The following is a 57,095-nucleotide window of genomic DNA, read 5'->3' as shown; positions in this document are numbered from 1 at the left end:
ACGCCGGCGAAGTGGCCGTGGCGGACCTCGCCCTCCAGCTCGTCGCCGAGCGGCCCGGCGTGCACGGTGATCTGCGGCGTCTCCGGGTAGATGTCCTCGACGCCCGGGGTGAACGCCAGCTCCACGCCCTCGGCGCGCAGCTTCGCCAGGTCGTCCTCCAGCGGTCGCGGGTAGCGGTCGATGTCCTCGCCCGCCCCGAACTGCAGCGGGTTCACGAAGATCGACACCACCACGACGGTGCCAGCGAACCGCTTGGCCCTGCGGATCAGCTCCAGGTGGCCCTCGTGCAGCGCGCCCATGGTCGGCACCAGCACGACCTTGCGGCCGGCGACCCGCAGCGCCCTGGTGACCCGGCCCAGCTTCTCCGGGCTGGAGTGCACGGTCAGCTGCCCGGGCGCGTAGTCGGTCCGGGTCAGGTTCATCTTTCAGTCTCCTCGTCGAGCACGGAAAGGATCTCGGGCACGGCATCCGCCCGCAGCACGCCGGCCTCGGCGGCCCGGTGCGCGGTGCGGCGGGCCAGCGCCAGGTAGGCCTGCACGGTGTCGGGCGAGGCCTCGCGCAGCACGGTGACGTGCTTGCGGACCGTCCCGACGTCGCCGCGGGCGACCGGGCCGGTCAGGGCGCGGTCCCCGTGTCGCAGCGCGTTGTCCAACGCCGCCGACAGCAGCGGGCTGATCACCCGCTCTGCCGGCTCGATGCCCGCGTTGCGCAACAGGTCCACGCATTCGGTGACCAACGTGGCCAGGTGGTTGGCGCCGTGGGTCAGCGCCGCGTGATAGAGCGGGCGGACCGCCTCGGGCACCCGCACCGGCTCCGCGCCCATCTCCACCACCAGCGCCTCGCCGACGTTCCAGCCGGCCAGGTCGTCCTGGTTCGCCGTCACGCCGACGCAGCACGACACCACGCGGTGCAGGTCCTCGGGGCGACCGGTGAAGGTCATCGCCGGGTGCAGCGCCAGCGGCAGCACACCGACGTCGGCCGCCGGTCGAAGAACGTCGACGCCGTGCGCCCCGGAGGTGTGCACCACGATCTGGCCGGCACGCAGCGAACCCGTCGCCACCAGACCGCGAACGAGGCCGCCGAGGGCGTCGTCCGGCACGGCCAGCAGCACCAGGTCCGACCGCGACGCGACTTCGTCCGGCGGCAGCAGCGGCACGTCCGGCAACAGCTCCTCCGCCCGGCGCACCGACGCCTTGGACACGGCGGACGCCGCTACGACGACGTGGCCCGCCCGGGCCAGCGCGGCGCCGAGCACCGAACCGACCCTGCCGGCGGACACCACGCCCACCGCGAGTCGGGCGGGGCGGGTCATGACAGGAGCTCCCTTGTGGCTGTTCCAGGCCCGATCAGACGCCGGGTACCGGACCGGACGAGGCTAACCGCAGTTGACGATTCAGCTTCCCGGCCGTGACTAGTTTCACGGGTGCCGCCGACGCGGCTGAGGCCGGGTCGGTCATGCGCGCAGCCCATCCGTGCCGTTCTCACGCCCGTCCAGGTGATTTCGGGTGGCCCGCATGGCGTCCGGGGCGTTCACCGCCACCTGCCGGGCCGCGAGCATCGTCGCCAGCAGCCGGCGCTGCCGGTCGTCGGACTCGGGGCCGGCGGTGCCGTGCTCGACGGCGTCCCGCAGAAACGCCAGTTCCGTCGCGGCGGTCTGGTATTCGGACACGGCCTTGGCCGCCTGGCTGCCGGCCCGCTTGCGCACGGCCGCCCGCCAACCTCGACGCCCGGTCAGGCTGGCCAGCAGCGACACCTCGCTGTCGGCGATCCAGCCCGCGGCGGCCATGCCTGGCAGCTGCGCGGCCACCACCCGCTGCTCACGCCGTCGTTGCCAGACCACCACCGCCACCGTCGCGGCCAGAATCGGCAGTATCACGAGGAAGTACACGATGAGGAACGTGTTCGCGCCGCCCAGCGTGGCCGAGGAGTTCCACAGCGAGTGCAGCAGCACCGCGCAGATGTAGCCGACCAGCGGCGCGATCACCCGGACCTTGCTGCTGCGGGTGCGGGCCGCGATGCCGATGCCGATGCCGGTCATGCCGGTGAACAGCGGATGCGTGAACGGGGCGAGCACACCGCGCAGCACGAAGGCCCCGATCACGCCGCCGGTGGCGCCGCCGAAGCCGTACTTCACGAAGGCCAGCCCGAAGTACTCGATGTTCTCGGTGAAGGCGAAGCCGGTGGCGACAAAGCCCGCGTAGACGATGCCGTCGACCAGGCCGTCGAACTCCTGCCGCCGCCACACCAACAGCCCGACCAGGAAGATGCCCTTGGCCGCCTCCTCGGCGACCGGCGCGGTGGCCACGGCCGCGAGGGTGTGGCCGCCGCCGTGCCCGAGCACGATGTCGCCCAAGGCCTCGGCGGTGCTGTTGAGCAGCAGCGAGCAGATCGTCGCCCCGCAGGCGCCCCACAGGAAAGCCACCCAGAGCAGCTTCGCCGGCTCGGGTTCCCATCGGTCGAGCCACAGGAACGCGGCGATGACCGGGCCGACCGGCAGCAGCGCGCCGGCCGCGCCGACGGCCACTCCGAGCGGGCCCACCTTGCCCACGCCGAGTCCGAGCAGAATGAGTGCGGCCAGGCCGAGGGCGATCAGTCCGACCACCGGGGCCAACACGGTCCGGGTCCGTGGCGCTGCTGTCGTCACGGGGATGAACCATAGGGCCATGAGGTTGACGTGATGGCACTCCCCGACTGGCATTCGGCTTGGCGGGCAGCCCTCTACGGACCTACGGGCTTCTTCGCCCGCGGGTCGCGCCCGGCCGACCACTTCCGCACCTCGCCCTTGGTCGGGCCGGAGCTGGCCGAGGCGGTGGTCGAGCTGCTGCACCGGGTGGACATGGCCCTGGACCGGCCGAATCCGCTGGATTTCGTGGATGTCGGGGCCGGCGGCGGCGAGCTGGCGGCGCAGGTCTTCGCGCGCTCCGGGCGGTTCGGCGGGCGGCTGCGCGTGCGGGCGGTGGAGCTGACGGAGCCGGTTGTGCCGGCGGGTGTCGAGTGGTCGTCGGAACTGCCCGATCAGGTGACGGGCTTGGTCATCGCCCACGAGTGGCTGGATTCTCTGCCCTGCCGGGTCGTGCAGCTGCACGGGCAGATGGTCCGCGAGGTCCACGTGGGTGCCGACGGCACGGAATCGTTGGGCGATCCGGTGTTCTCGCCCTGGCTGGACGAGTGGTGGCCGCTGTCGGGCGAGGGGCAGCGGGCGGAGATCGGGTCGGGGCGGGATGCCGCCTGGGCGGACCTGGTGTCACGGGTGGTCGCGGGGGCCGCCTTGGCCGTGGACTATGGACATTTCGCCGGCTCACGGCCCTTCCTGGGATCGCTGACCGGCTACCGGTCCGGACGGCAGGTGCCGCCGGTGCCGGACGGCACCTGCGACATCACCGCCCACGTCGCCTTCGACTCCCTGGCGGCGGTATGCCCCGGTGAGCTGCTGACGCAACGGGAAGCGTTGGCAGCTCTGGGAATCCTCGGTGATCAGCCGGCCGCCGGACTGGCGGCGGCGGATCCGCTCGGTTGGCTGGCGGCGTCGGCCCGGGCCGGACGGGTCGCCGAGCTGCGCGATCCCGCCGGGCTGGGCGGCTTCCACTGGCTGCTCTGTCCCCGATCGGCGCCGATCAGCCTCGTGCGAGCATGAGACCCGTGCAGATCACCGTCGGCGTCGGCGCGGGCGCCACGTACCTCGGCGTCGACCACGTCATCGACCTCGGCCCGCTGCACCCGTCGGCGCACGGCGCGTACCGGCTGCGGCTTATGGTCGACGACAACGTCGTCACCGAGGCCGAGCCGCTGGTCGGGCACCTGCACCGCGGCGCGGAGAAGCTGTTCGAGGTCCGCGACTACCGGCAGGTGCTCACCCTGGCCAACCGGCACGACTGGCTGGCCGCCTTCTGCAACGAGCTCACCGTCGCGCTGGCCGTGGAGCGCATGACCGGCATGGACGTGCCGCCACGGGCGGTGCGGCTGCGCATGGTCCTGTGCGAGCTGAACCGGATGCTGGCGCACCTGGTGTTCCTCGCCCCGCTGACCCGTGCGCTGACCGGCGAGCCCACTCCCGGCACCACCGCTGCGCTGCGCGGTCGCGAGGCCGTGCAGGCGGTGATGGAGCAGGCCTCCGGCGGGCGGATCCACTTCATGGCCAACCGGATCGGTGGCCTGCGCGAGGACATGCCGGCCACCTGGATCCCGAACCTACGGGTGCTGCTTGCGTCGCTGGAGTCGCTGCTGCCGGCCATTCGTTCATCCACTGTGGACGATGAGACCTTCCGCGCACGGCACGCCGGCCTGGGCGTTCTGACGCGGGAGGCCGCGCTGGCGCTGGGTGTCACCGGGCCGACCGGCCGGGCCAGCGGCCTCGACATGGATCTTCGCCGCGACGGCGAACACCTGGCGTACCAGGACTTCCAGCCGGTTCTCGGCACCGACGGCGACGCCCTGGCCCGGGTGGCCTGCGTGGTCGGCGAGATCGAGCTGTCGCTGCGGCTGATCGCCGGGATCCTCGACGACCTGCCGTCCGGGCCGGTGAACCTGCGACTGCCCAAGGCCGTGAAGGCGCCCGAGGGCTCCGTCTACGTGTGGACCGAGGCCCCGCTGGGCATTTCCGGCGTGCATCTGGCTTCACGCGGCGAAAAGACCCCGTGGCGGCTCAAACTGCGCACCCCGTCGTTCAACAACGTGCAGGCGCTGTCCGCCCTGCTGCCGGGAACGGCGATCGCCGACCTGCCCGCGGTGCTCGGGTCTTTCGCCGTGGTGGTCGGCGATATCGACAAATGACTTAATCGTCCGAACGGCGACGGCGACGGCCGCGCGGCTCTTCCTGGCCCAGCGAGGCCAGGAGCTCGCTGACGGACTTGCCGGCGGCGTGGGCGCCCGTGTCGACGACCGGGGGCGTCACGGGCGGCGGCGGTGCGGTCGGGGCCGGACCGGGCGTGGGAACCGGGGCGGTGCGCACGGGGATGGGCAGCTCCAGCGAGTCCGGCACCCAGTCGCCAAGCTCCGGATCCCACACCGGACCGTCCACCGCGGGCGGCGGCGGGGTCGCGGACACGGGCTGCTGCTGCATCTGAGGCTCGGGACGGCGCCGACGGCCGGAGCTCTCGGCCACGGACGGCCGAGGGGACATCGCCGTGGCCTCGTTGGCGGCCTCGGGGCGACGGCGGCGGCCGGACGGATCCACGGCGGGGCGCTGCTGCTCGGGCTGCCGGACGGCGGCCTTCGCCGTCTCGGGGTTGAGCCGCATGGCCATCGTCGCCGCGGCCGGCTCGGGCGGCCTCGGGGCCGCCTGCGAGCGCTGCTGCTGCGGCTCGGGGCGGCGCGGTTCCCGCGCCTCCGGCGCCCGCATGGGCTGCGACATGGACGGCGGCACCGGCTGGGCCATCGACTGGGAAACCTGGGGCTGGGACAACGCCTGCGACGGCTGCACGCGCATGCCGACGACGTTGGGCACGCCCGGGCGGGTCTCCGGCTTGCGCGGCTCGGGCTGGCGGGTCTCCGCCGGCGGCCGCGACTCGGGACGGCGCTCGGCCGGCCTGGACTCGGCGGCCTTGGCGGCGGCCGGGCGGTTCACGTACTGGGTGGCCGGCTGCGCCGGGCGCTGTGGCTCCCGCCGCTGCCCGCTGGACCGGCTCAGCGCGTCGGTCTGGGCGTTGCTTCGCACCGGCTGGCGCGTGGGTTCCGGACGGCTCGGCTCGGGCCGACGCGGGGCCTGCTCCTTGGCCCGCATCGGCTCGTGCGGGATGCGCTCGATCAGCTCGGTCGGCAGCACCGACTTGTCCGACGGCGTCTCCTTGCGGACCGAGCCGACGGTGATCGGCTTGCGGTCCTCCTTGGCGATGATCCGGTCCTCGCCCACGGCCAGCAGCCGCGACTGGTCGGACAGCGACCGCATCCGCGTCGACTCCGCGCGCAGCGCCACCCGCTCGACCAGGACCTCGCCGCCCAGCAACGCCTCAAGGTTCTCCCGCAGCGCACGCAGCTCGCCGCGCAGCGCGTCCAGGTCCTCGCGGGACTCCTCCTCGACCCGGCGGCGGGTCTCGGCCTCGATCTCCAGCTCGTACTCGCGGCGGGCCGCGACCTCGCGCTCCAGCTCCAGCTCGTAGACGGCCTGCAGGTCGGCGACCTCGTCCTCGCTGGCGGCGGCCTCTCGGCGGTACTTCACCGCCAGGAACGCGCCCACCAGGGCGGCCCACAGCGCCGCAAGGACGCCGAGGCGCAAGAACCTCGCGTCGTTGCTCAGCACGAGGACGGCGGTCGCGGCGATGGCCAGGACGAGAACCGCTACCAGGAGTAGCCGACCGTATCCACGACTGTCACCGCGCTCGCCTTCGGTCAAGCCGCTGCGGCCGGTCATGGGCTCTACGGTACCGGTCAGTTACCCGAACGAGACCTACCCGGACCCGATTGGCCCCTCAACGGAGGCCGACGTTGTCATCCTGCTGCGGAGGATCCGGCGTCCTGCAGCAGTGCTCCAACCACAAAGCGGCGGCAACCAGCGCGGCCGAACCGACCAGTCCGATGAACGCGGTCGTCTGGTCCGCACCCGCCGCCGGGGACACCGCCACCAATGGCAGGACCGTGACCACCACGCCGGCCCACACCCCGGCCATGAACGCGCCCACCAGCGACGACGCCTTGGCCAACGCGACCGCCCGCGCGGCGGTCAGCGGCTGCACCGGCCGGGCCCCCGGCTTGCCGGTGATCCGGATGCGCAGCTGCCAGGCCAGGATCGCCTCGACGACCGCCAGCACGCCGAAGGTCACGCCGGCCAGCCGCGGCAGCGTCGGCAGGTCCGCGTAGGCCAGCCGCAGCACGATCGCCGTCAGCAGGGCCGCCACCAGCGCTATGCCGAACAGGTCTCGGATTCTCGTGAACTTCATCACCACTCCAGCCGGAGATCGTCCCGGCGGCGCACCCCGTCGGCGCTCAACCCGGCCATCACGTCCTTGATCGGGCCGTGTCCGGCCAGCACCGCGCCGGGCTCGATGTCCAGCCAGGGAATCAGCACCGTGGCCCGCTCGGGAGTGCCCGGATGGGGCAACACCAACTCGGGATGCCCAGAAGTCACACCGTCCACAGTGACCACATCGACATCAAGCGTGCGCGGACCCCAGTGCTTCGTCCGGACCCGACCGGCCTCGTTCTCCAGCCGCTGCCCCAACCGCAGCCAGCCCCACTCGTCGAGCTCGTCGGCCTCGACGATGACGACCGCGTTCAGGAAGTCGGGCTGATCCTCCACGCCCCACGCCGCCGTCTCGTAGATCGGGGACACGGCCTGGAGGTGCTCGCGCAGGCCCGTCACGGCGCCCTGGAGCAACGCGAACCGGTCCCCCAGGTTGGAACCCAGCGACAGCACCGCCCGTGTCACGAGCGGCCCCGGCGCACCGTGACCGCAACGTCCTGGAAGGACAGCGGAATCGGCGCCGACGGTTTGTGCACCGTCACCTCGACCTCGCGCACCCGCTCGTCCATCAACACCTCGTCGGCGATGTCGCCCGCGACCGTCTCGATGAGATCCCGCGGATCGCCGGCCACGATCGCCGCCACCCGCTCCGCCAACTCGCCGTAGTGCATCGTCTGGGTCAGGTCGTCGCTCGCCGCCGCGGCCGTCAGGTCCATCCACACCGTCACGTCGATCAGGAAGTCCTGCCCGTCGCGCTTCTCGTGCTCGAACACACCGTGATAGCCACGCACCCGCAGCCCGGTCAACGTGATCCGGTCGCTCACTGCTGCACCTCGCTGGCGCTCGATGTCCCCATTCGCGGACGCACTGCGCTGAATGATTCGCTCGCAAGTTCGCTCATTCGCCGCTCCCCCTCTGCCAGGCCCGCACCACCAGCGCCGCGTCCATCGACCGGCCGACATCGTGCACCCGCACGCCCCACACGCCCGCCGCCGCGGCCAGTGCGGTGATCGTCGTCGTCGCCACCTCACGGCCGTCAGGCGGCCTCGGAGTGCCGTCGGCGTCGGCCAGCAGCGCACCGAGAAAGCGTTTGCGGGACGCCCCGACCAGCAGTGGGAAACCCATGCCCAACAACTGGTCCAGGCCGTGCAGCAGGGCCCAGTCGTGCTCACGCCGCTTGGCGAAGCCCAGCCCCGGGTCCAACACCAGCGCGTCGGCCGATACCCCGGCCGCCAGCGCCGCGTCCACCCGTGCCGACAGCTCGTCGCGTACCTCGGCCACCACGTCCCGGTAGGTCGCCAGGTCGGTCATGTTCTTGCTGTGGCCCCGCCAGTGCATCAGGATCCACGGCGCTCCCATGGCCGCGACCACCTTGGCCATCTGTGGGTCGGCCAGGCCGCCCGACACGTCGTTGACCACCGCCGCGCCCGCGCCCAGGGCCGCGTCCGCCACCACGGCCCGGGTCGTGTCCACGCTGACCAGCACGCCCTGGGCCGACAGCTGCTCGATCACCGGCACCACGCGGGCGATCTCCACGTCCGCGTCCACCCGGTCGGCTCCCGGCCGCGTCGACTCGCCGCCCACGTCCACCAGGTCCGCGCCGCGTTCCCACAGCTCAAGGCCGTGCCGCACGGCATCCTCGGTGTGCAGATACCGCCCGCCGTCCGAGAAGGAGTCGGCGGTGACGTTCACCACACCCATCACGACGCAGCGGTCGGGATTCGGCAACCGGCTGTGCACCTAACGTCCCTTGATCAGTTCGATCGCCTCGGCCCGCGAGGTCGCCGAAGTCTTGAATATCCCCCGCACCGCCGACGTCGTCGTCCGCGTGCCCGGCTTTCGCACCCCACGCATCGCCATGCACAGGTGCTCCGCCTCGACCACCACAATCGCCCCGCGCGGATTCAACTTTGCCATCAGCGAGTCCGCCACCTGCGAGGTCAACCGCTCCTGCACCTGCGGCCGCCGCGCATACAGATCCACCAGCCGCGCCAGCTTCGACAATCCCGTCACCCGACCATCCGCATTCGGAATGTAACCGACATGCGCCACCCCATGAAATGGCACCAAATGATGCTCACAATTATGCGTCAGGTGGCCGCCGATAAGGAATGTCGGGTGTGGCTCACATTTGTAGCTGTACACCGTGTACGGCTTCGCACCCTCCGCGCGCAGCGGTCGGACCGACTCGACCTTGACCCACTTCGACTCGACCAGGTCGGTCCGATGGGACTCCTGCGGGAACCCGTGGCGCAACAGCCAGCTGTCGGCCACCCACAGATGTGACGCCACACCGGTCTTGGGAGTGAAGCGTGCGCCGATGACATCAGCGAACTCGCCCAGGAAGGGCACGTTGGCACTGACCACTGTGCTGCCCTTCGCCGACTTGGACCGACAGCCGTCGCCGTCGATGTAGCCGTCGAGGAAACCTTGGAACGTCTCCTCGTCGTTGAGCACGACACGGGGAAACTTCTGGCGCATGTGGTGGGCGTCGCCGCCGACGTACTGACGCATCAGGTCGGCCAGATAGGACGACACCACACGCACCCGCCAGCCCGGCACATCGCGGCCGAGATAACCGGACGGACGCGTGACGAACTCCGCGCCGGCATCGATGTCGAACGCGTAGTGGAGCGCCTTCACGAACTTGTCGGCAAACTCCATGTCGTTCACCACCAGCGACACGTAGTTCGCGCCGACGGTGCCGTCGGAGCAGACCACGCCGATGACATAGCCGAACTCGTAGCCGGTCCGCGGATACCAGCGATGCCTGGTGAGGCTTTTCGGCGGCGTCCATTCGATGAAGGTGCCCGCGACGTCCTTGGCCTCCTGCCATCCATCGGGAGTGGCGAGCGGATGATCGGGCGTGACCTGGAAACGGCCCTTCTCGGTCGTCACCTCAACCAGGTCGCGGGTCTTGTGCGAGCTGATCTGGACGACCTCGGTGTCCACCACTCGACCGTCGACGAGCGTCCAGAAGTAGTCGCCCACCTGAACTTCACGAGCCTGCTTCCGGCCACCGACCGTGTTCACGATCTGCTTGCTCGGCACACAGGTGGAATACATCGGGATATCCGTGACGAGAACCAGTTCCTCATGGCTTTCGTCGAATGTCTTCTCGAGGACGGATTCCGGGTCGGTGTAGAGGCCGGCGAACAGCTCGCGGTAGGAGCGGGCGACCCGGGCCGGGGTGTCCCGAAGGCCGTCGCGCTCGGGGTCCTCGCCGCAGGCGATGAGCAGCTCGCGAACGGCCGCCTCGGCGCGCGCCCGGTCGAACCGCCCATGAGCGGCCGAAGCGGCCCCACGAGTGGGGCCGCTTCGGCCAACAGTGCTGGTCATGCACACCTCCGCGGGGTCGCGGACCGTATCAACGGCCGCTGTCCCGCTCAGTGTCACCCGGATTGCCGGACTGGGTGTTGCCGGGCGAACCGCCGGGCCGGTTCTGGTCCCAGTTGGGGGTCCAGGAGCCGTTGGGCTGGGTCGCGGGCGTCCACCCGGGAGGCGCGCCGTAGTTGGGCGGGCCACCGGCGTTGCCGCTGGGCCGTCCCGGCGGGTAGGCGGTGGAGCCGTTGGTGCCGGGCAGCTCGCCGCCGCCGGGCACGGTCGCGACCGGGGTGGGCGCGGGCTCCGGCTCGGGCGCGTCCTCCGTGACCGGGGGCCACGGCTCGCCGCGCTCCTTGGCCAGCTCGCCGGGGGTCTTGACCGGCGGCTTGTCGGACGGGGTGCGGTTGCCGAAGTTGTTGAACTCGGTGATCCGCGGCCGCTTCTGCACCCGGGCGAAGACCCGCTCCAGGTCCTTCTGGTGCAGCGTCTCCTTGTCCACCAGCTCCAGCACGAGGTCGTCGAGCACGTCGCGGTAGGTGTTGAGCACCTGCCACGCCTCGTCGTGCGCGGCCTCGATGAGCTTGCGCACTTCCTCGTCGATCTCGTGCGCGACCTCGAGGGAGTAGTCCGGCGCGTGCGACATCTGGCGGCCGAGGAACGGCTCGCCCTCGTGCTGGCCGTACTTCACCGCGCCGAGGCGGGCACTCATGCCGTAGTCGGCGACCATCGCGCGGGCGATCTTGGTGGCCTGCTCGATGTCGTTGGAGGCGCCGGTGGTGGGCTCGTGGAAGACCAGCTCCTCGGCGGCGCGGCCGCCGAGCGCGAACACCAGCCGGGCGATCATCTCGGACCTGGTCATCAGGTCCTTGTCCTCCTCGGGCACCGACAGCGTGTGGCCGCCGGTGCGGCCGCGCGCCAGGATGGTGACCTTGTAGACGGGGTCGATGTCCGGCATGGCCCACGCGGCCAGGGCGTGCCCGGCCTCGTGGTACGCGGTGATCTTCTTCTCCTTCTCGGAGATGATCTTGCTCTTGCGGGCCGGTCCGCCGATCACGCGGTCGACCGACTCCTCCAGCGCGGCGCCGGTGATGATGGTGCCGTTGTGCCGGGCGGTGAGCAGGGCGGCCTCGTTGATCACGTTGGCCAGGTCGGCCCCGGAGAAGCCCACGGTGCGCTTGGCCAGTCCGTCGAGGTCGGCGTCCTGGGCCAACGGCTTGCCCTTGGCGTGCACCCGCAGGATGGCCTGGCGGCCGCGCATGTCGGGGGCGCCGACGGGGATCTGCCGGTCGAAGCGGCCCGGGCGCAGCAGCGCCGGGTCCAGGATGTCGGGCCGGTTGGTGGCCGCGATCAGGATGATGCCGCCGCGCGAGTCGAAGCCGTCCATCTCGACCAGCAGCTGGTTGAGGGTCTGCTCGCGCTCGTCGTGGCCGCCGCCGAGGCCCGCGCCGCGGTGCCGGCCGACGGCGTCGATCTCGTCGACGAAGATGATGCACGGGGCGTTCTGCTTGGCCTGCTCGAACAGGTCACGCACGCGGGAGGCGCCGACACCGACGAACATCTCGACGAAGTCCGAGCCGGAGATCGAGTAGAACGGCACCCCGGCCTCGCCGGCGACGGCCCGGGCCAGCAGGGTCTTGCCGGTGCCCGGCGGGCCGTAGAGCAGCACGCCCTTGGGGATCTTGGCGCCGAGCGCCTGATATCGGCCGGGATTCTGTAGGAAGTCCTTGATCTCGTGGAGTTCCTCGACGGCCTCGTCAGCGCCGGCGACGTCGCCGAACGTCGTCTTGGGCATGTCCTTGGACAGCTGCTTGGCCCGGGACTTGCCGAAGTTCAGCACCCGGTTGCCGCCGCCCTGGACGTTGTTCATCATCCACATCAACACCAGCAGCAGCAGGCCGATGGGCACCAGGATGAGCAGCATGCTGGTGAAGGCGTTTTCGGTGGTCACCTTCACGTCGTAGGAGGCGACCTTGTTGGCCGGGTCCTGGAGCATCCGGAAGACCGCGTCCTCGGATCCGTTGGCCGGAACGAACGCGATGATCTGGGTGTGCCCGTTGAACGGCGTGTTCAGGTCGAGCCGGAGCCGTTGCTCCTTGTCGTCCAGTTGGGCGGTCTTGACATTGCCCTTCTGCACCTGGCTAATTGCATCCGAGGTCTGCACCGTGGTGTAGCCACGAGTGTCATCGCCCAGCAGCTGGAAGGCCAGCCACACGGCAACAGCCGCCACGATCCAGATCAGCGGGTTGCGGAGAACGCGCTTGCGGTCCATGCACCTACGGCCGTCACGCGGCCTCGACCCTCCCTGCGTTTACGTCAAGCCCTGCCTCACGACACTGCTCAACACGTCGAGCGGCGATGTCACCGCCTTCGGCGGGACAGCCCCGTCCAGCTAGCTTACCGCCCGCCGCCGTCGGACCACGGTCGGAAGTTCGGCGCTGGACCGGCGGCGGCCTCATGACGCTCCCAACGCTCGGAGCAGGGACGGGGTTCCCCGACATGACCGGAGACACGCCGCCGCCATTCGGGGTGAACCGCGCTCGCGGCGGCCACGTACCTCCGTGGGCCGCTCTGCACCGGAAGAAGGAGGGCACCCGGGTGCCAACGCCACTGACACGATGACCTGTTCGGCCCAGGGAGCTGCGCTGTTCGGTCCAATCCGACCGGACGGGGCCCGCGGCTGTTACGGCCCGGGGTCCCCACGTCGACGATCCGAGGAGAACAGCCCGCGCCCGCTCTGGACGCCGACCAGGAGGTTCGCGCACCACCATGTCTACGCCAACAGGAGCCCACCGGCCGCCCTCCCGGCCGGAGCGGGGTCGAAAGTGGCACTTCTTCCTGCCCATTCTGGTCGCCGTGCTGGCCGTGGGCGGGGTTGTGGTGGCCAACACGGCCAACTCGGTCCGGTGCGCCGGCCAGGTGCCGCTGAGGGTGGCGGTGACACCGAGCGCGGCCCCCGCGGTGCAGTCGGTGGCCGACGCCTTCGAGCACGACCAGACCTCGGTCAACGGGCAGTGCGTGAAGGTGTCCGTGGTCAGCGAGGGCTCGGCCGACGTGGTGCAGTCGCTGCCGACAAGACCCATCGACCCGCCGGCGCTGTGGATCCCGGACTCGTCGCTGTGGGTGTCTACGGCGCAGGGCCTGGACAACAAGGACCCGGTGAACAGCCCCAGGCTGGCCGAGCACCCCTCGCTGGCGTCGTCGCCGCTCGTGGTCTCGGCCAGCACGGCGCAGGCCACCAAGCTGGGCTGGCCCAAGTCGCCGGTGAGCTGGCAGCGGCTGGTGACCGGGCAGACCCCGATCGCGATCACCGATCCGCTGACCAACACCGAGGGCGTCGCGACGCTCGGCCTGGCCCAGGGCCTGTTGCCGGCGCAGTCCAACGGGTTGCCGCCGCAGGAGCTGATCGCCGTGCTGCTGCGGCTGCGCGGCACCACGCTGAACTCGGTGAGCGACGGGTTCGACAACATCCGCAGGGACCCGGCCAACGCGCTGCTGTTCACCACCACCGAGCAGTCGGTGGTGTCGTACAACGTGGAGACCGCGGCCCCGTCCAAGGCCGTGGCGATCTACCCGGCCGAGGGCACCGTGTTGTTCGACTACCCCCTCGTGCGCGTGACGACGAAGAACGAGGTCGCCGGCACCGACTCGGCCGCCGCCGCCTTCGAGCGGGAGCTGCGCTCGGCGCGGTCGTCCGGCATCTTCAGCGCCGCCGGCTTCCGTGACCCGAAGGGCACCGCCTCGGCCAGCTGGGGCGGCAAGGACGGCGTGCAGGCCGCGACCCCGCCGCTGCTGCCGGCGCCGTCGGCCGCTCAGGTCGGCACCGTGCTGCGGGCGTGGAACGTCGTGCATCTGGACGGTCGGACCCTGGCCGTGATCGACGTGTCGGGGTCGATGACCTCGCCCATGCCGGGCGGGCAGACGCGGATCGAGGTCGCCCGGGACGGGGCCCTGGCCGCGATGGCCCTGATGCCCGACAGCACGTACGTGGGGCTGTGGGCGTTCTCGCAGCAGCAGGGGCCGCCCAACGACTGGAAGGAACTGGTGCCGCTGGGGCCGCTCGGCGGCCAGGTCAACGGCGTCAACCAGCGGTTCGCGCTGCAACAGGCGGCGACGGCGCTGCCGGCCCGGGTGCGCGGTGGCACCGCCCTCTACGACACGGCTTTCGCCGCGTACGAGACGCTTCGTGACGACTTCGACCCGACCAAGGTCAACGCCGTCGTGCTCATCACCGACGGCAAGAACGAGAAGGCCGGCGGGCTGGACCTCAACGGCCTGCTGCAGATGCTGCGGGCCCAGGCCGACCAGTCCAAACCGGTCGAGGTGATCGGCATCGGGCTGGGGCCGGACGCCGACATGAACGCCCTGCAGCAGATCGCCGCGGTCACCAACGGCAAGGCCTACCAGGCCATCGACGCCGCCTCGTTCCGCGGCGTCCTGTTCGACGCCCTGAGCCGCCGCCCCTGCGGCAACACCACCACCGGCTGCTGAACCGTTTGGAAAGGACCATTCCTGACGTTCAACGTCAGGAATGGTCCTTTCACAACACTCAGCTGGAGTAGACCTTCGGGTCCAGGGTGCCGATGTAGGGCAGGTCCCGGTAGCGCTCCGCGTAGTCGAGGCCGTAGCCGACCACGAACTCGTTGGGGATGTCGAAGCCCACGTACTTCACCGGCACGTCCACCTTGACCGCGTCCGGCTTGCGCAGCAGGGCGCACACCTCCAGCGAGGCCGGGCGGCGCGAGGCCAGGTTCTTCAGCAGCCAGGACAGTGTCAGACCGGAGTCGACGATGTCCTCGATGATGAGCACGTTGCGGCCGGCGATGTCCCGGTCCAGGTCCTTGAGGATGCGCACCACGCCCGAGGAGGACGTGGAGGATCCGTAGGAACTGACGGCCATGAACTCCAGCTGGACCGGCACCGGGAGAGCTCTGGCCATGTCGGTCATGAACATCACCGCGCCCTTGAGCACGCCGACCAGCAACAGGTCCGAGCCGTCCTCGCCGACGGGATAGTCCGCGGCGACCTGCTTGGCCAGTTCCTGGGTCTTGTCGCTGATCTGCTGCTCGGTGATGAGCACGGAGGCGATGTCGCCCTCGTACACGGGCCGCTTCCCCTCTTTCGGCCTAGGTGCGTGGCCCCTGCTCAGGGCGACGCTCGGACTAGTTGCAGCCTGCCATGTGCGCGCTGTGCCACCAAGCTGCCTCGGAGCAACACGCCCCCCTGACCTCGCCATTCACCGATCAGTGCGTCCACGTCACGCAGTTGGGCATCGGTGAGTTCAGTCACACCCCGTCGCCTCAGCCAGGCCCGCAGCACCCGCCGCCGGACCGCCGCCGGCGTGTCGGCCAGGCTGCGCGTGTCGAGCTCCTCGGGGTCGCCCACCAGCATTTCCGCCGCGATCGCGTCCAGGGCGTCGTTGTCCTCCCGCAGCTGCGCCGCCGTCCGGGCCAGCGCGTCCGCCACACCCCCGTGCAGGACGTCCTCCAGCAGCGGCAGCACTTCCCGGCGCAGGCGCACTCTCGTGAACGCCGGGTCCACGTTGTGTGGATCACTCCAGTAGGCCAACCCTTGCGCCGTGCAGGCGCGCTCCGTCTGGGCTCTTGTCACGCCCAGAAGCGGCCTCCCCCAGGGCGGATCCAGCGGCCTCATGCCCGCGATCGACCTCGGCCCCGAGCCTCGGCCCAGGCCCAGCAGCACCGTCTCCGCCTGGTCGTCCCGGGTGTGCCCCAGCAGCACGATCGCGTCCTCGGCCGGCAGCGCCCGCCTCAGCACCTCGTACCGGGCCCGCCTCGCCGCCGCCTCCATGCCGCCCGGGCCTTCGACCTTCGTCGTCAGCACCGTCACGTGCGGCAGGCCCAACTCCTTGAGCTGCTCCGCCGCCGTCTCCGCGATCTTGTCCGAGCCCGGTTGCAGGCCGTGATCCACGATGAGGCCATGGACGGTCAGGTTCAGCCTGCGCGCCTGATGCTGCGCCGCCGCCGCCAGCGCCAGCGAATCGGCCCCGCCCGACACCGCCACCGCCAGCTGCCCACTGCCCAGATGCCCGGCCTTCCGCGCGGCAGTCACCAGGCGGCGCACCGCAGTGCGAACCACGGACACTGCTTCATCCGGCCTCAACGAAATCAGCCCCCTCCCTATCCCAGGGGGGCGTCCCCAAGCCCAGTCTACCAGCGACAACCCGAAGTTGATCTTGAAACGGGGGTGGCTGTGGACAAGTCGGGGCTTGTGGACAACTCAGGGCTGGACCCGGCGGAGCCAGGCGGCGGGGTCGGCGATCTCGGCGCGGGAGGGCAGGGTCTCGGGTGAGGTCCACACGGTGTTGAAGCCGGGCATGCCGACGGCGTCGACGACGTGGCGGGTGAAGGCGGCGCCCTCGGCGTACTGGCGGATCTTGGCCTCGACGCCGAGCACGGCCCGCAGCACACGGTCGAGCACGCCGCCGCCCTTGCGGCGGGCGGTGAAGCGCGACCGAAGCGTGGTCACCGACGGCACGACGACCGGGCCGACGGCGTCCATGACGTGGTCGGCATGCCCTTCGAGCAGCGTGGACAGCGCGACCAAGCGGTCGAGCACGGCCCGCTGCTCGGGAGACTGGATGAGCTCCATCAAGGCCGTGGGGCCCTCGGTGGGGACGGACTTGAGCCGATCACGGGCGGAACGGACCATCTCGGGGATGCGGTTGAAGGCCCCGACGGCGGTGTCGTCCATGACCGACAGCAGTTGCCCGACCTGGGAGGAGAAATAGTCCCGCAGCCAGGGCACGGCGGTGAACTGGAGCCGGTGGGTGCCCTCGTGCAGGCACACCCACATGCTGAAGTCGCTGGCGGGCACGTCCATGGCCTGCCGCGCCGCCACGATGTTGGGCGCGACGAGCAGGAGACGGCCGCCGCCGCCGAACGGGTCGTACTGGCCGAGCACCCGTGAGCTGAGGAAGGCCAACACCATGCCGGCCTGCACGCCGGCGGTGCCGGCGAGGACGCCGCCCAACGGGCCGGGCATCGTCGCGGGCATGGCGCCCTCGGTGAGCAGGGCGAGGCCCTCGCTGGCGGCACGGACCCAGCCGTGGCGGTCCACGACCTGGCCTTCGAGCAGGGGAAGCCCGTGCCCGAGCCCGGTCAGCTCGCGCACGTGCAACTCGGCGGCGCCGGTCATGTCGCGCAGTTCGCGCACGACGGCGTCGGCCTCCGCTCTGGGCACGGTCGGGCCGGACCGGATCAACCGCTGGGCGGTCGACGCGGCGACCGACCAGTCCACCGGTGACGGAGGACCACCGTCGGGCAGGGACCTGGCTGCGTTTCCCGCGTTCACGCCCTCGACGCTACCTTGGGTGCCGCGGCATCCACAGCAGCCGAATCAGCGGCATCCGCAGCCACGCAGCGCGGCGGCCACGGCATCCAGCGCGGCCCGGCCCTGCTCGATCTGGGATCCGTTGGACATCAGGGCGAAGGCCAGCACCTTGCCGTCGGTGTCCTGCACGATGCCGGTCAGCGTGTTCACGCCGTCGAGCGTGCCGGTCTTGGCCCGCACCCAGCCCTTGCCCGGCGCGGACGTGGCATCGCCGTACCGATCGGACAGCGTGCCGCTGCCGCCGGCGACCGGCAGCCCGTTGAGCAGCGGCCGCAGCTTGGCCACCCGTGGGTCGCTGCCGCCGTCCGGCCCGGCGGCCACGGTCATGATGGAGCTGAGCAGCTTCGCCGTCACCCGGTCCTGAGTGGACAGTCCGCTGCCGTCGGACATGGTCACGCCGGTGAGGTCGAAGTTGTTGTTACGCAGGATGTTCAGCACGGTGCTGGCGCCGCCGGCGAACGTGAGCGGGGCTCCGGCCTGCTTGGCCACCTCGCGGCCGATGGCCTCCGCGAGCACGTTGTCGGAGATCTGGAGCAGATTGCTGACCATGTCGGTCAACGGCGGCGACTGCACGGAGCCGAGCACCTTCGCATCAGCCGGGGCAGTGGCCTTCTGCACGGAGTTGGGGTCCGCGCCGAGCCTGCGGGCGAACTCCTTGGCGGCGTCGGTGTCCGGGGTCGCGGTCCGGGCCGGCTCCGACACGGTCGGCCGGCTGCGGCCGCCGTCCAGCATGATCGGCGTGATCGGGGCGACGGACCCGCCGGCGATGTCGCTGGTCTCCCAGCCGGGCGCCATCGGCTCGCCGCTGTAACGGGTGGTGTCCAGCAGGACCTTGTGGACGGTGCCGTTGGTCGCCTTTTTCACCTGCGCGACCAGGTCGTCCAGGCGGGCCGCGCCGGGATAGACGCTCTCCTTGCCGGCCGGAAGCGAGGAAAGCGACGGGTCACCGCCGCCCACCAGGATCACCGTGTCGGGGTCGGGGCCGGCGACGACGTTGGTGGTGAAGCGGAACTGCGGGTCCAATGACAACAGGGCGGCTGTCATGGTCAGCAGCTTGCCGGCGGACGCGGGCGTCAAGGGAGTGTTGGAGTTGTGGTCCCACAACGTGGTGCCGGTCGCCGGATCGACGACGCTGCCGGTGAGCGTGCCCAGCGCCGGCGAACCGGCCGGGCCGGCCAGCGCCGCGGCGATGCCGGCGGCGGTCGGGCTCGGCCCGTCGGCCAGCGGCTTGATCAGCAGGTTCGGGGCCGCGGGTGACGGCGGCGGGGCCGTCGCGACGACCGTCGAGCCGCCGAACCCGGACGTTCCGAAGTAGACGCCTGCGCCGACGGCCAGCACAAGCACGATGGCCAGGCCGACCAGCAGCGGCTTGCGGGAACGTCGCGGGGCCGGCTCCTCGATGTCGTTCTCGGGAGACGTCCGCGGCGGCGGGGGCAGCTGCGGCGCCGGCTGCGGGACGTCGTCGCCCAGCTCGGGACGGCCGGCCGCCGGCGGGCGGGGCACCTGGACGCGGATGGTCGGGGTGTCGTCGCCGGCATGCAGATCCGCGGGGTTGGGCAGCTGCACGGTCGGTGGGTCGAGGCGGGCGCGGTCGTTGTCCACCGGTATCGAGACCGTGTCCTCGACCGGCGAGACCGGCGGCTCGATCCGCTGGGGCTCGGCCTTGGTCGGCAGGTCGGTCAGCCTGATACGGAGCGTCTCGGGTTCCCTTGACGCCGGCCGGGGCGGCTCCGGAACCGGTTTCTGGGCCGGGATCCGCGGCGGAATCGGCACGCGCTGGGTCACCGGCTCCCTCGGCGGGGCCGGCGGAATCCTCGACGGAGACGCGGTTTGCGGCGGTGCCGGACGCGGCGGCGAAGGTGGCGTCTGCGGCGGAGCCGGGCGTGGCGGCGACGGCGGTGGCGGCGTCTGCGGCGGAGCCGGGTGCGGCGGCGACGGCGGTGGCGGCGTCTGCGGCGGAGCCGAGCGTGGCGGCGACGGCGGTGGCGGCGGAGGCGTTCGCGGCGGTGCCGGGCGTGGCGGCGTCTGGCGAGAGGCCGGTGGAGGTGTCTGCCGCGGAGGCGGCGTCTGCGAGCGCTGGGACTCCTTGACCGGCGGAGGCTGGACGCGTTGGGTCGCGGGCTCCTTCACCGGCCCTGGAACCGGTTTCGGCACCGGCACCTGCTGAGTGGCCGGTTCCGCCACCGGCGCGGTGTCCTGCTCCTCGGCCGTGGTCACGACCTTGTCTTCGGACCTGCCCTTGCCCTCGGACTTGGTCCTGGTTTCCGGCCTGGTCTCGACCCTGGGTTCGGGCTTGGCCTCGACCCTGGATTCGGGCTGCGCCTTGACGGATTCAGGCTTCGCCTTGACTTCGGGCTCAGGCTTGGCCTCGGCCTCGGGCGTGGTTTGAGGCGCGGGCTTGGCTTGGGTCTCGGGCTTAGCTTCGGCCTTGGCCCTGACTTCGGGCTCAGGCTTGGTTTGGGGCTCGGGCTTGTCTTCGGCCTTGGCCCTGACTTCGGGCTCAGGCGTGGCTTCGGGCTCAGGCGTGGCTTCGGGCTCGGCTTCGGCTTTGGCCTCGGTGTCGGCCGTTGGCTTCGCCTTGTCTTCGGCCTTGCCTTCGAACTTCGCCTCACGTTCAGGCTCGTCGTCTCCGGGCTCGACCACAGCCTTGGCCTCAGGCTCGGCCTGGCCGGATTCGATCTCGGGTTCGGGCTCAGCCGAGTCCTCGGTCTCGACCTTCACCTCGGGCTCGACCGCGGCCTTCACCTCGGGCTTGCCCGCACCATCCGGCTCGGACTGGGCTTCGGACCCGGCCTTGGCCTCAGGCTCGACTTCGGTCCTGTCGTCGGACTCGGCCTTCACGTCAGCCTTCGCCGACTCCGCCTTTTTCACCCCATCGAGTGACGCCGAATCGGCGCTCGGCCAGCCCGGCGACCCGCCGTCGTCGTCGGCCGACGGCCAGCCGACCGGGCCGGGCTCACCTGCGGCGACGGCCTGCTCCGAGACATCGTCCGCCGGCTGCGTCGGCCAGGCGGGCGCCGGTTGGCCGGATTCGGGCACGAAGTCCTCCTCGACAGGGTCCGTGGCCGACACGGACCAAGCTCACACAGCTCACCAGCCCCATGGATGCCGGTGACACACGACTTGTGGTCCACACTAGTGGCGTAACCGGAGTGCCAACCCCGACGCAGCGCGCCGACCGTGGGGCACGCTTGCGCAAAGAGGCGAAACGAGCGAGGACAGTGGAGTTCGACGTCACCATCGAGATCCCCAAGGGTGTTCGGAACAAGTACGAGGTCGACCACAAGACGGGCCGGATCCGTCTGGACCGGACGCTGTTCACGGCGACCCAGTACCCGGCCGACTACGGTTTCGTGGACGACACGCTCGGCGAGGACGGGGACCCGCTCGACGCCCTCGTGCTGGTCCAGGAGCCGACGTTCCCGGGCTGCCTGATCCGGGCCCGCACGATCGGCATGTTCCGGATGACCGACGAGAAGGGCGGCGACGACAAGCTGCTCTGCGTGCCGGCCGACGACGTGCGGTCCGAGCACCTGCGTGACATCCACCACCTCAACGAGTTCCACAAGCTGGAGATCCAGCACTTCTTCGAGGTGTACAAGGACCTGGAGCCGGGCAAGAGCGTCGAGGGCGCGACCTGGGTCGGCCGGGTCGAGGCCGAGGCCGAGGTGAACCGCTCCTACAAGCGTTACCAGGACGCGATCGCCAGCGGCGCCATGGAGCCCTTCGCCAAGCACTGATCGGCATAGCGAGAAGGGGCCTTCCGGAAATTCCGGAAGGCCCCTTCTCCGTTGGTTGCGTCAGTCCATCACGGGGATCAGCGGGCGCTCTTCGGCGTCCTCGCCGTCGGCGGCGCGCTGCAGGCCGGACTTGGTCGACAGCGGCACCTCCCGCAGGAACCAGACCAGCGCGAACGCCACCACCGTGGTGATGCCGCCGACCAGGAACACCGTGTCCATCGCGGACGAGAAGCCCTGCAGCAGCGGCCGCGCCAACCGGGCGTCCAGCAGCTGGATGAACGAGGTGTCCTGGAGGTCGATGCTGCCGCCGCCGCTGGCCAGGCCCTTGAGGAAGCCCGCGTTGGCCGGGTTGGCCAGCACCTTCGGGTCCTGCGCCGCGGCGATGAACGACGGATCGGTCCGCGCGCTCTGCAACGCGCTGCCGATCCGGTCGCCGACCACGCCGAACAGGATGGACAGCGAGATCGCCGTGCCGGCGGTGCCGCCGATGCCGCGGAAGAAGGTTGCGGACGCGGTGGCCACGCCCATGTCCTGCGGCTTGGCCACGTTCTGGATGGCCAGCACAAGCGTCTGCATGCACAGGCCGAGGCCGACGCCCATCAGCGCCATCACGAAGCCGGCGTAGACCAGGCTCGTGTCCGCGTTGAGCCCGCTGAACAGGAACAGCGCGGCCGCCATGGCGCCGGTGCCGATGATCGGCAGCACCTTGTAGCGACCGGTGCGGGCGATGACCTGGCCGGAGCTCAGCGACGACACCGTGATGCCGACCATCAGCGGCAGCGTGAGCAGGCCGGCGTCGGTGGGCGTCTCGCCCTTGACGATCTGCAGGTACAGCGGCAGCGCGGCCAGGCCGCCGAACATGCCCATGCCGACGATGAAGTTGAGGACGTTGGCCAGGCTGAACACCGTGTTGCGGAACAGGCGCATCGGCAGCAGCGCCGCCTCGCCCATCCGCAGCTCGACGAGGATGAAGGAGACGATGCCGACGGCGCCGACGGCGAACAGCGCCAGCGAACCGGCCGAGCCCCAGCCCCACTCCTGGCCCTGCTCGGCCACGATCAGCAGCGGCACGACGCCGAGGCACAGCGTGAGCGCGCCCCAGTAGTCGACCTTGTGCTGGATGCTGCGGTGCGGCAGGTTGAGCACCCGGCTGACCACGATCAGCGCGATCACGCCGATCGGGATGTTGACCAGGAACACCCAACGCCAGCCGTCCACGCCCAGCAGCGTCGGGATGCCGGCGAAGAAGCCGCCGACCACCGGGCCGGCCACGCTGGACAGGCCGAACACGGCCAGGAAGTAGCCCTGGTACTTGCCGCGCTCACGGGCCGGGATCATGTCGCCGACGATGGCGAAGGCCAGCGACATCAGGCCGCCGGCGCCGATGCCCTGCACGGCGCGGAACGCCGCCAGCTCGTACATCGACGTGGAGATGCCGGACAGCACGGAGCCGACCAGGAAGATCGAGATCGCCGCCAGGTAGATCGGCTTGCGCCCGTAGATGTCGGACAGCTTGCCGTACAGCGGAGTCGCGATGGTGGATGTGATCAGGTACGCGGTGGTGGCCCACGCCTGCAGCGTCTGGCCGTGCAGCTGGTCGGCGATGGTGCGCATGGCCGACGAGACGATCGTCTGGTCCAGCGCGGCCAACAGCATGCCCAGCATCAGACCCGAGATCACGGTCAGGATCTGTCGCTGGGTGAACCCCCCACCGCCGACACCGGCGGTGGCCGGGGAAGCGGTCTGTGACATTACTTCTCCCCTCCCACGCCCGCCTTGTCGGCGAACGCGGTGATGAACACGGGCAGATGGCGCTCGTAGTCGGTGATGAACCGCTCGAAGAGCTCGTTGAAGCGGGCTCGGTCGCCATCGGGCCAGTGCATGATCATTTGTGCGATCTGCGCATTGCGCCGACCGCGCATGTCCGCGAGCAGGGCCAGGCCCTGCTCGGTCACGGCCAGGACGGTCGCCCGTCCGTCCTGTTTGTCCACCTGACGCTCGACCAGACCCGTCTTGACCAGCTGCGCCACCTGGCGGCTGATCGTGGACGGGTCGGAGTGCAGCGTCTCGGCCAGCGCCCCCGACCTGCGCGGACCGTGTTCGGCCAGGGTGGCCAGCAGCATGAAGGTCGGCCGGTCCATGCCGGCCTTGCTGCCGGAGGACGACACGCAGGCGAGCAACCGGTGCAGCCGCGCGATCGACATTCCGATGCCGTCGGCCACCTCCAGGTCGTCGAGCGCGACCTCACCCAGCGGAACCACGGGACACTCCCCTGTTGCTTGTGTCATCCAACTAGTTGCCGAGTACAAGCATGCATCTCGCGCCAATGTCTTAGCAACTGAAATACCCTGTGAGCTCGGTCATGGGGAGTCGGTTAAGTTACCGTCGAGTAGCATCGGCCCATGAGCACTGACTACGCACTCATCGGCGAGGGCATGAAGCAGGCCGTGCCGTGGGTCGGGAGCAACGGGGTCGAGTTCGAGCACATCGGACCGGACAAGGTCGTCGCGACCATCGCCGACGACGCCCGGCAACACAATCACGTCGGCGGCTTGCACGCGGCCATGATTTTCGGCATCGGCGAGACCGCCTCCGGCGCGCTGTTGATGACCGCCTTCGCCGACCAGCTGGGCCGGGCCACCCCGCTCGTGGCCAAGGCCGAGATCGGCTACCGCAAGGTCGCGCTCGGGCCGCTGCGCGCGGAGGCCGTGCTCGGGCGGGACGCCGCCGAGGTCGTCGCCGAGCTCGACGCCGGCCAGCGCCCGGAGTTCCCGGTGCACGTGACCATCACCAACGCCGAGGGCGTGACCACCACCGAGCTCACCGTGCTGTGGACCCTGCGTCCGAACCGGCCGTGACAACTGTCATGGCAGACCTCGATTGTTCGGCACCTGTGCGGAAAGGCCGTCGTTCGTAGCGTTCTGGCCATGACGACGACGCAGCAGATCGCAGCCGCCCGGACCGCCGAGCCGAACAAGGCGCAGACCCCGCTGAGCGGGCTGCTGTCCCTCGTCCTGGACATCGGCCTGCCGCTCGGCACCTACTACCTGCTCAAGAACGCCTTCGGCGTCGATGTCATCACGGCGCTGATCGTCAGCGGCCTGCTGCCGGCCGCCCGCACCATCTGGACCACGGTGCGGGCCGGCAAGCCCGACCAGTTCGCGCTGGCGGTGCTCATGCTGACCATCGTCAGCATCCCGATCACGCTGCTGACTGGGTCGCCCACCTTCATGCTGGCCAAAGAGGGCCTCGGCACCGCGGCGCTGGGCATCTACGTCGGCGTGATGGCGCTGCGCAACCAACCGGTGATGACCAAGGCCTTCAAGCCTTTCATCGCCAACAGCGCCAAGAAGGCGGCGGCCTGGGACAAGTTCATGGCGAGCTCGCCGGCATTCCGCACCCTGCTGGTACGGGCCAACATGGTGTGGGCCATCGGTTTTGTCGTCGAGGTGACGCTGCGGCTGGTGATCGTGTTCACGCTGCCGTTCGACACCGCGGTGTGGGCCACCAACTTCCCGCTGTTCGCCGCCATCGTCGGCTGCTCGGTCGTGCAACGCCGCTGGCTGGCCCCGGTGGCCAGGATGGTCAACGTCGCCGCCGGCGAGAAGTGAGTGCCAGCAAGGAAAACGGCCCGACCCGGGGAGGTCGGGCCGTTGTCGTGCGCGGGCTCAGGTCACGACGCGGATGGTCCAGAAGTCCGAGGACAGGCTGCGCTCGGTCAGGTACGCGTACGGCATCGTGAAGTGGCCGCTCTGGCCCCAGCCGGTGCCCCACGAGTTGCGGACCAGGAAGCGCTGGCTGTTGTCGTCGTAGCCAACCGCGAGCACCGCGTGGCCGCCGAGCAGCTCCTCCGACGGGCCGGGCATCGGCACCACGCCCGTGCTCGCGACCTGCTGGCTCTCGAAGCTCTCGTAGACGCTGAAGCCGAAGACGAACGGGTAGCCCGCGGCCAGGCAGCCGCGCAGCTGGTCCAGCGTCGTCGTCACACGCTGGTAAGTCGTCACCCGGTTCTTCGACGCGTCCGCGTAACAGGCGTCGCTCGGCCGGGTCGCCTCCCGCGAGCCGGCCGGGAAATGGCCGTTCGCGTCGGCCGCGATGGCCTCGTACGGCCATTCCGTCTCCGGGCAGACCCCCTGCTTGGCGACGCTTTTCACGCCGTCACGGATCTGGGCGCCCGAGTCCGTGCCGACGTTTCCCTCCATTGCCCGCTCGTTGTAGTAGATGAACAGGCGTGAGGGCATGAAGTCGGCCAGCGCCTGCTTGCGCAGCGAGAACTCGAAGGCGCCGGCGATGGCGTTGGCCGTGCAGCTGCCGATCTGGCCCTGGTCGTAGCAGTCGGGCAGGCCGGCCTTCAGGTCGACGCTGGCCGGCAGATTGGCGACGGCGGCGCGGGGCGCGGCGTACATGTGGTCCCTGGCGTCGGGAAGGTCAGGAACCCATCCGTAGCGGGCCACATTCCTCGGTGTCGGACTGTTCATGGCGATGTCCCCTCCTAGGGCCCGCCGTAACCGGGCGGGTACCGCTGACAGGAGCATCGGTAGGGCGGACTGATACGAAACTCGCCCATTAGAGTGTCACCGGGGTGAAATCACCCGAATACACCAAGGGGCGCCCAACGGAATACGATCTCCGATGGACGCCCCTTTTTTTCACATCGTCAATTCCGCCGCCGTCACGCCGACGGCAGCCAGCCCGCGAAAACCCGGCGGACCAGCGTGGGCAGCAGGCCTGAGCTGGCGCGGCGGTGTGCGCCGCCGCGGCCGCGGCCCGAGGTCGCCGGCTGCTGTGGGCCGCTCGGCGGCCGGTTAGCCGACCGGGCGCGCTCCGGGAACGCGTGCACGATGATCTGCACACGGTCGTGTGACCCGTCACGCTGCGGTGGCGGTTCTACACTCAAAGTCGGTCCTCTCTCGGGCAACGACAGGGGAAGGGCTGCGCCGCGGCTCCTGCTGCCACAGGGCCGCGGCTTTTTCGGTGCCGGAATCATGCTCCCGTCACCGCCCGCTGACACGATCACCCGATGCCGCACCGGCCGATCATCGACGACCGGTCGCCCACGGGCGACGAACGGCACGCCGATTCCGGCCTCCATGATCGTCGAAACGCTTCGGTTCACACTATCGAGTGACTCAAGGACGACGCGCAGATGCACGTGCGCGGCAAATTCCACAAATACCGAACGTCACGACACTAACGAGTGACCCTCAAGTGAGGTGGACGGTTACCCTCACGCCCGCCTTCTGCAATCGATTGCCACTCTAGGATTTACGCCCCATGGCCCCGTACATCACCGATGCCGCCGCATCCTTCGGCTCTTCGTCCGGACGCCAGGCCGTCAGCCACACCACCCCCGGCGGCTGAACCTCCCAGCCGTCCAGAAAGCCGGCCACCTGCTCCCTGCTTCGCAGCGTGATCGTCGAGGTCGCCTTCTTCGCGTACAGGTCCTGCACCTCGTCCGGCGGCGCCGCGTCGCTCGCCCCGTGCGAAACCACCAGGAAGCTGCCCGGCGCCACCGCGTCCCTCAGATGCGCCACCGCCTCCCGTGGCCACTCCTCGTCCTTCACGAACGGCAGCACCGCCAGCAGCAGAATCGCCACCGGCTGCCCGAAATCCAGCAGATCCGTCGTCTCCGCCATCCGCAGCAGCAGATCCGGCTCCCGCAGATCCCCCTGCACCGCCACCGTGTTCGGGTCATCGGTCAGCAGCACCTGCGCGTGGGCCACCGCTACCGGGTCGTAGTCCACGTACACCACCTTCGACCCCGGCGGCGCCACCTCGTGCGTGTTGCCCACCGTCGGAATCCCCGCCCCGATGTCCAGGAACTGCCGGATCCCCGCCTCGCCCAGCTCCCGGACCGCCCGCCGCAGAAACGCCCGATTGGCCCGCACGACCATCGCCGCGTCCCCCGCCGTGGCGATCATCCGGCGCGCCATCTCCCGGTCCACCTCGAAGTTGTGCGACCCGCCCAGCAGGAAGTCGTACACCCGCGCCACATTGGCCCGCCCCGGGTCCGCCCCGGCCGCCCACCGCTCCGACATCCGGCCATCCTCATCACGCTGTTGCCGTTAGCAGCGCACTCCGGACGGAATGCGTTACTCGACGTAGGCCTTGGCCACACGCATCCACCAGGTGTACTCGGCCTGAAGGCTGCTGCCGTCCTGCGGTTCGTCGACGGCGTCGGTGGGCGGCCGGGGTGCGGCGGCGCCGCGCAGGCGGGTTTCCGCGGCGGCACGGAGTTGGGCGGCCTCGGCCACCGCGGCGGTTTCGTCGGCGGGCAGGCCGGCCTCGCTGCCGCGCCGGAGGGCGGCCTGCCGGACGGCGGGGTCGAGGTAGGGCTCCAGGCCGAGGCGGAACTCGGACAGCTCGGTCAGCTGCCGGCGGACCCGGTGGTGGGGATCGAGGGCCTTGCCGGCGGCCACCGTGACGGCGTCGTCATTGACGGCGCGAAGGGCGCGGTGCAGCGGGCGCAGGGTGAAGAAGATGCGCCAGGCCCGGACCCAACGGCGGACCACCGGTCGGCGCGGGCCCCAGACCGGCAGCACTACGCCGAACAGCGCGGGGAAGATGCCGAGCGCGCCCACCGCCGGCGCGGCGGTGCTCAACGGGTCGAGCTGCCGGAGGCCGAACCAGTCGAGCGCCAGCACGACCAACAGGATCAGGTAGCAGGCGACGGGGAAGCAGACGGCCACCGCGTAGCAGCGCAGGCCACGGCGCAGCCAGGGCAGGTCGGCCCGGTCGGCCGTCTTCGCCCCCTGCCAGCACTGGTGCACGAGCACGCTGTTGCCGACCAGCGTGGGAACGATGAACACCAGGAGGAAAACGGCGATCGTCGGCTGCGTGGCGTAGTAGGTGATGAAATCCACCTGGCGTTCGATGTGCACATCGGAAATCGCGAACAGCGCCGCCATCACCACAATCGCCGCCGCATAGCCGGCGAAGACCCAGCGCACCCGACGCCAGGCCACCGCCGGATCGAAACGCCAGAAGAAGACCAGAGACAGTGCCGATGCGGAGTAGGCCACCTGGAGCGCGTACACCACGGGCGCGGCGATGTTCGTGATGCCGGTGATATCGCGCAGCAGCGTGATATTGGCCGGCGCCGCCAGCAACATGCCGGTGGCGCTCGTGAGAATGACGGCGCACAGCGACCAGAGCAGCGGACTTCCCCACCGTCGCCGCAGATCGGGAATCTTGTAGACCAGGACCAGCACGCCGAGCACGCCGCAGCCCAGATAAACCAGGTTGAAAATTGTCACGCCCGTCCCCCAGACGAAGCAGAACTAATGTTCCAAAGTCTCCCGTAGCCGGCGCAGATTCTCCAGACCCGACGCCGTCGACTCGCTGACCACGCGGTCCTCGGTCAGCACCGCGAACAGCTCGTCGGCCACCGTCTCGGCCTCGTCCTCCTCGGCCGCGGTGAAGGTGGTGCGGCCGGCGACGAATCTCGCCATCTTCGGCAGCAGCGTCGGCACGAGCAGCTGCAGGCCGGCGCCGCGGTCGAGCGTGATGTGCTCATGGCCGAGCAGGTCGTGCGCGAACTCGTGCAACAGCACCTGGAGCCGGAAGTACCACCGCGGCGAGGCCGCGCAGATCACCAGATAACTGCCGTCGGCCAGCAGCGCCGTCGCCCCCGTGATGTGCGAGTGCGGGAGGCGGGTGAAGCGGATCGCCACCCGCCGCTGGGCACGGTTCGTCCACACAGCACCGAGTTGACGAGCCAGCTCCTGATACGTGGTGTCCGCCGTGACCTGAAATTCGGCCGCGACGGAGGCGACAAGCCGCTGTCGCGCGTACCTGTCCATCGGACACCTCTTTCCTGGCGGCGTCCGCCATATCGCGATTTTCACTCCGGGGCGTCGCTTTCGGCCGGCGAGCCCGGGCGAAACACCCACTCGCCCGGCCCCAGCCCCGGATCCAACGCGCGAGTGAGGCTCTCCAGCGCCAGTTGTCTCGTCTCCGGACTCAGATCGGGCCGCTCGTTGATTCGCGTCACCAGCGAGATGACCCCAAGCTCGGCCAACACCCGCAGCTGGGCGTATTCGGAGTCGACCCGGGCGGCGTGCTCGTCATCGAGGAAATACTCCGGCCGCACCCCGAAATGCCAGGCCAGCCCCAGCAAGTGCTTGAGTTTCGGGTTGACCGCGGTCTGGTCGCGCAGCTCGCGGACGTGCATTCGCGAGATCGTGCCGCAGGCGCCGTGCTCGTTGATGGCATTGGCCACCTCGCCCGGCGTGTACGGGCCGCGGTCGGCCGGATAGGCGGTGTCGAACAGCGTGGCCAGCGCGGTTCGCCGCCAGCCCGGCCGCTCGTCCGGCCGGCGTTCCCTTCGGCCGCCGACCAAGGCCGCCGGGTGCACGCCGAGCGCCCCGGCCAGCTGGACCATCACCTCGACCGTGGGATTGTCCTGCCGGCCGGTGCGCAGGCTGGCGATGTAGGCCTGGTTGATGTCGCCGCCGAGTTCGCGAACCCGTTCCGCCAGCGCGACATTCGTCCACGGCGGCCGCCCGTCCACCGGGTTCTTGCACAGGTCCGTGAGCACGTCGGCGAATGGCGGACGGTCCTGCTCAGCCATGATCACACCTCCCGCGCGGGCGATCGTCCATCCGGGTGGAGTCGACGGTCGCGGATCGGCGCGTTCCCCTGTCCAGCGCGCCTCACCATCTCATGGGTGGCCACCCATTTCTACTGCACCGTCACCCGAACAGAGCAAGCGGAAACCACAGTTGAAACGATCGTGACCGTACCCCTATGCTCGCGTTCGTGAGTTCGCCTGCGCCAGCCGGTCACGTCGGCGCCATGGCAAATTCAGGCGAACCACGAGCTGGGGGGCCGAGGTGACCAGGGGGCAGCTCGGCCCCCGGCGTCACGAGTCGATCGACAGCGCCGCCCGTTCGCGGTCCGTGAACGGTGGTTCCACCGCCGGCGGGCCGCTGGGCCCGCGCAGCGTCGCCAGCACGATCTTGGGCGCGAGCAGCCGGCTGGTCATCGGCGCCGACAGCGTCATCGCGTCGATCAACGCCGCCGCCACCTCGGGACGGCTGATCGCCGTCTTGGTGAGCCGGTCGACGTAGCGTCGGGTCCACAGCGTCAGCCGGGTCGGCGGCGCGCCCATCACGTTGGGGTACAGGCAATCCTCCCCCGACGCCATTGTCCAGGCCGGCTCGACTTCTCGGGCGATCGCCCGCTGGATCCGGTGCGCCGTCCTCGGTCCCAGGCCGTTCTTGGCCACCTCGTCCCGTATCGCGCACGCCGACAGCGCCGCCACCGACATCCCGTGCCCGTACACCGGGTTGTACGTCGCCACCGCGTCCCCGAGGACCACCAGCCCCGCCGGCCACTGCCGTGACTTCTCGAAGTAGCGCCGCCGATTGACCAGCCCGTGCGCCGTGACCACGTCCGTGAGCGGCTCCGCCTTGTCGATCAGCTCGCCCACGATCGGATGCCGCACCGCCTCCCGAGCGAACCTCACGAACCCTTCCGCATCGGCCGGCGGTTCCCCACCCCTTGTTCCCGACAGCGTCACCAGCCACCGCCCGCCTTCCAGCGGCACGATCGTCGCCGTCTGCCCCGGTTTCTTCTCTCGCACATCCGCCTGCACGTTGATCACCGGGCAGTCCCCCGCCGCCGCCTCCGGCGCCCGGTAGATGCAGGTCGCATACGACAGTCCCGAGTCGACGACCTCTTCCTTCGCCGCCGGAATCCCCAGCTCCCCCAACCAGTGTTGAATGCGCGACCCCCTCCCCGTCGCATCCACCACCAGGTCCGCCCCCAGCTCCCGACTCTCCCCCGTCTCCCGATCGCGGATCTTCACACCCGTGACTTTTCCTTTTCCCCCAACCAATCCGTCCACATCGCTGTTCTCCAGCACGGCGACCTTCGGGCTGGCCAGCACCCGCCGCCTCACCACCCAGTCCACCAGGTTCCGACTGCACGACACCAGGTACTGCTGGCCTTCGAACCTCGTGAGCCATCCTTGCGCGCTCATCGACACCAGATGCCCCGGCAGCTCGTGCCGGTGCGCCCCCGCCTCTTTCAGCTCTTCCCCCGCCCCCGGCACCAGGCTCTCGATCGCCTTCGCCCCACCCGACATCAGCAGATGCGCGTGCCTGGCTTGCGGCACCCCTTTGCGATCCACCGCCCCTTCCGGCAGCCGATCCCTTTCCACCACCGTGACCTCGTCCACCACCCCCTCCAGCGCCGCCACCGCCAGCGTCCCCGCCAGCCCCCCACCCAGCACCACTGCCCGTCGCCCCGCAACACCCATCCCCGGAACCCCCACTTTCTTTCCCCAGCAACCCACCCACCCTCCCACGCCCCAGGAAACGAGCAAGGAGAGGAAGGCATGAGCAAACAGGAAAAGGCAGAAGGGAAGCCACAGCGCGCGAGGAGGGATGGCGTAGGAACCGAGATGGACTGAAGACACAGGCAGAGCCCGAAATGCCACAACGGCGCAGCCGAGCAGCGACGCGAGGCGCGAAGCGCGAGCCAGGAACCGCGACGCCGAAGGCGAGCAGCTGGTGACGCCGAAGGCGAGCAAAGGGCGACGGCGAAGCCGAGCCCGAGGGGGGTCCAGGGGGGCGAAGCCCGCCCTGGCTTGGGGTGTGGGGCGAGAGCCCCACAAACGAAGCGAAAGACAAACGGCGAGCGCTCTACGCGAGCACTCGCCGTCCATGTCTGGAGCCGCCTGTCGGAATCGAACCGACGACCTGCTCATTACGAGTGAGCTGCTCTGGCCGACTGAGCTAAGGCGGCGTGGTGCGTGTCCACTATAGCGGGCCGGGGGTGGGGCTCGCGCCGGGGTTGGGGGGTGGGGAGGGTGACGGGGGTCTCATCCGGGCGGGTTCGCTCGTTTGCGCTAACGGCGGGGGCGTCACCTGCGGTTACGTAGGTCGTTAGGCCTTAGGTGACGCCGGTCTCAGGCGCCGGTTGCTGAGGAGGACGTAGCTGATGCGAGGTCGATCGCCGCGGGTCCTGGCGTTGCCGGCTGCTGTGGCCATGGTGGCGTTGGGTGCGGGCCCGGCGTTCGGGGTGCCGACGACGACGCCGGTGCCGGGGCCGGCGAGTCCGGGGCAGCCGCCGGCGTCGGCGGCGAACGGGCCGCAGCCGCTGGGGCATGCGGTGGGGGATGCGGGCGGGGGCCTGGCGGTGGTGCGGCTGCTGCCGAACTCGGTGCCGACGTCGACGATCTTGCAGAACCTGCAGGACGAGCTGCCGAAGCAGCCGGCGGCGGAGGCGGGGTTCGGCCTGTCGAGCGCGCAGGCGAACTCGGAGGCGTATCTGTCGTACGAGCGGGCGATCGCGCAGGCGTCGCCGTTGGGGTTCGCGGTGGGTGGGAACGCGCCGCAGACGCCGGGGGCGTTGTCGCAGACGGCGCTGCCGGACAATCCGCAGGCGTCGACGGGTGGCCTGACCCCGCCGGCGACGCCGCTGGACGCGCTGCTGAAGGTGGGCCTGCTCAACGGCAGTGTGCATGCGCGCTGGAGTGAGACGGCGGGCCCGTGTGTGGACACGATCGCGGACGCGCAGACGTCGCTGGCTGATCTGTCGCTGCTCAACGCGATCCCGAACCTACCGAACGTCACGGATCTGACGGGCCTGATCAATCCCAGCGCGAAGCTGGATCAGGGCACGGCGTCGCAGGTGGTGGACTCGCTGAAGACGATGACGGCGCCGCTGAGCCAGCTGGGTGGCCTGTTGTCGGGCAAGCAGACTTCGGACGGCAAGGGCTCGCTGGTGAGCCTGCCGAACACGTTGAGCTCCCGCTCCGTGGTGAAGCTGGTGGACATCCCGGGTTCGCCGAACAAGGCGGTGCAGTCGACGTCGACGATGCAGGTCGCGAGCGTGAAGGTGCTGGCGGGCACGCCGATGGAGCTGGACATCAACGTGGTGAGCCAGCCGACGCTGCAGGTGACCTCGACGGGTGACCCGAAGACGTCGACGGTGAGCTACACGGCCCCGGTGTTGCAGGTGGTGCAGGGCGGCAAGACTCTGGGCACGCTGGATGCCGCGAATCCGAAGCTGGATGTGCCGATCGGGGTGCCGTTGCCGGGCGCGGACCAGCTGGGCAAGCTGCCGATCGTCGGGGGCCTGCTGCCGAGCGGCGGCGCCATTCCCGCCGACCTGAAGAAGATCGATATCGGCGTGCTGCGGCTTCAGATCGCCGAGTTGGACCAGAAGACGCAGGAGATCAAGGGGCAGCCGTTCGACGGCTTCCAGCTGGGCGCGACGGCCCGGCTGCTGGATCTGCAGGTGCTGCCGACGGACGCGCTGGGCCTGCCCAACCTGCCGTCGGCGCTGGCCCAGGTGACGCTGGGCGAGCAGGTGGCGCGGGCGGTGGCGCCGACGGGCGGCGTGGTGTGCGGTTCGACGACGCCGGGCGCGCCGACGGCGAACCCGGGTCCGCAGGGCTCGCCGCCGCTGGCCTACACGAACGCCGCCTACGCCACGATCCCGTTGTTCTGGACGGGCACAGCGTTGTTGCTGACCGGGGTTGTTGTTGTCGCGGCGCTGCCGTATCGCCGGCAGCGCCGCAACAACAGCTGACTCAGATGTCGAGCGCGAGCTTGGCCCGGTCGGGCCGCAGCACGCGCAGGATCGCCTCCATCATGTAGTAGTCGGCGTAGGGCAGGCCGATCTCGATGCCGTCCTCGGACGGCCGGTTGCGGGTGCCGCGCGCCAGGATGGCGTCGGCCCGTGCCGACCTGGTGGTCAGGCAGGACCGGCCGAGCGCGTCGAGGAACCGCAGCGCGGCGGCCTCGTAGCGCGGGTTGCCGGTCAGCTTGGCCAGGTCGAGCAGGCCGGCCGCGTTGACGGTGGCCGCCGACGAGTCCTTGATGTCGTTCGGGGCCTGCGGCGAGCGGTAGTCCCACACCGGCACGTAGTCGTCGGTGATGTGCTGGAGCGTCCAGTCCGCCAGCCGACGCGAGGTGTCGAGGAACGTCTTGTTCCCGGTGCGCAGGTACATCCGCGCGAAGCCGTACACGCCCCACGACTGCCCGCGGGACCAGCAGGACGTGGCGCTATAGCCCTGCACGGTGTTCTGCCCGATGGCCGCGCCGGTGTCGGGGTTGAAGTCGAACACGTGGCACGTGGTGTTGTCCGGCCGCACCATGTACTTCTGGGCGGTGGTGGCGTGCGCGACGGCGATGTCCTGGTACTTGCTGTCGCCGGTCATCTTGGTGGCCCAGCACAGCAGGTCCAGGTTCATCATCGTGTCGATGATCATCCGGCCGGCGTTGTCGGGCGTGCCCAGCGCGCCCCAGGCCCGGATGAACTGGCCCTTCTCGTTGAAGCGCTTGATCAGCTCGCCGGCCGCGACCAGCGCGCCGTCACGCCACGAGGTGTCGCCGGTCAGCCGGTAGGCGGTGACCCAGGACGGCGTGAACAGGAAGCCCAGGTCGTGGTCGGTGTTCTTGGTCTGCCTGGGCGCCAGCTTCAGCGCCCACGACTCGGCCAGCTGCCGGAAGAAGTCGTCGTTGGTGTAGAGGTAGGCCATCCACAGCTGCCCCGGCCAGAAGCCGCCGACCCAGCTGCCGTCGGCCGCGGTCGTGTACTTCTCGAACTTGGTGCCGGTCGGGAACGCCGTCACCGTGGGCGCGACGGCCCGCAGCTTCGCGACGGCGTAGTCCATTGTGGCCCGCAGGCTGCCGCCATATGAGGCTTCGGCGGCGGAAGCGGTGGGATTGGCGACCAAGGCTCCTCCAGCGGCGACTGCGGCGCCGGCGATCAGGTTCCGACGTGACAGGGTCATCAGGGCACCATCCATCCGAGCACAGGGGTGGATTGCAGGTAGACGAGCACGCACAGGACCAGCAGCAGGCCGACGCTCCAGCCGAACACGCGGCGGAACAACTCGCCCTCCTTGCCCACGAGGCCGACCGCGGCGGTGCCGATGGCCAGGTTCTGCGGCGAAATCATCTTGGCCATCACGCCGCCGGAGCTGTTGGCGGCGCCGAACAGGATCGGCGAGGCGCCCAACTGGTGCGCGGCGGCGAACTGGGAGCCGCCGAGCAGGGTGTTGGAGCCGACGTCGGTGCCGGTGATGGTCACGCCGAACCAGCCGACCACGGGCGACAGGAACGCGAAGAACGCGCCGGTGCCGGCCAGCCAGGAGCCGAGCGTGCCGATCTGCCCGGACAGGTTCATCACGTAGGACAGCGCGAACACGGCCAGAATGGCCAGGATGGCCCAGCCGAACTGCCGCACGGTCCGCCCGTAGATCTTCACGGCGGTGCCGATGCCGACCTTCAGCACGATCAGCGACAGCAGACCGGAGACGAGCAGCAGGGTTCCGGTGGCGCCGAAGAAGTTCAGCGTGTAGCTGGTGTCCACCTTCTTGCCGGCGGCGTTCTGAATGGACAGTCCGGGCCAGCTGAACTTCCACACGATGGCGTTGAGCGCCTTCTTGATCGGCGCTATCTGGGCCAGCGAGAAGACCACCACGATGATCGCGTACGGGGCGAAGGCCTTGATCACGTCGGCCCGGCTGTCCCGCACGTCGTCGCCACCGGTCGCCGTCGCCACGCCACCACCACCACCGTTGCCACCACCGCCTCCCCGGCCGGTGGACACGGTCGCGGTGACCGGCTGCCAGACCCGGACCAGCAGCAACAGGGCGCCGGCCGAGACGACCGCGGCCAGGATGTCGCACAGCTGGTACGAGAGGTAGCTGGACACCAGGAACTGGGTGAGCCCGAAGCTCACACCCGCGACCAGCGCCGCCGGCCAGCACTCACGGACGCCCTTGCGGCCGTCGGCGATGTACAGCAGCACGAACGGCACGATCGCGGCCAGGAAGCACACCTGCCGCCCGGCCATCGCGCCGAACTGGTCGACCGGCAGGCCGCTGATCGGCCCGAGGGCCGTGATCGGGTTGCCGAGGCCGCCGAAGGCGACGGGCGCGGTGTCGGCGACCAGGGTCAGCGCGGCCGCCTTGAGCGGGTTCACGCCGAGCGCGATCAGCATCACCGAGCAGATGGCCACCGGGCTGCCGCCGCCGGCGAGCGCTTCGAGCAGCGCGCCGAACGAGAAAGCGATCACGATGGCCTGCACGCGCGAGTCGTCGCTGACCGAGCTGAAGGCCCGGCGGAGCACCTCGAAGTGCCCGCTGTGCACGGTCAGGTTGTAGACCCAGATCGCGTTGAAGGTGATCCACAGGACCAGCAGCACGCTGTTGGCCATGCCGAACAGGCCCGCGTCGAGCGTCTGGCCGATCGGCATTCCGAAGCCGGCGACGGCGATCACGATGGAGATCACCAGTGCCGCGATGCCGGCCCAGTGGGCCTTCCAGCGCAGCCCGCCGAGCAGTACGAGCACCGCGACCAGGGGTATCAGCGCCAGCAACGCGGACAGCGTGAGCGAGCCGGCCGGGTCGAGGGTCTGTCTGAACACTTCTCACCGCCTTTTTCCCAGGTTGAAGCCCGAATGGAGTCCGGACCCCGTAACCGGCGGCGGTGGCCACGGGGGCACTTGTTCCGTGGAGCGGAACGTAGTTCCATAAGTGGCGACATCGTGTCATCTGCTTGCAACATCCGCCAGGGGTCAACCGCCGCTGCCCCCGCTAGCCCAGCAGGAGCACCACATGGAGGTCAGGCACCACACCAACCCTTCCCAGCTGCGCGGTTTCGACACCGCCCAGCTGCGGGAGAACTACCTGGTGGAGGACCTGTTCCGGACCGGAGAGGTGCGCACGGTCCTCACCCACGCGGACCGGGTCGTGCTCGGCGGCGCGGCGCCGGTGCCCGGTCAGCCGCTGACGCTGCCCAACCCGGACCAGCTGCGCTCGACGTCGTTCCTGGAGCGCCGCGAGATGGCCGTGGTGGTGGTCAGCGGCTCCGGCAGCGTCGTCGTGGACGGCGACAAGCACGAGCTCGGCCACCGGGACTGCCTCTACATCGGCCGCGGCGCGGTGGATGTGCAGTTCCACGCCGGCGACTCGGAGACGCACTTCTACCTGTTCTCGGCGACCTCGCACGCCAGCTACCCGACGGCGGTGGCTCGGTTCGAGGAGGTCGACGTCGCCCAGCTCGGCGAGCAGTCCACGGCCAACGTGCGTGAGCTGCGCAAGTACGTCCACGCCGACGGCATCAAGTCCAGCCAGATCGTGGTCGGCGTGACCAAGCTGGCCGACGGCAGCGTATGGAACACCATGCCGCCGCACACCCACGACCGCCGCACGGAGTGCTACCTGTACTTCGACCTGCCGGAGAACGACCGCATCGTGCACCTGTGCGGCGAGCCGCAGGAGACGCGCAACATCATCGTGGCCAACGAGCAGGCCGTGGTGTCGCCGAGCTGGTCCATCCACAGTGGAGCCGGCACGCACTCGTACGCCTTCGTGTGGGCGATGGCCGGCGAGAACCAGGCCTTCACCGACATGGACCAGGTCGCCGTGACGGAGCTGCGCTGATGTTCTCGCTCAAGGGCAGGACCGCCCTGGTCACCGGGGCCCGGACCGGCATCGGCAAGGCCATCGCGGTCGGCCTGGCCCAGGCCGGGGCCGACCTGGTGGTGCTGGGGCACAGCCCCGACTTCGCCGACGTGACGGCCGAGGCCGAGGCGGCCGGCGCGAGCGTGGAGACGCTGATCGTCGACCTGTCCGACCCGGCCGCGGTCGAGCCGGCGCTGGCCGAGGTGCTGACCCGTCGCGAGGTGGACGTGCTGGTCAACAACGCCGGCATCATCCACCGGCAGCCGGCGACGGACGTGTCACTGGAGGACTGGCGGCGCGTGCAGGCGGTGAACCTGGACTCGGTGTTCACGCTGAGCCAGGCCGTCGGCCGCCAGATGACCGCCCGCGGCTCCGGCAAGATCATCACCATCGCCTCGCTGCTGAGCTTCCAGGGCGGCATCAACGTCAGTGGCTACACCACCAGCAAGCACGCGGTGGCCGGCCTGACCAAGGCGCTGGCCAACGAGTGGGCGCCGCACGGCGTGCAGGTCAACGCCATCGCGCCCGGCTACATCGCCACCAACAACACCGAGGCGCTGCGGGCCGACGCGGACCGTGAGCCGGCGATCCGCGGCCGCATCCCGGCCGGCCGCTGGGGCAAGCCGGAGGACCTGGTGGGCGCGGCCGTCTTCCTGGCCTCCTCGGCATCGGACTACGTCAACGGTCACGTGCTGGTCGTCGACGGCGGGTGGATGTCGCGTTGACCGAGGGCGCGGTCGAGAAGGCGCTCGCCGTGCTGGCGGCGCTCGCGCAGCACACCAGGATCAGCGAGCTGACCCGGGTGACCGGCTTCCCCAAGTCGACCGTGCACCGGGTGCTGCGCACGCTGGTGGACACCGGCTTCGCGGTGGCCACCGCCGACGGCGACTACCGCATCGGCCCGAAGGTGTTGGTGCTGGCCGGAAACGTGCTGCAGCCGGTGGATTCCGTCGAGCGGGCGCGCCCGGTGCTGGAGCGGTTGCAGGCCAGCACCGGGTGCGCCGTGCACTTCGCGATGCTGCTCGGCGACGAGCTGGTGTACGTGGACAAGGTCGAGGGCGGCAAGCCGTACCGGATGGCGTCGCGCATCGGTGGCCGATTGTTGTTGCATTGCACGGCGATCGGCAAGGCAGTGCTGTCCACAAGGGACATGAACGGGCTGGAGCTGGCGTCACGCACGCCCGGCACGATCACCGACCCGCTGCGGTTGCGGGCCCAGCTGGACCGGGTTCGCAGCTGCGGATTCGCCTTGGACGAGCAGGAGAACGAGCCGGGGGTGCGTTGTGTCGGCGCGGCCGTGCGCAACCACAACGGGACCGTGGTCGGCGGGCTGAGCGTGTCGACGCTGGCGCTGGAGCACACGCTGCCGGAGCTGATCGCGCTCGGGCCGCGCGTGGTGGCCGCGGCCAGCGAAGTCTCGCGGGCCTTGGGCTACACGCATTAGCCTCGACGGATGGTCGTCCACGAGCTGTCCCGGACCGACGCCCGGCGCATCGCCGTGCGGGCCCAGCTGCTGGGCAGGGCCCGGCCCACCGACCTGCACGAGGTCGTGCGCGGGCTGACGCTGTTGCAGAACGACCCGACCAACGCCGTCGCGCCCAGCGCCGACCTGGTGGCGTGGAGTCGGCTCGGTTCGGGCTACGACAGGGCGGAGCTGGCCGATGCGCTGGCCAAGCGGTCCCTGGTCGACCTGCGGCTGATGATCCGCCCGGCCGAGGACATCGCCTTGTACCGCGCGGAGATGGCCGCCTGGCCGGGTGGCGAGGACGCCCCGGCCTGGCGGCGGCATCAGCACAAGTGGTTGCGCACCAACGAGATCTGCCGGCAGAACATCCTCACCCGGCTCGACATCGAGGGTCCCCTGCCGGCGCGGGCGTTCGAGGACACCTGCGTGGAACCGTGGAAGTCCAGCGGCTGGACCAACAATCGCAATGTCACGCAGATGCTGGAGTTCATGGTCCTGGCCGGCGACGTCGCCGTTGCGGGAACCGACAAGGGCCGGGTGTGGGACCTCGCCGAACGCATCTACCCCGATCTGCCGGCCGTGCCGCTGGCCGCGGCCCTGCGGATCCGCGCCGAGAAGCGGCTGCGGTCGCTGGGCATCGCCCGGGCCAAGGGGCCGGAGTGCCCGGTCGAGCCGATCGACGTCGGCGAGGTCGGCGAGCCCGCGGTCGTCGAGGGCGTCCGTGGCCAGTGGCGGGTCGATCCGGAGCAGCTGGGGCAGCGCTTCGCCGGGCGGACGGCGCTGCTGTCGCCGCTGGACCGGCTGGTGTACGACCGCAAGCGGATGACCGAGCTCTTCCAGTTCGACTACCAGCTGGAGATGTACAAGCCGGCGGCCAAGCGGCGGTGGGGCTACTGGGCGCTGCCGATCCTGTACGGGGACGAGCTCATCGGCAAGGTCGACGCCGCCGCCGACCGGAAGGCCGGCGTGCTGCGGATCAACGCCGTGCACGAGGACGAGCCGTTCACCAAGGCCATGACGGCGGCGGTGCAGAAGGAGATCAAGGACCTGGCGAAGTGGTTGGAGTTGGAGCTAGTCCAGTAGTTCTTCCAGCTCTGCCAACAACTTCAGCACCCTGGCCGCCTTCCCTTCCCCCACCACCTCGGCGATGGTCTCGTCGGCCGGGCGGCCGGCCCGGTGCATGATCGCGCGCCGGGCGAGGTCGGCCACCGTGAGCCGGGTGCGGCGGCGGTCGCCGGGATCGGGCTCGGCGACCACGAGGCCCTGTTCCCGCAGCCGTGACACGGAGGCGGAGACGTGGCTCTGGGCGAAGCCGGTGCGGGCCTGGATCTCGGTGACGACGCTGCCGGGGTGCTTGAACACGTCCTCGATCACGGCGACCTCACCGGGCGTGAGCGCGGTGTCGCCGGCGTCGGTGGTGACCTGCCGGGCCAGGTCGATGAGTCGCTTGCCCAGCCGGTGCAGCCGCACGCCATCCATGCCCCGCAGATTACATCGTTGGCGATTCATCGGTACCGATGTAATCTGCACGGCATGGACGAGGTGAGCAAGACGGCGTTGGGCGTGGCCCGCGTCCGGGCCGGCGAGAGCGAGCGCCCGGACCGGCTGTTCGACGACCCGTGGGCCGCGAAGTTCTGCGCGGCCGCGCCGGACCTGGTGCCGGTCGGCACGCGGACACCGATCGCGCTGGCGTTCGCGCTGCAAGCGATCATCCGCACCCGCTTCTACGACGACTACCTGCTCGACGCCGGCTGCCCACAGGTGGTGCTGCTCGGCGCCGGCCTGGACAGCCGCGCCTACCGGCTGGACTGGCCGTCCGGCACCAGCCTCTTCGAGGTGGACCTGCCGGGAGTGCTGGCGTTCAAGGACAAGGTGCTCGCCGACGCCGAACCCCGTTGCCAGCGCACGGTTGTGCCGGCCGACCTGGCCCAGGAATGGGAAAAACCTTTGATCGCAGCGGGTTTCGACCCCGAGCGGCCGACGGCCTGGCTGGCCGAGGGCCTGCTCGCCTACCTCACGCCGGAGGAGGCGGACCGGCTGCTGTCCACCGTGACCGGACTGTCCGCGCCCGACAGCCGCTTCTCGTCCGAACGCGGCGACCGGGCCGTGCAGGCGGAAGCGGCGAAGACCTCGACCATGAACCAGTACGCCCAGTACTGGAAGGGCGGCCTCGGCCGGCCGGTGCCGGAGTGGCTGGACGAGCACGGCTGGCGGGCGACCGGCCACGACCTGGGCGACGTCGCCGCGGGCTACGGCCGGCCGCCGAGCCGGCCGACCACCAGCGGGTTCGCGACCGCTATCCGCCGTACATCGAGGTGATCATCGCTTCGACCGCGAAGCGGGGTTTCACGTTCTGCTGCAAGGCATCCCGGCACGCCAGCACGGCCTCCAGCCGCCGCAGCGTGGACTCGGACGTCCACATCGAGGCGGCGTTGGAGACGTCGTTGGCGCGGTCGGGGTGCATCAGCGGCACATCCGCGTTCGACCTCGTCACGAGCACGTCCCGGTAGAAGCCCATCAGGTCGATCAGGGCCAGGTCCAGCGAGTCGCGCTGGGTCCGTGTGGCTCGCGACTTCTGCCGCTTCTCCAGATCCTTCAACGCGCCCGCGGCGCCACGGGTGGCCGAGGCGGTGCCCTTGCCGGTGCCGCCGGCGCCCATCGCGGTCTTCAACGCCTCGGTCTCGGCGACGTTGCGGTCCTCGTTGGCCGAGACGGCGTCGGCCTCGGCCGCCTTCACGAGCGCGTCGGCACTGCTGAAGATGTCGCCGAAACGCCGCAGCCCCAACGGAATCGCCAGCACCGACTCGCGCCGCTGCCGCGCCTCCGGATCAGTGGCCAACCGGCGGGCCCGGCCGATGTGGCCGCCACAGACCGACGCCGCCCACTGCGCGGTCGCCGGCTCGATGCCGTCGCGGTGCTCCAACACCTCGGCGATGGCCGCCGTGGCCGGGGTGCGCAGGCCGATGGCCCGGCAGCGCGACCGGATCGTCACGGAGATGTCGTCCGGGTGGTCGGAGGGCGCGCAGAGCAGGAACACGGTCCGGTCCGGGGGCTCCTCCACCGCCTTGAGCAGCGCGTTGGCCGCGCCCTCGGTCAACCGGTCGGCGTCCTCGATGATCACGACCTGCCAGCGGCCGGTGGTGGGTCGCTTGGCCGAGACCTGGACCAGAGCCCGCATCTCGGCCACCGAGATGGACAGCCCCTCCGGCACGACCAGTCGCACGTCGGCGTGCGTGCCGTGCAAGGTCGTGCGGCAGGCCTGGCACTGGCCGCAGCCCCGCGGGCCGCCGGGGGCCTCGCACTGGAGCGCGGCGGCGAAGGCCCGGGCGGCGGTGGACCGGCCGGAGCCGGGCGGGCCGGTGAACAGCCACGCGTGGGTCATCGCGCCGGGCGTGGTCGGTCGGCCGGCGACCAGGTCGGCCGCGGCCTCGGCGGCGGTGCTGAGCACCTCGACCGCGTGGGCCTGGCCGACGACGTCGGCCCACACCGTCATGCCTGCACCTTCTCGGTCACCCTGTCATGATGCCGCGCGGCCAGCTGCCGGTGCGCGAAGACCCCGGCCAAAGCCGCGATCACGGCCGCGGCCACCAGCGCCGGCCGCACGCCGACCAGGTCGACCAGCACCGGCGCCATCGTCGTCGCGGCGAACAACACCACCTTGACCAGCGCCTGCACGAAAGCATTGACCCGGCCGCGCACCTCGTCCGGCACCTGCGCGCCGATCAGCGTCAGCCCCGTCACGAAGGCGATGCCCGCGCAGGCCCCGACCGCGCCGACGGCGGCCAGCGCGAACCACAGGTGCGGGGCGACCGCGACGGCCAGCAGCAGCACGCCGGCGGCGACGATCGCCACGCCGAACGGCAGCCGCAGCCTCGGCGTGCCGACCACGCCGATCACCAGGCCGAGGAACATCGCGATCACGAGCGTGCCGAACGCGGCCTCGCCGCCACGCAGCTCGGTGGCGTACGGGCGGGCGATGGCGATCACGGTGCCGCCCGCGGTCAGCGCCCCGACGATGCCGATCACCAGACCCCGCACAAGCCGGCTGCCGCGCACGTAGCGCAGGCCGTCGCGGGCCATGCCCGGCTCGCCGCTCGGCGGTGCCACCCAGCGGCCCGACGCCTCCGGCAGCCGGGTCGCGATCACCAGGGCCGAGCTCAGGTAGAGCAGGCCGTTGATCACCACGATCACGTGCACATCGGAATGCGGCGCGATCGCCGTGATCACGGAGTACAGGCCGGCGCCGGTCAGTAAGGCCAGGCCGTACGTGGTGACCAGCGTCAGCTGGCTGGCCGTCTGCACCTGGTCCGGGCGGTGCAGCAGGGTCGGCAGCGCCGAGTCCTTGGCCGGGATCCACAGCATCGAGCAGCAGCCGACCAGGAAGTTCGCCGCCAGGAGCCACCACGTCGTGCCCACGACGGCGATGGACAGGAACAGCGCGCAGCGGACCAAGTCGGTCGCGATCATGACCTTGCGGCGGTCGAACCGGTCGGCCAGGTGCCCGGCCAGCGGGGCCAGCAGCAACCCCGGCAACAACTGGGTGGCGACGACCCCGCTCAACGCGAATTCACTCGATCCGGTGAGCGTCGCCAGCAGCGAGGACAGCCCCAGCAGCGACAGCCAGTCCCCGACGCAGCACAGATACGCGGACGTCCAGAGCCGGCGGAACGCCGGGATGCCCATCACCTCGGCGATACGTCTCATCGCTGCAGGCCCACGACCACCACGACGGCCATCAACGCGAAGAACAGCAGCACCACCGCGCAGCCCACGCAGCCGGCCGTGGAGCTGCGGCGCTGCGCCTGCTCGGCGGCCGGCACCGGCGGCAGGCCACCCGCCGCCGGGAGCCCGATGGTCGGGGCCGTGCGCGTGCGCTGGAGGCCAGGGGCCGGAGGCAGCGGGGTCGGCCGGAACGGCGGCGCGGCCCGGCGGGTCCGATCCCGGGCCAGCTCGCGGCGCGCGGCCTCCCGCACCAGGTCGCGGTCCACCTGCACCGGAGGCACCGGCGGCGGCACCACGGTGTCCGGCGCGTCGACGAAGGCGTCCGACCAGCCCGAAGGATCGACCGCGGCGGCCGCGACGAGCCCGGTCAGCGCATCCGGGTACACCGGCAGCGCCGGCAACGCCTGGGTGCCGTCCGGCCCGAACTCGCCTGCCATGCCCCCAGCGTAAACCGCCTGCACCCGCCCCCAACGACACATGTGGACCACATTCGACGCCGGACGTCGAATGTGGTCCACATGTGGTGAACCGGGGCTGGGGCCTGGTTGATTCAGCCCTTGGTCTTGGCTGGGGTCTTCTTGGCGGCCGGCTTCTTGGCCGCCGTGGTCTTCTTCTCGGCCGCCGGCTTCTTCTCCGCTGGCTTGCGCGTGGTCGTCTTCTTGGGGGCCGGGCCCTTGGCCCGCTTCTCCGCCAGCAGCTCGGCCGCGCGCTCGTCGGTCAACTCCTCGACGCTGTCGCTCTTGCGCAGCGAGGCGTTGTACTCGCCGTCGGTGACGTACGGGCCGAACCGGCCGTCCTTGACCACCATCGGCTTGCCCGACACCGGGTCGTTGCCCATCTCCTTGAGCGGCGGCGCCGACGCGGCCGACTGGCGGCCCCGCTTCTTCGGCTCCGCGTAGATCTTCAGCGCCTCGTCCAGCGTGACCGTGAACAGCTGGTCCTCGGTGGCCAGCGACCGCGAGTCCGTGCCCTTCTTCAGGTACGGGCCGTAGCGGCCGTTCTGCGCGGTGATCTCCGCCCCCGACTCGGGGTCGTTGCCCACGACCCGCGGCAGCGAGAGCAACTTGAGCGCGTCGTCCAGGGTCACCGTGTCCAGCGACATGTCCTTGAACAGCGAGCCGGTCCGCGGCTTGGGGGCCGTCGTCTTCTTGCCGTTCGTGCTCTCCGGCGCCTCGGGCAGCACCTCGGTCACGTACGGGCCGAAACGGCCGTCCTTGGCCACGATCTCGTGACCGGACACCGGGTCGGTGCCCAGCGTGCGGCCCTCCATCGGGGTGGCGAACAGCTTCTCCGCCACCTCCTGGGTCAGCTCGTCCGGCGGCATGCCGTCGGGCAGGTTGGCCCGCTGCGACTCCCCGTCGACCTCGCGCTCCAGGTACGGCCCGAAGCGGCCGACCCGGACCACCACGGTGTGGCCGTCGGCGTCGGCGAACATCGGGATCGAGTTGATCTGGCGCGGGTCGATGCCCTCGACGCTGGCGTCGATCAGCTTCTTCAGGCCGCCGCCGCGGCCGACCGAGCCGTCCGGGCCGATCTCGCCGCCGAAGTAGAAGCCGTTCAGCCAGTTGGTGCGCTGCTGGTCGCCGGCGGCGATCCGCTCCAGCTCGTCCTCCATGGCGGCGGTGAAGTCGTAGTCCACCAGCCGCTCGAAGTGCTGCTCAAGCAGGCCGATCACGGCGAACGCCACCCAGGACGGGATCAGCGCCGAGCCGCGCTTCCAGACGTAGCCGCGGTCCTGGATCGTCTTGATGATCGTCGCGTACGTGGAGGGCCGGCCGATGCCCAGCTCTTCCATCATCTTGATCAGGCTGGCGTCGGTGTAGCGCGGCGGCGGGCTGGTGGTGTGCCCGTCCGGGCTCAGCTCCACCGCGGTGATCGCCTGGTCCTTGACCAGCTGCGGCAGCCGGCGCTCGGCGTCGTCGGCCTCGCCGCCGGCCTCGGAGTCGATCGACTCCACGTAGGCCTTGAGGAAGCCGGCGAAGGTGATCGTGCGGCCGGAGGCGGCGAACAGGCACTCCTCGCCCGTGGTCGAGGTGCCGGCGATGCGCACGCTCATCGTGGTGCCGCGGGCGTCGTTCATCTGCGACGCGATGGTCCGCTGCCAGATCAGCTCGTACAGGCGGAACTCATCGGCGGCCAGCTCCTTGGCGACCTCGCCGGGGGTGCGGAACACCTCGCCGGCGGGGCGGATCGCCTCGTGGGCCTCCTGCGCGTTCTTGACCTTGCGGGTGTACTGCCGCGGCTGGGCCGAGACGTACTGGGCCCCGTAGAGCTGGGTGGCCTGGGCCCGCGCCGCGGACACCGCCGACTCCGACAGCGTGGTCGAGTCGGTACGCATATAGGTGATGTAGCCGTTCTCGTACAGCCGCTGGGCCGTGCTCATGGTCCGGTCCGCGGAGAAGCGCAGCTTGCGGCTGGCCTCCTGCTGGAGCGTGGACGTCATGAACGGCGCGTAGGGCCGCCGGGTGTACGGCTTCTCCTCGACCGAGGTGACCTTGAGCGCGGCGTTGGTCAGGCCGGCGGCCAGGCTCCTGGCCTCGGCCTCGGTCAGCACCCTGACCTCGCCGGAGCCCTTCAGCCTGCCGTCCGGGCCGAAGTCGCGGCCGGTGGCCAGGCGGGCGCCGTCCACCTGCACCATGCGGGCGGCGAACTGGCGGGGGTCGGCGTCGGCGCCCGCGTCGAGCTGCGCGCCGATGTCCCAGTAGGAGGCCGTGACGAAGCGGATCCGCTCGCGCTCCCGCTGCACCACGATCCTGGTCGCCACCGACTGCACCCGGCCCGCCGAGAGCTTCGGCATGACCTTCTTCCACAGCACGGGCGAGACCTCGTAGCCGTAGAGACGGTCCAGGATGCGCCGGGTCTCGTAGGCCTCGACCAGGTCGGTGTCCAGGTCACGGGGGTTGGCGGCGGCGGCCAGGATGGCCGGCTCGGTGATCTCGTGGAAGACCATCCGGCGGACCGGCACCTTGGGCTTGAGCGTCTCCAGCAGGTGCCACGCGATGGCCTCGCCCTCGCGGTCGCCGTCTGTCGCGAGATAGAGCTCGTCGACGTCCTTGAGCAGCTCCTTGAGCTCGGTCACCGTCGCCTTCTTGTCCGGCGTGACGATGTAGACCGGCTCGAAGCCGTGCTCGATGTCCACGGCGAGGTTGGCCCAGGGCTCGCCCTTGTACTTGGCCGGGATCTCCGCCGCCTTGCGGGGCAGGTCCCGGATGTGGCCCTTCGACGACTCCACGACGAAGTTGCTGCCCAGGTAGGAGGCGATTTTACGGGCCTTGGCAGGCGACTCGACGATCACCAACCGACGGTGGCCGGACCCGTTCGCCCCGGCACCGCTCTTGTTCGCCTTTGCCGATCCAGCCACGCCGTCCCGCTCTCTTTTCTACCTGTGTCCCAGCCCGCCACTATGCACCGTCGGACGCCGATGCCACGTGACACCGTGACGGACAGAGTGACATAACACAGCGCCGACACCCATCGGGAGTAGTGACCGACACCTGCTTGGAGGACATTCCCTGCCGAAACGGCCCGTTTCGGAGGATACCCTCCGAAACGGGCCGCACTGGTTCCGTAAATCAGCTGACGCCGTTGGCCACGGTCTCCGCCGGCGCGTCGGCGATCGTCGTCGAGCGGCGCTTGGAGATCACCACCGCGACCACGATGACGGCGACGGCCGCGACCGCGATGGCGATACGGATCGCCGGCGGCTGGCCCGCGGCGCTCAGCGCCACGATGGCCGGCGCGATCAGCACCGACACCAGGTTCATCACCTTCATCAGCGGGTTGATGGCCGGGCCCGCGGTGTCCTTGAACGGGTCGCCGACGGTGTCGCCGATGACCGTCGCGGCGTGCGCGTCGGAGCCCTTGCCGCCGTGGTTGCCGTCCTCGACCAGCTTCTTCGCGTTGTCCCACGCGCCACCGGAGTTGGCGAGGAACACCGCCATCAGCGTGCCGGTGGCGATGGCGCCGGCCAGGTAGCCGGCCAGCGGGCCGACACCGAGACCGAAGCCCACCGCGATCGGGGCCAGGATCGCCAGCAGACCGGGGGTCGCCAGCTCACGCAGCGAGTCGCGGGTGCAGATGTCCACCACGCGGCCGTACTCCGGGCGGACGCTGCCGTCCATGATGCCCGGGTTCTCCTTGAACTGACGGCGCACCTCGAACACGATCGCGCCGGCCGCCCTGGTCACCGCGTTGACCGCGAGACCGGAGAACATGAACACCACGGCCGCGCCCACGATCAGGCCGACCAGGGTGCTCGGGGTGAACACCGCGAACGTCGCGTTCACGTTCTCGGCCACCACGTTCAGGCCGGCCCCGTTGACGTACGAGCCGAACAGCGCGGTCGCCGCCAGCACGGCCGTCGCGATCGCGATGCCCTTGGTGATCGCCTTCGTGGTGTTGCCGACCGCGTCCAGCTCGGTCAGGATCTTCGCGCCGTCCTCGCTGACCTCGCCCGACATCTCGGCGATGCCCTGCGCGTTGTCGGAGACCGGACCGAAGGTGTCCATCGCGACGATGACGCCCACCGTGGTCAGCAGGCCGGTGCCGGCCAGCGCCACCGCGAACAGCGCGACGGCGACGGAGCCCGACAGCAGGAAGGCGCCGTACACGGCCGCGGCGATGACGATCGCGGTGTAGACGGCGGACTCGAAGCCGACCGAGATGCCGGACAGGATCACCGTGGCCGCGCCGGTCAGCGAGGTCTCGCCGACCGTCTTGACCGGCTTGTACTCGGTGCCGGTGAAGTAGCCGGTCAGCCACAGGATGATGGCCGCCAGCACGATGCCGATGATCACGGCGACCGCCGCGATCAGCGCCGGGTTGCCGCCGTCGGTGATGCCGCCGGTGAGCTTGGCGAAGGTGCTCGGCAGGTAGGCGAAGGACGCGATCGTGCACAGCACCGCGGAGATCACCGCGGAGATGTAGAACGAGCGGTTGATCGCCGACAGGCCGTTCTCGCCCGGCCGGGCCTTGGTGATGTAGACGCCGATGACCGCGGTCAGCACGCCGATGGCCGGCACGATGAGCGGGAACAGCAGGCCCTGCGTGCCGAAGGCCAGCGAGCCGAGGATCAGCGCGGCGACCAGCATCACGGAGTAGGACTCGAACAGGTCCGCCGCCATGCCGGCGCAGTCGCCGACGTTGTCGCCGACGTTGTCGGCGATGGTCGCGGCGTTGCGCGGGTCGTCCTCGGGGATGTTCTGCTCGACCTTGCCGACCAGGTCGGCGCCCACGTCGGCGGCCTTGGTGAAGATGCCGCCGCCGACACGCATGAACATGGCGAGCAGGGCGGCGCCGAAGCCGAAGCCCTCCAACACCTTGGGGGCCTCGCCGGCGTAGGCGAGCACCACGACCGAGGCGCCGAGCAGGCCGAGGCCGACGGTGCTCATGCCGACCACACCACCGGTGCGGAAAGCTACGCGCATCGCCTTCTCGCGACCGCCGTCGGGCTCGTTGGCGGCTGCGGCCACGCGCAGGTTCGCGCGGGTCGACAGCCACATGCCGAGATACCCGATGGCCGCCGAGAACAGCGCGCCGATGATGAAGAAGACAGAGCGGCCGATGCGTTCGCCCGTACTGTCCGCGGGAAGGAAGAACAGCAGCACGAAGACGATGACCACAAAAATGGCCAGCGTGCGGAACTGCCGGTTGAGATAGGCCGCGGCGCCCTCTTGAACAGCCTTCGCGATGTCCTGCATCTTCGGGGTGCCCTGGCCAGCGGCCAGCACCTCCTTGCGCAGCACGACCGCGATGGCCAGGGCGATGATGGCGACCACGGCGACCACACCGACGATGGTGTAGTCACCCCCGGACAGCGTTAGAGCGCCGTCCGCGAGTTGAAGCCGGGACATCCGTCCTCCTGGTGACGTCATGCGTGTTACAGCCGTCAGCGCCAGGAGCCAATGTCGTGCGTCGGCTCCGACGCAGCGTGTGCACCCTCACACAAGGGTGCGATGCCGGCGGAGTCTATTGGTCGGTCAAGTCGGCCAGACGATCAGTCCCGTTCCGTTCACAGTCCGTTATGTTCGGACGGCTCTGTGAATCGATACAGAACGCGTCTGCGCCGCCTGTGGCGATGCGCCGCCCCACACCTTCCGTGAACGCCCGCTCGGCCGGTCGAGTGGTGTCGCACCTGTGTGCGAAGCTCGGGGCTGTGGGCGGAACCGAGCGTGGTCGCGAATTGCTGCGGCGCGTCCTGGCCGGAGTGCCGGCGGGCGAGTCGCCGCTGACGCACGTCACCGACCAGCCCGAACGGCGCGGACGGCACGCCGACTGGCCGGGCTGGGTCGATCAACAGCTGGTCAGCGCGCTGCGCGCCGGCGGCGTCGACCGGCCCTGGACGCACCAGGCGCGGGCCGCCGAGCTCGCCTGGTCGGGAAAACATGTGGTCCTCGCCACAGGGACCGCGTCCGGGAAGTCGCTCGGGTACCAACTGCCGGTGCTGAGCCGTCTGGCTGAAGATCCACGGGCGACCGCGCTGTATCTGTCCCCGACCAAGGCGCTCGGGGCCGACCAACTCCGATCCGTGCGGTCCCTCGGCGTCGACGACGTGCGCCCCGCCTCGTTCGACGGCGACACCCCCATGGTCGAGCGGGACTGGGTTCGGGCCCACTCCCGCTGGGTGTTCACCAACCCCGACATGCTGCACCGGGGCGTGCTGCCCAACCACGCCCGCTGGTCGACCTTCTTCCGCCGGCTGACCTACGTCGTCATCGACGAGTGCCACTCGTACCGGGGCGTCTTCGGCTCGCACGTCGCCCTGCTCATGCGCCGGCTGCGCCGGGTCGCCGCCAAGTACGGGTCCTCGCCCGTGTTCGTGCTGGCCTCCGCCACCGTCGCCGACCCCGCCGGCTCCGCCGAGCGGCTCTGCGGCCTCACCTTCGAGGCCATCGACGAGGACGCCTCACCCCGGGGCGAGCGGACCGTCGCCCTGTGGGAACCGCCGCTGCTGGAGGAGCTCGCCGGCGAGAACGGCGCCCCCATCCGCCGCGCCGCCGGCACCGAGGCCGCCCGGATCCTGGCCGACCTCGTCATCGAGAAGGCCCGCACCCTCGCCTTCGTCCGCTCCCGCCGCGGCGCCGAGCTCACCGCCCTGACCGCCCGCCGCATCCTGGCCGAGGTCGACGACGACCTGCCCGGCCGCGTCGCGGCCTACCGTGCCGGCTTCCTGCCCGAGGAGCGTCGGGCCCTGGAGCGATCCCTGTCCGACGGCCGACTCCTCGGCGTCGCCACCACCAACGCCCTTGAGCTCGGCGTCGACATCGCCGGGCTCGACGCCGTCGTCGTCGCCGGCTATCCCGGAACGCTGGCCTCCTTCTGGCAGCAGGCCGGCCGGGCCGGCCGCACCGGCGACGGATCGCTCGTCGTGTTCGTGGCCAGGGACGATCCGCTGGACACCTACCTCGTGCACCATCCCGCCGCCGTGCTCGACAAGCCCGTCGAGGCCACCGTGCTCGATCCCGTGAACCCCTACGTGCTGGCCCCGCAACTCGCCTGCGCCGCCGCCGAGCTGCCCCTCACCGCCGACTGCATCACCACCCTCGGCGGCGCCGTCGCCCGGGAGATCGTCGACGACCTCGTTCGCGACGGCCTACTCCGGCGGCGCCCCAACGGCTGGTACTGGACCTCCCGCGAGCGCCCCCACGCCGGCGTCGACATCCGTGGCTCCGGCGGCGAGCAGATCGCCGTCGTCGAGGGCGATTCCGGCCGCATGCTCGGCACCGTCGACCCCGGCTCCGCCACCTGGCAGGTCCATCCCGGGGCGCTGTACCTGCACCAGGGCACCTCGTACGTCGTCGACGACCTCCTGTTGGAGGACAGCCTCGCGTTGGTCCATGCCGAGGACCCCGAGTGGACCACCCAGCCCCGCAACGTCGTCGACATCTCCGTCGTCCGCACCGCCCAGAAGGACCGCTTCGACGGCGTCGACCTGTGCCTCGGCGAGGTCGACGTGACCTCCCAGGTCGTCGGCTACCTGCGCAAACTCCCCTCCGGCCGCGTCATCGACCAGGTGCCCCTCGACCTGCCCGAGCAGACCCTGCGCACCCGCGCCGTCTGGTACACCGTCAGCCAGGACCTGCTGGAAGCGGCCGGCATCCCCGCCCCCCGCGTCCCCGGCTCCCTCCACGCCGCCGAGCATGCCGCCATCGGTCTGCTGCCCCTGTTCGCCACCTGCGACCGTTGGGACATCGGCGGCGTGTCCACCGCCATGCACGCCGACACCGGCGAGGCCACCGTCTTCGTCCACGACGGCCACCCCGGCGGCGCCGGCTTCGCCGACCGCGGCCACGCCGCCCTCGTCCCCTGGCTCACCGCCACCCGCGAGGCCATCGCCTCCTGCGAGTGCCTGATGGGCTGCCCCTCCTGCGTCCAGTCCCCCAAGTGCGGCAACGGCAACGAGCCCCTGGACAAGGAGGGCGCGGTGGCTGTCCTCACCGCCGTCCTCAACGCCATCGCCGCGACGTAGAACCCCGACCCGACACCCGAATCACCGCGATCCGCCTATCCCAGCCAAACCCGCTCGCCCCGCAGGCTCGCTCGACCCGGTCCGGTCCGGTCCGCTCGATCCGGTCCGGTCCGGTCCGCTCGATCCGGTCCGGTCCGGTCCGGTCTGTCCGATCTTGTCCAACCCGATGTTGTCGAACCCGATCCAGTCCAACTTGGTCCGGCCCGATCCACCCCGGCCCGATCCACGCCCGGTCCGATGGCCCCCCGGTCCGATCCACGCCGTCCCGATCGACCCCCGGTCCGATCGACCCCCGGTCCGATCCACGCTCAGTCCGATCCACGCCCAGTCCGATCCACGCCCGGTTCGATCGACCCCCAGTCCGATCCACGCCCGGTCCGATCCAGCCCGATCCGATGAGAGCGGTCCCATAAGTGCGCCCACCCTCACACAATCACCAGTGAGAGCGCTCTCACCAGTCTGCTGAGACGGTGTCGGGATATCGAGGAAGGCTCTGGTCTGGAGGCTGAACAGCCGAATGCGCCGTGGGTGTCGGTCTGGACCCGGCACCCACGGCGCACTCGTTACTGCCGAACCTCCGACCATCGCCTGCTACCGCGTTGTGTGAGCGACCGTCGAGGGTGGTGTGCCGACCGCGTGGCGCTCGCGGACACCTGGGAGGCGGTGGTGTCCGGCGCGGCGGTCGCCCTCGGGGGCCGGCGGGTGTGGCCCCGGTCCCGGTCGCTTCCGGGAGGCGATCTTCCGGTGTCGGTGTTCGGCCTTGCACCTGTCCCGCGTCGGCCTCGCCCACGAACGGGAACGGCGAGCGGACGGTCGGGCAGGGTTGGTGCGGTGGCTGCGTCGGGTCCCGCGCTCGGGGTTAGTCGCGGGAGGACGTCACGGGGCCCGACGCAGCCGGCAGGGCGATCAGAAGGAGTCGGCCGCCACGAGGCGCTGGGCGGAGGCGCCCAGCAGCTCGGCGCCGTGATCCGGTCGGGTGGCCTCGACGAGGGCCTCCTGCACGACCTGGGAATCCGGCAGCGACCAACCGCAGACCTCGGGCTTGACCCTCCAGTGCACGACACCGTGCTGGAAGGGCGTGGGGGGCAAGGGGATCCAGCTGTCCAGGCCGTGCAGCACGACATCGCCGCGTCCGGCGAGTTCGGCCGACAGCTCCTGGCCCGAGTTGACCAGGAACATCCACTTGCCGGCAGGGGTAGCGGCGATCGGCACCGGCACGCCGGTCGTGCGCAGCACACTCGCCACGCGACGGCCCAGCTCGGCGTCCACCTCGATGGCGTCCACCACGTGACCGGTGGCGACCAGCAGGCTGTACCGACGACCGGTCCACCACGCGGCGACCTGCTCCGGCTTGGTGCCGATCCGGTCCTGCCAGTCACGGTGCACCGGCATCGGGCCGGTCTCCTCGACGCCGTCCCTGCCCGCCCACTGCGAGCCCGTCGGATAGGTGCCCGGCAGCACCGGCCAGCCGCGCCACGCGAGGCCCATGGCCTCAGCACGCAGCTCGATGCGGAACGCGCCGCGCCAGCTATCCGACCAATCCATCTTCTGTCGCCTCCTTGACTGTCAGGCACCGTGTCGGCGCCCACAACACACTCAACGGCACCGGGTGCCGCCTCCGTAACCCCGCGTCGACCACTGGTAGCTGACGCACGGCGAGTGATGTGTCGAACAGGGATGGGCTGAACGGTGGACGGCAGCCCATCTCGCGATGACGGACGGCGTCGAAGAGTGACGACACGCGGCCAACCGGGTGTGACACCACTCACCGATGCTCAGCGACCGCTCGTCGTGTCATTGCCGGCCATCAGCCACCAGGCACTTCAGCCGGACCTGCACGGGCATGGGCGTTGGCCGTGCCCGACAACACCGCCCATCCCGGCAGTCGAGCGGTCACCTCCACATACGCCTCCCATCCGACGACGCGACAAGCGGTCGTCGTGACCGACATCCGGTCGGCGGCCCACCGCGCCCGCTCGCACGCCCGGTCCGCTCCGGCCAGCACCTGACCGGCCGCCGCCAGCGCCGCCTGGTCGGCCGCCGCCTCGACCCGATGTCGGGTCAGCACGGCGCCTCCGACCTGGAGCCCGAGCAGCGTGACCACCATCAGCGCCACGGCCATCCCGGCCACCAGAACCGTCGCCGATCCCCGGTCGTCCCGCAGCCGCTCGCCCCAGCTGGGCGGACCACATCCGCTCACGCCGGCAGCACGGCGACCGCGTTGCCGTTGACCGGTCATCCACTCACCCCTGGTTCGAGTACTGCGTAGGCCGTGCCCGAAGGGCGGAGTCCGGGCAGCAGCGGCACGGACCGGGCGGTGACGGTCACGCTGACTTCGTCACCGTTGACGGTGATCGACACGTCGGCGTCGGCGGGGCCGAGTTGCCGGGCGGCTTCCGTGGCACGAGCACGGTCGCCGCGGGCGACGAGACGGGCGACCACGGCGGCGGTGTCGACGGAGCGCATGGCGGCGACCACGGCAGTGATGGCCGACAGACCCAGCACGAGCATCACAGCCAGGCTGCAGATGGCGATGGCGGCCTCCACGGTGACCGAACCCCGGTCGCTACTGAAACGAGAGGGCACGATCGATCAGATGCTTGACGGCGGCGGCCACCTCGGGCCCTTTCACGATCATGAGCAGCACGCCCCCGAGTGCGACGGCGACGAACGCGACCATGGCGTACTCGAAGGTGGCCGAACCATCGTCGGAAGCGAGCAGTACACGGATCCGGCGCAGCAAGGCCCGCATCGTTCCTCCTGGTGATGTCACCAACTGATGAGCAGTTGTCCGGCCAGTCCGAGCACCACGGGCGCGATGCCCAGGCAGAGGAACGCCGGTAGGAAACACAGTCCGAGCGGCCCGGTGATCAGGACCGCCGCCCGTTGCGCGCGGGCCTCGGCCGTGTCGGCCGACTCCGCTCTGATCCGCTGCGCCAGGCCGTCGGCCATCTCGGCCAGGGCGGTGCCGGAACGGGCGCTGCGGCGAGCACCCCTCGCCAACGCCTCCGTCGCCGGCTCGGCCAGCGCCGGAGCCCACGCCTGCACCGGGTCCGATCCCAGCGCCAGCAGCTCGGCCGTGCGGAGCAACACCTCGGCGCACCCCGGCGGCGCATCCGCGGCCACGGCCCGGATCGCCGTCGGCACGGGCAGCCCCGCCCGCAGGCATGCCGCGAGCAGATCCCACGTCGCGGCCAGGCGTAAGGGATCCGGGGGCGGCGGCCCCCGCCGCACCGCCCGGCGGCACCAGAGGAACGCCGCCGCCGACACAACCAGCGCGGGCACCCAGCCGAACACCACTCCCGCCAGTGCTCCACCGGCAATGCCGGTCAACACCGGCAGCCACTCGGCCGGAACCCTCGGGCCGCGCCGGGTGGCCGGCCCGGGCGGCCCGAACACCATCGCCAGCCGAACGCGAGCGGTCATCGGACCGGGCAGCACCAGCAGCGCAAGAGAGAAGAGGAAGGAGGACAGCGCGTACCCGATCACTGGCGGCCCACCAAGCTCAGTCGCCCCACCAGCCGCTGCCGCCCCATTACGACGGCCGCTGCGGTGCATACGGAATCCAGCATCACGGCATACACGGACGGCCGGCGATGGCGGCGGCCGGAGCGACTGTGCGCGTTAAGGGCCGCGATGGCCGAGGCCGGGGATGTGGGCGGCGGCGAGGTCGGTGAGGTGGGGGCGTGATGTCGGCCTTGGGGAAGTGTGTGCCGAGGAACGAGGTGGCGGCGAAGGGCACGAACTGTGGCAGAGAGAGTGGCGAGGGGAGTGGAGAGGCGTGGAGTGGTGACGGGGGTGTGTACGAAGTGCGCGGCTGCCGGTGGGCGGTGGGGGGCCGAACCCGGGCTGGGGTAACGGAAGCGGGGGTGAGTGGTGGTCATGGCGTCACCGCGTGGTCGGTCAGCTTGGCGCTCCAGATGACGCCGGCGCAGATGAGGAGGGCGCCGACGGTGAGGAGGAGCTGGCCGACGGGGGTGTCGGAGAGGACGTGCAAGGGGTGGGCGTCGATGGCCTCGCCCAGCAGGACGCCGAGTTCGGGCAGGGCGGCCAGGACGGCGGCGCTGGCGCGGGGGCCGGCCATGCGGGCGTGAACTTGGCGGGTGAATTGGAGGCGTTGGTCGAGGTCGCGGCGTACGGAGTCGAGGACTTCGGCGAGTGGGAGCCCGTGGCGGGCGGCGAGGCGCCAAGCGCGGCCGACCTGGCCGAGGACGCCGGCGAGGGAAGGTTCGGTGGAGGCGCTGCGGACCAACGCCCGATCGACGTCACCGCCGAGGCGAGCGGTGTTGGCCACGGTGCTCATTGCCCTGGCCGCCAATGGATCGGCGTCGATGGCGGCACGTTCGGCGGCGGTCGCCGGGTGGGCGCCCACGCGAAGTTCGGCCACCATGGCACCGAGGGCGCCGACCATGCCCTCCGCGGCCTGGGTCCGGAGCCGAAGCCTGCGACGCGAATGCCAACGCCGCCAACAAGTCGTGCACAGCACGGCATTGGCGACCGCGCCGCCCGGGCCCAGCACGCACCACCCGACGACAGCGCCGACAACGGCCAGCATGGTGTTGGTCGGCCTAGGCAGGCGCCAACGACGCCTGGTCGGGCGAGCTGCGGGCATCAGCGCTCGTAGTCGACGTGGGGCATGCCGGACTGGCCAGACCAGGACGGCAACGGCCAGCAGGGCGACGGACAGGCTCAGCATGGGAAGCCCC

51 protein-coding genes, 1 tRNA gene and 2 pseudogenes (2 of these 54 running past the window's edge) are annotated in these 57,095 nt (G+C 70.5%); 14 read left to right on the top strand and 40 right to left on the bottom strand.

Going from position 1 to position 57,095, the window contains the following annotated elements; all coding sequences use genetic code 11:
• From panC to AB0M73_RS24355, 3 genes are all read right to left on the bottom strand, one after another.
• A protein-coding gene (gene panC / locus AB0M73_RS24365) for a pantoate--beta-alanine ligase (protein WP_043719938.1) crosses the window boundary here: on the bottom strand, nt 1-422 show its 5' portion. The gene continues 469 nt to the left of window position 1, outside the view; the window shows 422 of its 891 coding nt (coding positions 1-422); it begins with the start codon at nt 420-422; its stop codon lies off the left edge, out of view.
• Entirely contained in the window at nt 419-1,312 is an 894-nt protein-coding gene (locus AB0M73_RS24360; protein ID WP_043719940.1) for a DUF2520 domain-containing protein, read from the bottom strand. Before AB0M73_RS24360 ends, panC begins: the two co-directional genes overlap by 4 nt.
• A gap of 141 nt (nt 1,313-1,453) precedes the next feature.
• The gene (locus tag AB0M73_RS24355; RefSeq protein WP_052395364.1) at nt 1,454-2,614 is read right to left on the bottom strand and encodes a PrsW family intramembrane metalloprotease; all 1,161 of its coding nucleotides are present in this window, start codon (nt 2,612-2,614) and stop codon (nt 1,454-1,456) included.
• Nucleotides 2,615-2,677: 63 nt separating this feature from the next.
• Between AB0M73_RS24355 and AB0M73_RS24350 the strand changes: the two genes are divergently transcribed.
• Both AB0M73_RS24350 and AB0M73_RS24345 read left to right on the top strand, forming a co-directional pair.
• Nucleotides 2,678-3,634, top strand: coding sequence for an SAM-dependent methyltransferase (locus tag AB0M73_RS24350; RefSeq protein WP_363894329.1), 957 nt, complete (start codon nt 2,678-2,680; stop codon nt 3,632-3,634).
• A complete protein-coding gene (locus tag AB0M73_RS24345; protein WP_363894326.1) occupies nt 3,631-4,770 on the top strand; it encodes an NADH-quinone oxidoreductase subunit D in 1,140 nt (379 codons plus the stop codon). Before AB0M73_RS24350 ends, AB0M73_RS24345 begins: the two co-directional genes overlap by 4 nt.
• A gap of 1 nt (nt 4,771) precedes the next feature.
• Here the strand turns inward: AB0M73_RS24345 and AB0M73_RS24340 are convergent, their stop codons facing one another.
• The 8 genes and pseudogenes from AB0M73_RS24340 to ftsH all read right to left on the bottom strand — a co-directional run bounded on the left by AB0M73_RS24340 (nt 4,772) and on the right by ftsH (nt 12,488).
• A complete protein-coding gene (locus AB0M73_RS24340) occupies nt 4,772-6,346 on the bottom strand; it encodes a DUF6779 domain-containing protein (RefSeq protein WP_363894323.1) in 1,575 nt (524 codons plus the stop codon).
• Nucleotides 6,347-6,404: 58 nt separating this feature from the next.
• Entirely contained in the window at nt 6,405-6,872 is a 468-nt protein-coding gene (locus AB0M73_RS24335) for a DUF3180 domain-containing protein (RefSeq protein ID WP_363894320.1), read from the bottom strand.
• Nucleotides 6,872-7,360, bottom strand: a complete 489-nt coding sequence (gene folK / locus AB0M73_RS24330; protein WP_363894317.1) for a 2-amino-4-hydroxy-6-hydroxymethyldihydropteridine diphosphokinase — start codon at nt 7,358-7,360, stop codon at nt 6,872-6,874. Before folK ends, AB0M73_RS24335 begins: the two co-directional genes overlap by 1 nt.
• Nucleotides 7,357-7,719: a dihydroneopterin aldolase gene (gene folB / locus AB0M73_RS24325; RefSeq protein ID WP_043719949.1), complete on the bottom strand. Its 363-nt coding sequence runs from the start codon at nt 7,717-7,719 to the stop codon at nt 7,357-7,359. Before folB ends, folK begins: the two co-directional genes overlap by 4 nt.
• Nucleotides 7,720-7,792: 73 nt before the next feature.
• The gene (gene folP / locus AB0M73_RS24320) at nt 7,793-8,596 is read right to left on the bottom strand and encodes a dihydropteroate synthase (RefSeq protein ID WP_363894362.1); all 804 of its coding nucleotides are present in this window, start codon (nt 8,594-8,596) and stop codon (nt 7,793-7,795) included.
• Between the two features lie 39 nt (nt 8,597-8,635).
• A pseudogene (gene folE / locus AB0M73_RS24315) lies at nt 8,636-8,977 on the bottom strand (GTP cyclohydrolase I); the annotation flags it as partial.
• Nucleotides 8,978-9,946: 969 nt separating this feature from the next.
• Nucleotides 9,947-10,234 (bottom strand): annotated as a pseudogene (locus AB0M73_RS24310) (GTP cyclohydrolase I); the annotation flags it as partial.
• A 28-nt stretch (nt 10,235-10,262) separates the two neighbouring features.
• Nucleotides 10,263-12,488, bottom strand: a complete 2,226-nt coding sequence (gene ftsH / locus AB0M73_RS24305) for an ATP-dependent zinc metalloprotease FtsH (RefSeq protein ID WP_363894313.1) — start codon at nt 12,486-12,488, stop codon at nt 10,263-10,265.
• Nucleotides 12,489-12,985: 497 nt separating this feature from the next.
• On the opposite strand from ftsH, the gene AB0M73_RS24300 reads away from it, so the two are divergent.
• Nucleotides 12,986-14,707 carry a substrate-binding domain-containing protein gene (locus tag AB0M73_RS24300; RefSeq protein WP_363894310.1) on the top strand — a complete coding sequence of 574 codons (1,722 nt, stop codon included), beginning with the start codon at nt 12,986-12,988 and terminating at the stop codon, nt 14,705-14,707.
• A gap of 58 nt (nt 14,708-14,765) precedes the next feature.
• Here AB0M73_RS24300 and hpt read toward each other — a convergent pair whose 3' ends face one another.
• The 4 genes from hpt to dacB all read right to left on the bottom strand — a co-directional run bounded on the left by hpt (nt 14,766) and on the right by dacB (nt 19,351).
• Entirely contained in the window at nt 14,766-15,320 is a 555-nt protein-coding gene (gene hpt, locus AB0M73_RS24295) for a hypoxanthine phosphoribosyltransferase (RefSeq protein WP_043719958.1), read from the bottom strand.
• Between the two features lie 41 nt (nt 15,321-15,361).
• Entirely contained in the window at nt 15,362-16,312 is a 951-nt protein-coding gene (tilS, locus tag AB0M73_RS24290) for a tRNA lysidine(34) synthetase TilS (protein ID WP_363894306.1), read from the bottom strand.
• 141 nt (nt 16,313-16,453) lie between these two features.
• Nucleotides 16,454-17,527, bottom strand: a complete 1,074-nt coding sequence (locus tag AB0M73_RS24285) for a zinc-dependent metalloprotease (RefSeq protein WP_232240925.1) — start codon at nt 17,525-17,527, stop codon at nt 16,454-16,456.
• Nucleotides 17,528-17,572: 45 nt separating this feature from the next.
• Nucleotides 17,573-19,351: a D-alanyl-D-alanine carboxypeptidase/D-alanyl-D-alanine-endopeptidase gene (dacB, locus tag AB0M73_RS24280; protein WP_363894302.1), complete on the bottom strand. Its 1,779-nt coding sequence runs from the start codon at nt 19,349-19,351 to the stop codon at nt 17,573-17,575.
• 618 nt (nt 19,352-19,969) lie between these two features.
• Between dacB and AB0M73_RS24275 the strand changes: the two genes are divergently transcribed.
• A complete protein-coding gene (locus tag AB0M73_RS24275; RefSeq protein ID WP_363894299.1) occupies nt 19,970-20,449 on the top strand; it encodes a hypothetical protein in 480 nt (159 codons plus the stop codon).
• Between the two features lie 338 nt (nt 20,450-20,787).
• Nucleotides 20,788-21,306, top strand: a complete 519-nt coding sequence (locus tag AB0M73_RS24270) for an inorganic diphosphatase (RefSeq protein ID WP_043719961.1) — start codon at nt 20,788-20,790, stop codon at nt 21,304-21,306.
• Nucleotides 21,307-21,366: 60 nt separating this feature from the next.
• On the opposite strand, the gene AB0M73_RS24265 is transcribed toward AB0M73_RS24270, so the two are convergent.
• Both AB0M73_RS24265 and AB0M73_RS24260 read right to left on the bottom strand, forming a co-directional pair.
• Entirely contained in the window at nt 21,367-23,058 is a 1,692-nt protein-coding gene (locus AB0M73_RS24265; RefSeq protein ID WP_363894296.1) for an MDR family MFS transporter, read from the bottom strand.
• On the bottom strand, nt 23,058-23,567 hold the full coding sequence (locus tag AB0M73_RS24260) for a MarR family transcriptional regulator (protein ID WP_363894293.1): 510 nt from the start codon (nt 23,565-23,567) through the stop codon (nt 23,058-23,060). Before AB0M73_RS24260 ends, AB0M73_RS24265 begins: the two co-directional genes overlap by 1 nt.
• Nucleotides 23,568-23,708: 141 nt before the next feature.
• Between AB0M73_RS24260 and AB0M73_RS24255 the strand changes: the two genes are divergently transcribed.
• A complete protein-coding gene (locus tag AB0M73_RS24255) occupies nt 23,709-24,164 on the top strand; it encodes a DUF4442 domain-containing protein (RefSeq protein ID WP_043719964.1) in 456 nt (151 codons plus the stop codon).
• Between the two features lie 69 nt (nt 24,165-24,233).
• Entirely contained in the window at nt 24,234-24,917 is a 684-nt protein-coding gene (locus AB0M73_RS24250; protein ID WP_363894289.1) for a VC0807 family protein, read from the top strand.
• Nucleotides 24,918-24,974: 57 nt separating this feature from the next.
• Here AB0M73_RS24250 and AB0M73_RS24245 read toward each other — a convergent pair whose 3' ends face one another.
• The 8 genes from AB0M73_RS24245 to AB0M73_RS24210 all read right to left on the bottom strand — a co-directional run bounded on the left by AB0M73_RS24245 (nt 24,975) and on the right by AB0M73_RS24210 (nt 32,058).
• Nucleotides 24,975-25,784, bottom strand: a complete 810-nt coding sequence (locus AB0M73_RS24245; protein ID WP_363894286.1) for a C1 family peptidase — start codon at nt 25,782-25,784, stop codon at nt 24,975-24,977.
• Nucleotides 25,785-25,978: 194 nt separating this feature from the next.
• Complete coding sequence (locus AB0M73_RS24240; protein ID WP_363894283.1) at nt 25,979-26,158, bottom strand: hypothetical protein; 180 nt, start codon at nt 26,156-26,158, stop codon at nt 25,979-25,981.
• A 406-nt stretch (nt 26,159-26,564) separates the two neighbouring features.
• The gene (locus AB0M73_RS24235) at nt 26,565-27,344 is read right to left on the bottom strand and encodes an SAM-dependent methyltransferase (RefSeq protein WP_363894280.1); all 780 of its coding nucleotides are present in this window, start codon (nt 27,342-27,344) and stop codon (nt 26,565-26,567) included.
• 54 nt (nt 27,345-27,398) lie between these two features.
• Nucleotides 27,399-28,562, bottom strand: a complete 1,164-nt coding sequence (locus tag AB0M73_RS24230; protein WP_363894277.1) for an MAB_1171c family putative transporter — start codon at nt 28,560-28,562, stop codon at nt 27,399-27,401.
• 24 nt (nt 28,563-28,586) lie between these two features.
• On the bottom strand, nt 28,587-29,108 hold the full coding sequence (locus AB0M73_RS24225) for a hypothetical protein (RefSeq protein WP_363894274.1): 522 nt from the start codon (nt 29,106-29,108) through the stop codon (nt 28,587-28,589).
• A 41-nt stretch (nt 29,109-29,149) separates the two neighbouring features.
• On the bottom strand, nt 29,150-29,878 hold the full coding sequence (locus tag AB0M73_RS24220; protein ID WP_363894271.1) for a helix-turn-helix transcriptional regulator: 729 nt from the start codon (nt 29,876-29,878) through the stop codon (nt 29,150-29,152).
• A gap of 291 nt (nt 29,879-30,169) precedes the next feature.
• The gene (locus AB0M73_RS24215; protein WP_363894268.1) at nt 30,170-31,843 is read right to left on the bottom strand and encodes an FAD-dependent oxidoreductase; all 1,674 of its coding nucleotides are present in this window, start codon (nt 31,841-31,843) and stop codon (nt 30,170-30,172) included.
• A gap of 138 nt (nt 31,844-31,981) precedes the next feature.
• Nucleotides 31,982-32,058, bottom strand: a tRNA-Thr gene (locus AB0M73_RS24210).
• 195 nt (nt 32,059-32,253) lie between these two features.
• Between AB0M73_RS24210 and AB0M73_RS24205 the strand changes: the two genes are divergently transcribed.
• The gene (locus AB0M73_RS24205; RefSeq protein ID WP_363894265.1) at nt 32,254-33,849 is read left to right on the top strand and encodes a hypothetical protein; all 1,596 of its coding nucleotides are present in this window, start codon (nt 32,254-32,256) and stop codon (nt 33,847-33,849) included.
• Nucleotide 33,850: 1 nt separating this feature from the next.
• Here AB0M73_RS24205 and AB0M73_RS24200 read toward each other — a convergent pair whose 3' ends face one another.
• Nucleotides 33,851-35,056: a glycoside hydrolase family 88 protein gene (locus tag AB0M73_RS24200; protein WP_363894262.1), complete on the bottom strand. Its 1,206-nt coding sequence runs from the start codon at nt 35,054-35,056 to the stop codon at nt 33,851-33,853.
• A complete protein-coding gene (locus AB0M73_RS24195) occupies nt 35,056-36,696 on the bottom strand; it encodes an L-lactate permease (RefSeq protein ID WP_363894259.1) in 1,641 nt (546 codons plus the stop codon). The genes AB0M73_RS24200 and AB0M73_RS24195 overlap by 1 nt, the downstream gene beginning before the upstream one ends.
• Nucleotides 36,697-36,886: 190 nt before the next feature.
• Between AB0M73_RS24195 and kduI the strand changes: the two genes are divergently transcribed.
• From kduI to AB0M73_RS24175, 4 genes are read left to right on the top strand one after another with little or no spacing between them, the layout of a single operon-like run.
• Nucleotides 36,887-37,714 carry a 5-dehydro-4-deoxy-D-glucuronate isomerase gene (gene kduI / locus AB0M73_RS24190; protein ID WP_043719987.1) on the top strand — a complete coding sequence of 276 codons (828 nt, stop codon included), beginning with the start codon at nt 36,887-36,889 and terminating at the stop codon, nt 37,712-37,714.
• A complete protein-coding gene (gene kduD, locus AB0M73_RS24185) occupies nt 37,714-38,460 on the top strand; it encodes a 2-dehydro-3-deoxy-D-gluconate 5-dehydrogenase KduD (RefSeq protein WP_363894255.1) in 747 nt (248 codons plus the stop codon). The genes kduI and kduD overlap by 1 nt, the downstream gene beginning before the upstream one ends.
• Nucleotides 38,457-39,179: an IclR family transcriptional regulator gene (locus AB0M73_RS24180; protein ID WP_363894252.1), complete on the top strand. Its 723-nt coding sequence runs from the start codon at nt 38,457-38,459 to the stop codon at nt 39,177-39,179. The genes kduD and AB0M73_RS24180 overlap by 4 nt, the downstream gene beginning before the upstream one ends.
• 9 nt (nt 39,180-39,188) lie before the next feature.
• Nucleotides 39,189-40,283: a crosslink repair DNA glycosylase YcaQ family protein gene (locus AB0M73_RS24175; protein ID WP_363894249.1), complete on the top strand. Its 1,095-nt coding sequence runs from the start codon at nt 39,189-39,191 to the stop codon at nt 40,281-40,283.
• On the opposite strand, the gene AB0M73_RS24170 is transcribed toward AB0M73_RS24175, so the two are convergent.
• On the bottom strand, nt 40,272-40,679 hold the full coding sequence (locus AB0M73_RS24170; protein ID WP_363894246.1) for a MarR family winged helix-turn-helix transcriptional regulator: 408 nt from the start codon (nt 40,677-40,679) through the stop codon (nt 40,272-40,274). The genes AB0M73_RS24175 and AB0M73_RS24170 overlap by 12 nt on opposite strands.
• Before the next feature lie 54 nt (nt 40,680-40,733).
• On the opposite strand from AB0M73_RS24170, the gene AB0M73_RS24165 reads away from it, so the two are divergent.
• Complete coding sequence (locus tag AB0M73_RS24165; protein WP_363894243.1) at nt 40,734-41,519, top strand: class I SAM-dependent methyltransferase; 786 nt, start codon at nt 40,734-40,736, stop codon at nt 41,517-41,519.
• Here AB0M73_RS24165 and AB0M73_RS24160 read toward each other — a convergent pair.
• The 5 genes from AB0M73_RS24160 to AB0M73_RS24140 form a co-directional block, all read right to left on the bottom strand.
• Nucleotides 41,497-42,693, bottom strand: coding sequence for a DNA polymerase III subunit delta' (locus tag AB0M73_RS24160; protein ID WP_363894241.1), 1,197 nt, complete (start codon nt 42,691-42,693; stop codon nt 41,497-41,499). The genes AB0M73_RS24165 and AB0M73_RS24160 overlap by 23 nt on opposite strands.
• Nucleotides 42,690-43,904: an MFS transporter gene (locus tag AB0M73_RS24155; RefSeq protein ID WP_363894238.1), complete on the bottom strand. Its 1,215-nt coding sequence runs from the start codon at nt 43,902-43,904 to the stop codon at nt 42,690-42,692. Before AB0M73_RS24155 ends, AB0M73_RS24160 begins: the two co-directional genes overlap by 4 nt.
• Complete coding sequence (locus AB0M73_RS24150) at nt 43,901-44,359, bottom strand: hypothetical protein (protein ID WP_363894235.1); 459 nt, start codon at nt 44,357-44,359, stop codon at nt 43,901-43,903. Before AB0M73_RS24150 ends, AB0M73_RS24155 begins: the two co-directional genes overlap by 4 nt.
• A gap of 113 nt (nt 44,360-44,472) precedes the next feature.
• Nucleotides 44,473-47,283: a type I DNA topoisomerase gene (topA, locus tag AB0M73_RS24145; RefSeq protein WP_363894232.1), complete on the bottom strand. Its 2,811-nt coding sequence runs from the start codon at nt 47,281-47,283 to the stop codon at nt 44,473-44,475.
• A 211-nt stretch (nt 47,284-47,494) separates the two neighbouring features.
• A complete protein-coding gene (locus AB0M73_RS24140; RefSeq protein WP_363894229.1) occupies nt 47,495-49,774 on the bottom strand; it encodes a sodium-translocating pyrophosphatase in 2,280 nt (759 codons plus the stop codon).
• A 302-nt stretch (nt 49,775-50,076) separates the two neighbouring features.
• Between AB0M73_RS24140 and AB0M73_RS24135 the strand changes: the two genes are divergently transcribed.
• Nucleotides 50,077-52,389 (top strand): DEAD/DEAH box helicase, encoded by a 2,313-nt coding sequence (locus AB0M73_RS24135; RefSeq protein ID WP_363894226.1) that lies wholly within the window; start codon nt 50,077-50,079, stop codon nt 52,387-52,389.
• A 906-nt stretch (nt 52,390-53,295) separates the two neighbouring features.
• Here AB0M73_RS24135 and AB0M73_RS24130 read toward each other — a convergent pair.
• From AB0M73_RS24130 to AB0M73_RS24100, 7 genes are all read right to left on the bottom strand, one after another.
• Entirely contained in the window at nt 53,296-53,934 is a 639-nt protein-coding gene (locus tag AB0M73_RS24130; RefSeq protein ID WP_043720009.1) for a bifunctional DNA primase/polymerase, read from the bottom strand.
• Between the two features lie 262 nt (nt 53,935-54,196).
• Nucleotides 54,197-54,589 (bottom strand): Rv3654c family TadE-like protein, encoded by a 393-nt coding sequence (locus AB0M73_RS24125; protein ID WP_363894223.1) that lies wholly within the window; start codon nt 54,587-54,589, stop codon nt 54,197-54,199.
• A 35-nt stretch (nt 54,590-54,624) separates the two neighbouring features.
• The gene (locus AB0M73_RS24120) at nt 54,625-54,936 is read right to left on the bottom strand and encodes a TadE family type IV pilus minor pilin (RefSeq protein ID WP_363894220.1); all 312 of its coding nucleotides are present in this window, start codon (nt 54,934-54,936) and stop codon (nt 54,625-54,627) included.
• A gap of 19 nt (nt 54,937-54,955) precedes the next feature.
• The gene (locus AB0M73_RS24115; RefSeq protein ID WP_043720015.1) at nt 54,956-55,141 is read right to left on the bottom strand and encodes a DUF4244 domain-containing protein; all 186 of its coding nucleotides are present in this window, start codon (nt 55,139-55,141) and stop codon (nt 54,956-54,958) included.
• Nucleotides 55,142-55,158: 17 nt separating this feature from the next.
• The gene (locus tag AB0M73_RS24110; RefSeq protein WP_363894217.1) at nt 55,159-55,878 is read right to left on the bottom strand and encodes a type II secretion system F family protein; all 720 of its coding nucleotides are present in this window, start codon (nt 55,876-55,878) and stop codon (nt 55,159-55,161) included.
• Between the two features lie 391 nt (nt 55,879-56,269).
• Nucleotides 56,270-57,001, bottom strand: a complete 732-nt coding sequence (locus AB0M73_RS24105; RefSeq protein ID WP_363894214.1) for a type II secretion system F family protein — start codon at nt 56,999-57,001, stop codon at nt 56,270-56,272.
• Nucleotides 57,002-57,078: 77 nt separating this feature from the next.
• Nucleotides 57,079-57,095 carry the 3' portion of a TadA family conjugal transfer-associated ATPase gene (locus AB0M73_RS24100; protein ID WP_363894212.1) on the bottom strand. The gene runs 1,129 nt beyond the window's last position, so 17 of the gene's 1,146 nt are visible here — the last part of the coding sequence; its start codon lies beyond the right edge, outside the window; it ends in the stop codon at nt 57,079-57,081.

Source organism: Kutzneria sp. NPDC051319, assembly GCF_040682195.1.
Taxonomy (GTDB): Bacteria; Actinomycetota; Actinomycetes; order Mycobacteriales; family Pseudonocardiaceae; genus Kutzneria.
Note: the sequence above shows the minus strand (reverse complement) of the source record. Positions and strands in the feature narration are given on the sequence as shown.

What these genes read in the sequence shown, in the direction of transcription:
- AB0M73_RS24360 (WP_043719940.1), bottom strand. Translation starts at nt 1,312, where the DNA reads ATGACCCGCCCCGCCCGACTCGCGGTGGGCGTGGTGTCCGCCGGCAGG.
- AB0M73_RS24350 (WP_363894329.1), top strand. Translation starts at nt 2,678, where the DNA reads ATGGCACTCCCCGACTGGCATTCGGCTTGGCGGGCAGCCCTCTACGGA.
- AB0M73_RS24345 (WP_363894326.1), top strand. Translation starts at nt 3,631, where the DNA reads ATGAGACCCGTGCAGATCACCGTCGGCGTCGGCGCGGGCGCCACGTAC.
- AB0M73_RS24340 (WP_363894323.1), bottom strand. Translation starts at nt 6,346, where the DNA reads ATGACCGGCCGCAGCGGCTTGACCGAAGGCGAGCGCGGTGACAGTCGT.
- AB0M73_RS24335 (WP_363894320.1), bottom strand. Translation starts at nt 6,872, where the DNA reads ATGAAGTTCACGAGAATCCGAGACCTGTTCGGCATAGCGCTGGTGGCG.
- folP (WP_363894362.1), bottom strand. Translation starts at nt 8,596, where the DNA reads ATGGGTGTGGTGAACGTCACCGCCGACTCCTTCTCGGACGGCGGGCGG.
- ftsH (WP_363894313.1), bottom strand. Translation starts at nt 12,488, where the DNA reads ATGGACCGCAAGCGCGTTCTCCGCAACCCGCTGATCTGGATCGTGGCG.
- AB0M73_RS24300 (WP_363894310.1), top strand. Translation starts at nt 12,986, where the DNA reads ATGTCTACGCCAACAGGAGCCCACCGGCCGCCCTCCCGGCCGGAGCGG.
- AB0M73_RS24265 (WP_363894296.1), bottom strand. Translation starts at nt 23,058, where the DNA reads ATGTCACAGACCGCTTCCCCGGCCACCGCCGGTGTCGGCGGTGGGGGG.
- AB0M73_RS24255 (WP_043719964.1), top strand. Translation starts at nt 23,709, where the DNA reads ATGAGCACTGACTACGCACTCATCGGCGAGGGCATGAAGCAGGCCGTG.
- AB0M73_RS24250 (WP_363894289.1), top strand. Translation starts at nt 24,234, where the DNA reads ATGACGACGACGCAGCAGATCGCAGCCGCCCGGACCGCCGAGCCGAAC.
- AB0M73_RS24245 (WP_363894286.1), bottom strand. Translation starts at nt 25,784, where the DNA reads ATGAACAGTCCGACACCGAGGAATGTGGCCCGCTACGGATGGGTTCCT.
- AB0M73_RS24235 (WP_363894280.1), bottom strand. Translation starts at nt 27,344, where the DNA reads ATGTCGGAGCGGTGGGCGGCCGGGGCGGACCCGGGGCGGGCCAATGTG.
- AB0M73_RS24225 (WP_363894274.1), bottom strand. Translation starts at nt 29,108, where the DNA reads ATGGACAGGTACGCGCGACAGCGGCTTGTCGCCTCCGTCGCGGCCGAA.
- AB0M73_RS24220 (WP_363894271.1), bottom strand. Translation starts at nt 29,878, where the DNA reads ATGGCTGAGCAGGACCGTCCGCCATTCGCCGACGTGCTCACGGACCTG.
- AB0M73_RS24205 (WP_363894265.1), top strand. Translation starts at nt 32,254, where the DNA reads ATGCGAGGTCGATCGCCGCGGGTCCTGGCGTTGCCGGCTGCTGTGGCC.
- AB0M73_RS24200 (WP_363894262.1), bottom strand. Translation starts at nt 35,056, where the DNA reads ATGACCCTGTCACGTCGGAACCTGATCGCCGGCGCCGCAGTCGCCGCT.
- kduI (WP_043719987.1), top strand. Translation starts at nt 36,887, where the DNA reads ATGGAGGTCAGGCACCACACCAACCCTTCCCAGCTGCGCGGTTTCGAC.
- kduD (WP_363894255.1), top strand. Translation starts at nt 37,714, where the DNA reads ATGTTCTCGCTCAAGGGCAGGACCGCCCTGGTCACCGGGGCCCGGACC.
- AB0M73_RS24175 (WP_363894249.1), top strand. Translation starts at nt 39,189, where the DNA reads ATGGTCGTCCACGAGCTGTCCCGGACCGACGCCCGGCGCATCGCCGTG.
- AB0M73_RS24170 (WP_363894246.1), bottom strand. Translation starts at nt 40,679, where the DNA reads ATGGATGGCGTGCGGCTGCACCGGCTGGGCAAGCGACTCATCGACCTG.
- AB0M73_RS24165 (WP_363894243.1), top strand. Translation starts at nt 40,734, where the DNA reads ATGGACGAGGTGAGCAAGACGGCGTTGGGCGTGGCCCGCGTCCGGGCC.
- AB0M73_RS24160 (WP_363894241.1), bottom strand. Translation starts at nt 42,693, where the DNA reads ATGACGGTGTGGGCCGACGTCGTCGGCCAGGCCCACGCGGTCGAGGTG.
- AB0M73_RS24155 (WP_363894238.1), bottom strand. Translation starts at nt 43,904, where the DNA reads ATGAGACGTATCGCCGAGGTGATGGGCATCCCGGCGTTCCGCCGGCTC.
- AB0M73_RS24150 (WP_363894235.1), bottom strand. Translation starts at nt 44,359, where the DNA reads ATGGCAGGCGAGTTCGGGCCGGACGGCACCCAGGCGTTGCCGGCGCTG.
- AB0M73_RS24140 (WP_363894229.1), bottom strand. Translation starts at nt 49,774, where the DNA reads ATGTCCCGGCTTCAACTCGCGGACGGCGCTCTAACGCTGTCCGGGGGT.
- AB0M73_RS24130 (WP_043720009.1), bottom strand. Translation starts at nt 53,934, where the DNA reads ATGGATTGGTCGGATAGCTGGCGCGGCGCGTTCCGCATCGAGCTGCGT.
- AB0M73_RS24115 (WP_043720015.1), bottom strand. Translation starts at nt 55,141, where the DNA reads ATGCGGGCCTTGCTGCGCCGGATCCGTGTACTGCTCGCTTCCGACGAT.
- AB0M73_RS24105 (WP_363894214.1), bottom strand. Translation starts at nt 57,001, where the DNA reads ATGCCCGCAGCTCGCCCGACCAGGCGTCGTTGGCGCCTGCCTAGGCCG.